The organism is Actinopolyspora mzabensis, assembly GCF_900101095.1.
Lineage (GTDB): Bacteria > Actinomycetota > Actinomycetes > Mycobacteriales > Pseudonocardiaceae > Actinopolyspora > Actinopolyspora mzabensis.
Window position 1 is genome coordinate 115,344 of record NZ_FNFM01000001.1, and the last position, 57,051, is coordinate 172,394.

Here is a 57,051-nt window from a genome sequence, read left to right on the forward strand (position 1 = left end):
CCGTCTCGGCGCGGCTCGGAGCTGCCCACGCCAGCTGGCTGGTGCTGTTGCCCGCCGTCGCCGGGGTCGGAGTGGCCTGGCAGCAGGCCATGAACGGCCTGGTGAAACAGACGGCGGACTCGGCCGTCTCGGCCGCCACCCTCAATTTCGGTACCGGTACCACCGTGCTGCTCATCGCTTTCGCCGTGGACAGCGTGCTGCACGGGTTGCCGTCGGAGTGGCCCGCCGCGCCCTGGATGTATATCGGTGGGCCGATCGGGATCTTCGTGGTGGCGGGTTCGGCGGTACTCGTGCACTACACGGGCGTGCTGTTGTTGAGCATGGGCATCGTCTTCGGGCAGCTGTCCGGCGCTCTGCTGCTCGATCTGTTGTTGCCGGTGGCCGGTTCCCGGGTCGATGTCGCCACCGTTCTCGGGATCTGCCTGGCGCTGCTCGCGGTCGTCGTCGCCTCCGTGGGCAGGGGCGGAGTGTCTCCCCGCGCGCGGTCTGCGACGATAACCAATCGTGAGCGCCACGATTCTTGACGGTAAGGCCACCAAGGACGCCATCTACGACGAGCTGCGGCCGCGTGTGGCCGCGCTCGCGGAGCAGGGTCGTACACCGGGTCTGGCTACGGTCCTGGTGGGCGACGATCCGGCCTCGCACTCCTACGTGCGCGGCAAGCACAACGACTGTGCTCGTGTCGGGATCAATTCCATCCGCAAGGAACTGCCCGCCGACATCGGGCAGGCCGAGCTGGAAGGCGTTGTCGACGAGCTCAACGCCGATCCGGCCTGCACCGGCTACATCGTGCAGCTGCCGGTGCCCGAGCACCTGGACACCGGAGCGTTGCTGCAACGGGTCGACGTGCGCAAGGACGCCGACGGGCTGAACCCGGTCAGCCTCGGCAGACTGGTGCTCGGCGAGCCCGCACCACTTCCCTGCACTCCCAGGGGAATCGTCGAGCTGCTGCGCCGCTACGGGGTCGAACTCAACGGTGCGCACGTGGCGATCCTCGGCCGCGGGATCACCGTGGGCAGGCCGTTGGGGCTGCTGCTGACCCGGCGCAGCGAGAACGCCACCGTGACGCTGTGCCACACCGGCACCAAGGACATCTCCGCCGAACTCTCCAGGGCGGACGTCGTGATCGCGGCGGCGGGCAAGCCCGGGCTGGTGACGCCGGACATGATCAAGCCCGGTGCGGCGGTGCTCGACGTGGGTGTCACCCGCGGGGACTCCGGCCCGCTGGGGGACGTGCACCCGGACGTGGCGGAAGTGGCCGGTTTCCTGTCGCCGAACCCCGGTGGTGTGGGGCCGATGACGCGCGCCATGCTGCTGACGAACGTCGTCGAGGCCGCCGAGCGCGCCGCGAGCTGAAGTCCAGTGGCGATGATCGATCGGTTCGGCGGTAAGCGCGTTTCGGCGCAGCTGGGCTTCGCGCTCGTGATCCTGCTCGTCCTGTTCGGCGGGTTGCGGGTGGCGCTGTCGCACTGGCGCGAGGGCGCCACGCTGCTCGGGGGAGCCCTGCTGCTCGCCGCCGTGCTGCGCGGTTCGCTTCCCGCCGAGCGGGTGGGGCTGCTGGCCATCCGCAGCCGGGTGGTGGACGTGCTGCTCTACGGCGCCCTGGGGCTGGTGATCGTGTTCGTGGCAATAACGATCACGGGTGGTCCGCTCTCCGGATGATCCGGGCTGCCGTAGCCCACCGCGTTGCTCGGTGGGCCGGCAGTCCGCGCCGCGTACGTTTCGCGCGAGATCGACGCCGCCCGAACGGGGAACCGCCCCACGTGCCCGGGGCCCCCGCTCGGCGGCTCCGCGATCTCGCGAGAAATCGAGCCCCGCGAGGCCGAGCGTTCAGTCCCACCAGAACGACCACTGGCGTCCACCCCGGATCTCCTCGGCGTAGGACGCGATGCTGCCGCTGTCCTGCATGACCCGGTCGGGGGCGAACGTCCAGTGCTCGGCGGCCACCGCGGCCGCGTGTTCCCGTCGGGTGGGCGGCGCGGCGACGCTGAGATCCAGCCGATCCGGCCCGAGCCGCAGCACCCGAGCTCCGAAACGTTCCTCCCAGCTGCGCAGCATCGCCGACAGCCCGGCACAGCGAGACACGTGGTTCGCGGCCCCGGACCAGCCGAGCACCGTGAGAATGTCCGCGCCTCGAGGCGCCGGTACCAGGCCCAGCCGCGTCTGCTCGTTCAACAGGCGCTGGGTGAGTTGGTTGGCCAGCACCGTCGCGTCCGCCAACAGGTCGCCCGCGGGTGCCGGACCGGGGCAGGTGTGGTCGAACGGGGCCAGACTCTCCAGGTCGTAAGCCGGACCGAGCTCGGAGTCGACCTGGCACAGACCCTCCCAGATCCGGGCCATTACCTGCTCCACGTGCCACTTGTCGACGTGCGCGCGCGGTTCCGGGGCGACCACCCCCACGGTGCAGCGCTCCCCGTAGATCTCGGTGTCGTCGACCAGCAGGAGGGGCCAGAGTCCGTTGGTGCCGCTCTCCGCGCGGAGCGTGGCCAGCAGTTGCGCCGAGGGGGGTTCCTTGCTTATCCAGCACAGCGGACCGGGGTCCTGCCTGTCGCCGATCCTGGTGGACTGCTCGGACAACAGCTCCCCGGCAGGCAACTCCCGGCTGCCCGCGAACCCGATCCGAAGCATCGCCATCGGGTCGGCAGTGGTCTCACCCTGCCGCTCTTCCCATAGCACCGCACTGCCTCCTCACCAAGCGGTCCCACGCCGCTAGCGGCGAGTCGGGACTGTCGCTGTGGCGATCAGTGTGCCATTCCGGCTCGTCCCGTGGCTCGTGCAGTTCGGTGCGATGTTTCGGACAGCCCTCGAACCTCCGCGGAGCCCGAGGGTGCCCGTGTCCGCGTCACGCGCCTGCGGGGTGCCCCTCCACCTCGCAGTCCGTTCCGGGATAGACGAGCCGCTCGTGGCCGTCGTCGAACCGTACGAGGTACGGCGGGTTCCCGTCCTCACCGCGTACCTCCAGGATGACTCCCACCCGGTCCGGCTGTTCGATGGTCCTGCTGTGCATGTGCAGGCGTTCTCCCGTAGTCGCCTTCATCCTCGTCACCTCCTGTGGAACGCGTTCCCAGGATAGGTGACCGAGGACACGACACGCAGTGCCTCGGGCCGTTGACCACCGAATATTCGAGACGGCGGGACGCTCGCCCCCGCCGTCGCCAGTTCGAGTGCCGGGGAGTCCGATCACGGGGGAGTGGGAGCACGGGGGAGTGGGAGCACGGGGGAGTGCGAGTACCGAGGAGCTGTCGCCGAGTGAGGCCTCGGCCGTACCCCGGTGGCTCGGGTCAGCCCGTGGTGCCGGAGCAGATTCGCAGCACGCGCTCGGTCTGCTTCAGCTTGTGCTGGGTCCACTCGGCGCTGTTCTCGATGGTGACCTCGCCGGTGGAGACCTGTTGCATCGACTGCTGCACGTCCCGCAGCGCGTCGCTCAACGCCTGGTCCGAGGTCTGCTCGGCGAGCTTGCCGATCTCCTCGGCCTTGGAGTCTGCCTGTTCCCGGAGTTGCTGCTGGTCGGAGAAGTTCGGCACGAAATTGACCAGTCCGGTGGCTTTCGCGCAGTTCTGGGCGGTTTCGAGTCCCCGCTGGGCGCTCTCGATGCCTTGCTGGGCGTTCTCGACTCCCTGCTGAGCTTCCTGCAGCTCGCCGCATGCCGCCACACCGGCGAACAGGGGGAGGGAGATCGCCAGTACGGCCAGTTTGCCGCGAATACGCATGGTTCCTCCGTCGTCGGCGCGGACTGTCGGGCGGTCCGCCGCACCCGCAGCCTACCGGTGTTCCAGCGATCTCCGGGGTCGCCGTTGTCGAATTCGTCCGGATCGGCTCAGCGGGGGGTGATCCAAGCCATGACGCTCGGAGGAAGTCCGAGTTGTTCGAGCCACGGAACCGCGCCCACCCGGTAGAGCACCACGGTGGACAGCAGTACCGCCACGATCGTCAGGCCGGGGCCGATCAGCGCCAGCTCCACCTTGCCGCCGGTCTGCATCCGCAGCGCCTTAGGTGGGGCGACGGGGTACCAGGTCTGACCGCCGAAGGGGAGCGGCCACAGCATGGGGCAGCCCTGCTCGGTGATGGCGTCGCCGAGGAAGTGCGCCACGCAGCCGATCATCACCGCCACGCCGAAGGCGGCGGCGTCGTGGGACTGGTCGCCCGCCCACGCCCAGCACACGATCGTCAGCACCAGTGACACGGCGGCGATCAGCAGCGCGTCGCTCTGCGGTGACCAGTTGTTCAGCAGTCCCCGCACCGTCAAACCCGCGAACACGAACATCAGGATGCCCACGGCGGTGCCGTTGCTGCTCTGCACGATCGCCGTGGTGGTCAGGCCGGCCAGGATCGCGAAGACCACCGTGTGCGTGAAGCCGCGATGAGTACCCGCCCGGTCGCTGTCGTGCTGGGTGCGGGTCAGCCTGTACAGGAACCCGCTCAGCCCGCTCATGGCGGAGGAGACGCCGCGCGAGATCGCGCCGAACGTGCGCGCGACCGTGGAGGACGGGTGGTCGATGTCCGGCAGCAGAGCGGAGCCGGTGGCCAGCGTCGCCCCCACGACCCATGTCTTGGGGGAGAGTTGGCCGATGGTGTGCGCGCCTGCCAGCGCGGTCACGGCGGCCCAGGCCGCGAGCCCGCTCATCGCGTGGGTGGGTCCGGTCGCCAAGAAGTCCCTCCAAGGTCACGGCTCGCGGGTGAGCTTAGCCGGTGTGATCGCCGGACTGTGCGTGACTCGCGCCGTTCCTGGCCCACGGGTGGGGTGACGCCGATTCGGGTGTGTCGTTACTCACTCTTTCGTGGGGCCGCATCGCCCGCGTGAGGGATGAGCGCTGCGACGCACGCCTGCGGGATTCGTTTTGTGAATCCTGTTCGCAAAGGGTGGGGCTCACAGCCGGCTCGTTTAGCAGTACGCTTGTACCGTTTGCGTTTCTCGTGTGAGAGGAGCACCCCGCCACCATGAGCAAGATCAAAGTACAGGGCACTGTCGCCGAACTCGACGGCGACGAGATGACCCGGATCATCTGGTCCTTCATCAAGGACAAGCTGATCCACCCCTACCTCGACATCAACCTCGACTACTACGACCTCGGGGTCGAGCACCGGGACGCCACCGACGACCAGGTCACCGTCGACGCGGCCAACGCGATCTCCAAGCACGGTGTCGGCGTCAAGTGCGCCACCATCACTCCCGACGAGGCACGTGTCGAGGAGTTCGGACTCAAGAAGATGTGGCGCAGTCCCAACGGGACCATCCGCAACATCCTCGGCGGCGTGATCTTCCGCGAGCCGATCGTCATCTCCAACATCCCGCGCTACGTGCCGACCTGGACCAAGCCGATCGTCATCGGCAGGCACGCCCACGCGGACCAGTACAAGGCCACGGACTTCAAGGTTCCCGGCGCGGGCACCGTGACCGTCACCTACACCCCGGCCGACGGTTCCGAGCCGATGGAGCTCGAGGTCGCGAACTTCCCGGAGCAGGGTGGCGTGGCCATGGCCATGTACAACTACCGCCGCTCCATCGAGGAGTTCGCCAGGGCGTCCTTCCGCTACGGCCTGGAGCGGGGCTACCCGGTCTACATGTCCACCAAGAACACCATCCTGAAGGCCTACGACGGCGTGTTCAAGGACGTGTTCGAGGAGGTCTACGAGAACGAGTTCAAGGCCGAGTTCGAGGCCAACGGGCTCACCTACGAGCACCGGCTGATCGACGACATGGTCGCCACCGCCCTGAAGTGGGAGGGCGGCTACGTCTGGGCCTGCAAGAACTACGACGGTGACGTGCAGTCCGACACGGTCGCGCAGGGCTTCGGCTCGCTCGGCCTGATGACCTCGGTGCTGATGACCGAGAACGGCACGGTCGAGGCCGAGGCCGCCCACGGCACGGTCACCCGGCACTACCGCAGGCACCAGCAGGGTCAGGAGACCTCCACCAACCCGATCGCCTCCATCTTCGCCTGGACGCGCGGGTTGCAGCAGCGCGGCAAGCTGGACTCGACCCCCGAGGTCGTCGAGTTCGCCAAGGCGCTGGAGCAGGTCGTCATCGAGACCGTCGAGAGCGGCAAGATGACCAAGGACCTCGCGCTGCTGGTCGGCGACAACCAGCCGCACCAGAACACGCAGGACTTCCTGAACACGCTGGACGAGAACCTGCAGAAGAAGATGGCCCAGCGCTGAGGTTCGCCCTCGTGCTCACCCGGGCGCGGCGATTTCGCGAGAAATCGACGCCGCCCGGCCACGCCGGAAGGTAGTGGTGGCCGTAAAGCCAGGTGGCCGGAAGGCCCCGGGGCCGAAAGTTCGAGGGCCGGAAGCTCACGAGGCGCCGCCCCGTCGTGCGGACAACCGCGCGGCGGGGCGGCGCCCTTTTTCGTGGCTCCCGTGGTTCTGCCGGCTCCGGCCCTGAATCTCACCGCTCCCGCACCCCGTTGGCCCCTGACTCCTGCCTCCGGCTCGGGCCCGGTTCCGGCGCTCTCCGATGCCCTATCCGATCGCCGACGCGGCGATTTCGCGAGAAATCGACAGCCCATCGGGGGTGAACCCCCCCCGCCGGGTAAAGCGGTCATCCCGCTTTCGGGGTAAGAACCGGGTCTTCTTCGGGCAAGGACCGGATCTTCGGTGATTTCACCACGATGTTCGGCAGCGTTCCGCTGCGCCGTTCGGCGGTGTGTCGCTGCGCTGTCCGGTGGTGCGAGCAGCGTCACAAACCGATCCGGTCGCTTTACCGACCGAACCGGTAGGTAACTCGGGTACCGTCGACGGTGTGACAAGACCGTTCCGGGAGCAGGTGGACGAGGAGATCCTCGACCGTGCCGCCGAGCTGTTCGCGCAGCACGGCTTCGCCCAGACATCCCTGAAGGCGCTGGCCGAGGCGGTGGGGCTGTCCAAGGCCGGTCTGCTGCACCACTACCCGAGCAAGGAAGCGATCCACGAGGCCGCGCTGGAGACGGGGCGGGCGCAGGCCCGGTTGGTCCTCGCCGACGTCGCTCGGCTCTCGCCCGGACCGGAACGCGATCGGCGGGCGCTGGAGTTGCTCACCGACGTCGCCCTGGAACGAGCGGGGCTGGTGAGCCTGGCCCTGCGGCCCATCACCGCTCCCGATGACCACGCCGACGCGCTCGACGCCGAGGACGTGCTCATCCACGAGATATTCGCCCTCGATCCGGCGGACCACGGTTCGGAACGGCTCGTCCGAGTCATCGGCGCGCTGAGCGCGCTGGCCGTGCTCAGCCTCATGGCCAACCACAAGGGGGACAAGACCACCTGGCGCCCCCGGATCATCGCGATCTGCTTCGACGCTCTCGGCCACTTCCGTACCGGCACTTCTTCGTCCGGTTCCGACCAGCTGGAGGACTGACTGCTACATGGCACGCCTGTTATACCGACTGGGCATCGGTGCGCAACGGCACCGGTTGCTCGTCGTCGTGATCTGGTTGATAGCCCTCGCGGGCGGTGGCGTGGGTGCGGCGACGCTCTCCGGCCCCACCTCGGACAGCTTCTCCATCCCGGGGCAGGAGTCCACCATCGCCCAGGACAAACTCCAGCAGGAGTTCGACACCGGCGGGGGAGCCACGGCCCGCGTGGTGATGCGGGCCCCCGACGGGGAGAAACTGACCGCCCCCGCCAACGCCGCCGAGGTCAAGGGCATCGTCGCCGACCTGTCCGAACAGCCCGGCGTGGTCTCGGCCAGTAATCCGCTGAACCCGAAGGCCCCCACGGTCAGCCCCGACCAGAGCACCGCCTACAGCACGGTCACCTACGACGGCGGCATCGGTGAGATCACCGAGCAACAGCGCGAGGCGATGCTGGACACCGTCGAGCAGGCCGATCAGGGCGCGTTCACCGTCGAGGTGAGCGGCCAGGCCGTCACCGCCACCCCCTCCGTCGGTGGTCCGGGAGAGGCGATCGGAGTCATCGCCGCGCTGGTGGTCCTGAGCCTCACCTACGGCTCGCTGGTCGCCGCCGGGATGAACCTGATCACCGCCGGTGTCGGTGTGGGGATCGGCGCGCTCGGCGTCAGCATCGCCACCGGCTTCATGGAGCTGCAGTCCACCACCTCCATCCTGGCGACGATGCTGGGGCTGGCGGTCGGAATCGACTACGCCCTGTTCATCATCAACCGCCACCGGCAGGAACTGCGGCAGGGCAACGACATCAGGACCTCCATCGCCACCGCCGTGGGCACGGCCGGTTCCGCGGTGGTGACGGCCGGACTCACCGTGTTCATCGCGCTGGTCGGGCTCTCGGTCGTGGGCATTCCCTTCCTCACCCAGATGGGTGTGGCGGCGGCGGCGACCATCGTCGTGGCCGTCCTCGTGGCCATCACCCTGGTGCCGGCCGTGCTCAGCTACCTGGGACGGCTCGTGCTGCCGCGCAAGCAGCGCACCGCACCGGCCGAGACCGACGCCAAGACCGAACGGGCCGTCTACCCCGGCTGGATCCGTGCGGTCACCCGCGGTCGGATCCCGGCACTGCTGATCTCGCTCGTCGCGCTCGGCGCGGTGGCCATCCCGGCCGCCTCCATGCAGACCACGCTGGTGCAGACCCCCTCCGAGGGCACTACGCAGGCCCGAGCGCAGCAGATGCTGGCCGACAGCTTCGGCGAGGGCGTCAACGGCCCGCTGGTCGCCTACTTCGAGGGCGACGACGCGCCGCGTACCGCGCAGCAAGCCACCAAGGCGATCGCCGGACTCGACGACGTCGCCACCGTCACACCGCCCACGCCCAACGCCGAGGGCAACGCCGCGATGGTCACCGTCATCCCGAAGTCCGGTCCCGCCAGCGCGGAGACCGAGCAACTGGTCGGTGACCTGCGTGACCAGCTGGCCGACATCAACGGTGCCGAGAGCTACGTGACCGGAACCACCGCCGTCAGCGTCGACGTCGCGCACTCACTGGACCAGGCGCTGCCGATCTACCTCGTGCTGGTCGTGGGGTTGGCTCTGATCCTGCTGGTGCTGGTGTTCCGCTCGATCCTGGTGCCGCTGGTCGGCGTGCTCGGCTTCCTGCTGACGCTGGGAGCCGCGCTCGGCGCGACCGTGGCGGTGTTCCAGTGGGGCTGGCTGAGCGATGTGGTCAACCTCGACGACACCGGGCCGCTGATCAGCCTCACCCCGATCCTGATGATCGGCATCCTGTTCGGACTGGCCATGGACTACCAGATCTTCCTGGTGTCCCGGATGCACGAGGCGTACCACAAGGGACACGCGGCCCGCGACGCGATCGTGAGCGGCTTCCGGCAGGCGGCACCTGTCGTGGTCGCGGCGGCGCTGATCATGTTCTCGGTGTTCGCCGGGTTCGTTCCGGCGGGCAACGCCACCATCAAGTCCATCGCCTTCGCCCTGGCGATCGGCATCCTGGTGGACGCCTTCGTGGTCCGCATGGTTCTGATGCCCGCGGCGTTGGCGCTGCTGGGCAGGGCCGCGTGGTGGCTGCCCCGCTGGCTGGGGTGGCTGCCCGCCCTCGACGTCGAGGGCAACGCGATCACCGACAGCGGCGAGTCCGACGACGGGAGCGGTTCCGACGAGAAGCAGCGGGCCGGGGTCGGTTCGTGAGCGGAGATCGGCACGTGAGCCGAACACCGGCCGGGACGCTCGATCCGTGAGACCGAGCCCGGTCGGTGAGTGAGCGGACGGGTGGCCCGGCGCCGAGGAGATCGGCGCCGGGCCACCCTTTTCTTCCCCTGATCCGGTGCGTCGGGAGCCCTGCTTCGCCACCGCCGCCCGTGGCGCGTCGAACTCGCGCGAATTTCACGTCGCCCCGAAGACCGCACTCCGGGATCCCAGGGACTTGCTGAGTAGTTTCGCTCTGTTCGCACCGCGTCACGCTCTGTTCCGGTGGCGGCGATGAGCGATCACGACATTTCCGACGACGACCCCGAGAGACCCGGTCGCGCCGCTACGGGAGCGGTGGTGACCGCAGCGTTGCTGGGGGCCTGCCTCGTGATGCTCGCCCGCTCGCTGCAACTGCTCTGGCAGCAGGACACGTTGCTCGACGTGACCACCACGTCTTCGCGGCCCGGGGTGAGTGACGTGCTGCTCCGGGGTTTCATCTACTGCTTCATCGCGGCGGTGGTGGCGGGATACCTGTGGTTCACGACCCGTGCGATGTGGCTGTGCGGGCTCGCCCGGCCGGTCGCCACCGCGCTGGTGAGCCTCGGAGTGGCCGCGTTGCTCGTGCTGCCGACGGGGGCGCTACTGCGGTACGCGCTGGATTCGAGCGCGGGCTGGTTGACGGAGCTTCTGCTGTTTCCGGCACTGAGCGCGCTCGGCTACGCCTCGGTGGTGCGCTTCGAACTCGGCCGCCACGGCTATTCGAGAGGACCCCACCCCACTTCCAGGACGGCGGTTTTCGGAGCCGAGATGCTGGGGATCTGCTTCGTGCTGGTCGTCTGGTCGGTGTGGATGTACTACTGGTTCGCCCGGCTCGCAATCGGTATGTCGTCAGCGCAGGAACCCGCGAGCCTCATCGTCGCCATCCACTGCGTGCTCGCCGTGCTCCTGCTGGTGCAGGGGTGGTTCCTGGTCCGCATGATGCGGGTGATCCACCCCGCCGGCCCCGTGCCGATGCTGTTGCTGGCGCTCGGCGGCTGGCTGGTGCTGGCAGTGCTCGCCGGTTTGGCGCAGTGGGGGCTGTGGGAACTGTGGCGAGTACGTTCCGGCTACGAGGTTCACATCCCGTTGCTCGCGCTGTTGGCCGCCGCGAGCTTCGGCCTGGTGGTGCGCGGTGCGCGCCGAAGGAGGGCAGTTTCGGAAGGGCGAGCGTAAAACCGGGTTCGTCCCTGCGGCGGTAGCCGATCACGGTGCACTACCAGTCGGCGAGTGCCTGGTGGTCTTCCGCGTCCAGCGCGATCGCCTTGAACCTCGCTGTCATGCGGGCATTCCACCACGGGACACCGACAGTCCCGGTCCGTCGATTTCTCGCGAAATCGCCGCGCCGCGGAGGAACGGCGCCGTAAAGTTCGCGAGAAATCGACGGCCCCGTGAGGCGGTCCGGGAGGTTCAGCCCGGAAGGTTCAGCCGAGTCGGTCGTGGTGGAGGTAGTGGAGGAAGTTGGTCCACTGGGTGTGGGTGAAGTGGTGGTGGGGTCCGTCGGGGTTCTTGGAGTCGCGCAGCCGCCAGCCCGTCGTGTGGTAGGCGACCTCGACGCAGTTCTCCGCGCCCGCGCTGAAGCTGGATTTGTGCCAGTTCGGCTCGTCGTGATTCCGCGTTTCGCGCATGTGCTGCTCCTAGCTCAGTTCCTCGATGCGTCGATCGATTGCTTCGACAGTCTTTTGGGGACTCAGCGCGACCGCACGAAGGTTGTCATAGGCGAGGTTGTAGACCCGAACATGTTCACGGCCGAGGTAGTCACTGCCGGTCAAGCCTTCGGTATAGACGATACTCGGCTTGCCCTCCAGCAGAGTGATGATTGTGAACGAGGTCCCGTGGCATGTGTGCGCACCCCCGTCGAACGGGACCACTTGAACGGTCGTGTTCGGGGAGTTGGCGAACTGCCTGATCTGTTCGAGTTGATCACGCAACACTCTCTTCCCGCCGATCTCGCGGTGCAGCGCCTCCTCACCCACGATCAGCCAGAACCGGGCCTCTTCGTTGTGCAACAGAGTTGTCGCCCGTTTGATGCGTTCTTCGGCCATGCGGTCGACATCGGCGCGGGAAACCACGACTGAGTCGGACAGCATCGCGTGGGCGTACTCGAACGTCTGCACGGTTCCCGGGAACGAGTCGGGGAAGAACAGTTTGAGTTCGGTCGCGGCGGCGATCAGGTTGACATACTTGGTCGCCCACTCGGGGACACGTGCGGGTGGCAGTTTGCGTCGTGCTTCCGTGGCCAGTTCCTTGAGGGCGTCAGCGCGTTCCCGCGTGATGCCGAAGACGTCGATCGCCTTCGACAGTTCCCTGTCGGTGACGCTCTTGTCACCCTGCTCGACCTTCGAGAGCTTTCCCGCGTACCAACCGAGCCGCCTGGTCGCATCCGATGTGGACAACCCGCTGTTCTCGCGGGCCTCGCGCAGTTCGGCGCCCAGCAGGATCCGCTGCACGACCGGCCCTGGATCTTCCTCAGTCACGTCAGCAGTCTGTCCCATCGCTCGTGTCGTCCGTAGCTGTCCCTCGTGCGGAGTAATTTCGCCATCAATGACTTTTCTACTGGAATTTCCGGTGTAAGTTGCCGAGCAACGAGTTACACGATATGTGATCGAAAGGGTGCGCAGCATGACGGGGACGTCCACCGGTCGGGAGTTCGAGGAACCAGCCACGGGAGAGTCGCCGGACGCGGGGCGAAACGGCAGAAACGGGTCACTCGCGCATCCGTTGGACGCCCACGTGGTCGATCCGACGGACATGCCGCCGCTGTGCGGCGAGAGCGAGTTCGCGGAGTTGATGAGCGGCATGGTCACCGATACCGCGCCCAGGGTGTTCGCGGTGGTGCGCGAGTACGGCGAGCGGGTGGACGCCAGCGTCGCGGCATGGGGCATGGCCTTCGAGGATCACGCCGAGCTCGTGGCCGTCGACGGCACCGTGCGGATGCGGGTCCCCGAACCGGAGCAGGCGGCGCGCCGGTTCCGCTTCGGCAGTCACATCGCTGCCCGCGTGGTGTGGCCGGTATCGAACGGCGCACGCGAACTCGACTGAATACGATTCCCCATCGTGTCCCGATTCCCCGTCCTGCCCCGGCTGCCGGTGCTTCGTCGAGGTCCGGTGCGGCACTTCCCGGGAACCGATTAGGGAGTCGGAGTCACTCTGCCGTACCGGATGGGCACGCGCCGCCGAACGAGTTTCGCGGGCGATCACAGCGAGCGCAGCGCGGCGCGGATCTCCTCCGGTACCGGAAGGGTGCTGTGGGTCTCGCGGTCCACGTAGACGTGCACGAACCGCCCCAGCGAGGCGGCTTGATCGCTGCCGTTGCCGAACACCGCCAGCCCGTAGGTGACGCTGGAGTTGCCCAGCCGCCGCAACCCGATCCCCACCTCGACATCGTCGGGAAAGCTCAGCTCGGAGAGGTACCGGCAGCCGGTCTCGGCGACCATGCCGATCGCGGGCAGCTCGCGGATGTCGGTTCCGGTGGCCCGCATCAGCCAGCCGTTCACGGCGGTGTCGAACCAGGAGTAGTGCACCACGTTGTTCACGTGGCCGTAGGAGTCGTTATCGCCCCAACGGGTCGTGATCGGCCACAACACGTTGAAGTCCGCACGCTTCGGGGGTGGATCGGGAAAGTCGGACACGCCGGGCAGCCTAACCCCTCGGTGCCGGGCGGACCCCGTGTCAAGGACGACTGTCACGGACGGTACGATGTTTCGTGTTCGGCAACGAGCTGGCAATGCTCCGAACGGAGCATCCACCGTCCGATTACTCAGGCGCGATTAGCTCAGCGGGAGAGCGCTACCTTGACACGGTAGAGGTCGCTGGTTCAAACCCAGCATCGCGCACCACTACCTCCGTTCCGGATCAGCCGCGCGATCGGCGCCTCCGGGGTCGGCACGATTCAGCGGGTGCGTTCGTAGTGGCGGCGTGCCTTCGCGCGGTTGCCGCAAACGGCCATCGAGCACCAGCGGGCGCGGTTGGCGCGGCTGCGGTCGAGCAGGAACAGCCGGCACTCGTCGTTGGCGCAGGGGCGTAGTCGGCCCGGAAGCTCTTCCTCGGTCTCGGCCCAAGCCAGGATCACCTCGACTGGCAACCGGGCGTGCGGGGGAGTGCTGAGAGTCCACCGCAGACCGTCCGAAGTGAACTCCGGGGTTCGGTGGACCCCTTCGAGCAGCGGGCTCAACGCCTCGGGCGAGCTCTCCCCCAGCACCACGTCCCGCAGGGCGTCCCGTGTCCGGCGCAGCAGCGCCAGTTCTTCGAGGCTGCCTTCGCCGCCGTGCTCCCGCGCCCAGCGCTTGCCTTCGGCGGGGTCGCCGAGCGCGTCCTGCTCCTCGCCGTTCACCAGTGGCCTGCTGTTGAGCAGGTCCAGCAGCGCGTCCATCGGGTATCGCTCTCTCTAACTGGTTCGAGTTCTTTGACAGGTTAGCCCAACCGTGCTTCCATAGCCAAAGCTAACCACATAAAAACCTTGAAGGGGTTAGAAATGAGCTCGGTGCACCACCGGACCACCACCGTCGAGGGCCACGAGATCTTCTACCGCGAGGCAGGGCCGGCCGAGGCCCCCACGATCGTGCTGCTGCACGGCTACCCGACCAGCTCTTTCATGTTCCGTGAGCTCATCCCGCTGCTGGCAGGGGATTACCACGTCATCGCGCCGGACCACCTCGGCTTCGGCCGCTCGGCCGCCCCCGGAGTGGAGGAGTTCGAGTACACCTTCGACGCCCTCGCCGAACTCACCGACGGACTCCTCGACCAACTGGGGTTGGAGAGCTATGCCCTCTACGTCCAGGACTACGGCGCTCCCATCGGATGGCGTCTCGCACTCAAGCACCCCGAACGGATCTCCGCCGTGGTCACCCAGAACGGCAACGGCTACGAGGACGGTTTCGTCGAGTCGTTCTGGGCCGATGTCTGGGCGTACGCGGCGAATCCCGGCCCCGAGACCGAACCCGCGGTCCGCGCCGCGCTGAGTCACGAGGCCATCCGCTGGCAGTACGTGCACGGCGTGCCCGATCCGAGCGTGGTCAGTCCGGACACCTGGGAGCACGACTTCGCCCTCGTCTCCCGCGAGGGCAACGACGAGGTCCAGCTGGCGCTGTTCCGCGACTATCCGAACAACCGCCCGCTCTACCCGCTGCTGCACGAGTTCCTGCGCACCAGCGGAGTGCCGGTGCTCGCCGTGTGGGGACGCAACGACGAGATCTTCGGCCCGGATGGTGCGCGGGCCTTCACCCGCGACGCCGAGGACGCCGAGGTACACCTGATCGACGGCGGTCACTTCCTGCTGGAGAGCCATCTGGACGTCGTCGCGGGCTACCTGCGCGGCTTCCTCGGGCGGGTGCTGGGCTGAGTTCGCGGGCCGAATTTTCGATCGCGGCGGCCGGTTGTTCGGAGCGAATCATGACCCCGAAGTGCGTAGGGAGGCACCCGGAGAATCGAACGAAGTCGTCTGAAATCCGGAAGTCGATTCCCCGAACACGAGCGCCACCGGGTCGATGGAGTTTCGGAAGTGTTCGGGGCGATACCGGTCTTCCGGAACCGGCCGCGGCGGCACCATCGGTCACAGGCGCGCGAGAACGAGTGGCTCGACGCGGTGGATTCCGTTGCGACCTTCGCGGCCGGAACGCGTTCGATCGTTCGAATCCGGCGATCGCTTGACAAGTTCGGGCGAGCCGTGACCCATTGGGTCAGCCCGCATTGGAATGCGAGCGAAGTACTCGTGTTCGTCCCACGGCGGAATCGGAAAGACTGTTGGTCCCGCTGCCTCCGGTGAGGCTACTGAGCCAGGTCGTCCAGGACGGTGGTGACGTCGTTGGGATGGTAATAAGTACGGCCGGAGTCAGTGTAGCGGCGCCAGCCGTGCTTGTGCGCATAACGATAGATGGTCCCCTTGGGGATGCGCCATATGGTGGCTATGTCATCGGCTGTCAAACCGGCTACCGGAACTTCACGCTCCAAGTTCATTCTCCTTCGCTGCTCCGTATCTGACGGGCGAGTTTCGACCACCAAGTGACCGGCCACGAATGTGTGGGGGAGGTCGTGCAGACGATTTCGGAGGGTGGGATTTCGCCGTGAGGGCGAATGAGGGCGAACAGTTCGCCCGCGCAGTCGGAATCGGGGCAGTAGCCGACGCGTACGCGTCTGCCGTCGTCCGGATAGGCGATGCCGCGTGCGGTCCGCTCGAGATACCGGATCTCGTCCACCAGATCACCCGCGGCGGAATGACGGGCCAGCCAGTCGACGTGGTGGGCCAAGAAGCACGCGAGCGCGGAAATTTCCCGCACGGGTGGGGTCAGCCGCCGTTCCTCGGTGACGAGACCGGCCCAGGAGGCGAGGACCGTGAGGATGGAAGACCGTATCTCGGCGGTGGTGGCGTTGATCGATGAGTCAATGTTGGCGGCTCTTCGTGGACGTTTCCGTATTACCCTTACTTCTTTCGAGCCCCCACCTCTATTACAATCGGAATACAATGTGGGTAGTATTCGCAGATTACTTGCGAGGCGTTCCCGGCACCCCCGGCACAGAAACCCCTGGTCGGTTCTGCGTGGCCCTTTCCTCCCACTTTCGCATGAGGAAGCTCGGCATAACTCGCTCCCCACTGTACGGCCTCCAGACGTAGATTCGCTCAGCTGATCGGAAAGAAGTCGTACTCGTGCCGTGCGCTCCCGTGGACTATGCGTAACCCCGCTGCTAAGCAGGGAGCAGATCGCACCACAGCTGTACTTGTCAACCGGGAAGTCGACACGGTGTGCGGAGTAGGCTAACCAGCAGCCGATCGACGCAGCGCCTCTGCTGTGGACAGTCCTGTCGGCTGGTGCGGCCGGTGTTCGCGGATTTCCTCCCTGGGCCCGCGTTTCGGGTGTGCCCTGGTTCGACTGCCGCACCCCAAGCTGTTTCCGGGGACGGAGCGAGGACTGCTCCTTTCGGCCGAGTGAGAATTTCGCGGTTCCGGCGTAGGCAACCCCCGCCGGACCTCCGAGCGCCCGACGCGGTGCGCGCGACCGTGCGGATCGAGGAAGGGACGAGTGCCGAAAAGGATGCCTTGACAACCAGCTCGCGAAGAACGTATCAATATACTTGTTGTCCTGATTATGCCCTGATAAGAAGAAAAGCGGCTTCATCCGCGCGAATGGGTTTGTCAGTCGTAAATCGCTCCCGTGGACAGCGGCCGCTGCACGGTGCAACCAGGTGTGCGGAACGCACCGGTCGGCTCGCGGAGCGGGTCGAACGTATCGGATATGTACCGGAGTCGGAACGGTCCCCGATCGTCCCGGCCGAGTTGTGTTCTCAGCCTTATTACTGATGTCGACTCGCGACGGTCCGAGATTTTCGGGTTATCTCGGTCGGTTTCTCGATGTCGATCGGAAGGCGTTTCGCCCTGCTCGGGAAACTTCTCGTCGAGCACGGCGGCATCGCGAGTGTGCTCGACACCCTCGGACGCTGTTCGAGGGGTAAGCGGCAACCGCGTGGACTTCCGGCGTGTTCGCCGGTTCCGGCTCCGTACCGCCCCCCAGCGGAGGGCGTGTGGTGCTGGACCGACGACGCGTCGAGGTGTTCGGACCGAGTTCAGCGGGTCTTGTTCGGACGGATGACGAGGAAAGCCAGTATGAGCGGTCTCATTGTCCCTTCGGGGCAGGGACGAAAACTGATCACCAAGATGCAGGAAATCACTTTCAAGGCCACCGCGGCGGACGGCTCCGCCGTATCGTGCTTCGAGGTGATGGTGCCACCCGGTTTCGACGTCGGAGCGCACACCCACCAGCACTCGCAGGAGTTCTTCTACGTTTTGGAGGGGGAGCTGGACCTCCTGGCGTTCGAGCCGGTCACACGTACCGATGCGGACTGGCAGGACTGGGAGTCCACGGCGGGCGACCGCGTCGTCCGGGCCGGGCCGGGGAGCTGCATGTTCGTTCCATCCGGATGTCCGCACGCGTTCCGCAACGCCACCGCGGAGCCCGCCCGCATGCTGTTCCAGAGCTACCCCTCACCCGATCACGAGCACTACTTCGAGGAGATCTACGAGGTCTTCTCCGGGCGCTCCTCGGAACCGGACGCCGTGCAGAAGCTGCGCGAACGCTACGACATCGACCAGATCACGCCGCTTCGTTTCGAACCACCCTCGACCTCGCACTCCCAGTGAGCGGCGAACACGATGTACAGCATGAGGTGCAGCGATGGAGACGATTCCCCTGGTGCAGGCGAGCTTGGGCGAACAGGAGCTGGCAGCGGTCGCGGAGGTGTTCGCCTCGGGCTGGCCCGCGGGCCAGGGGCCGTGGGGGAAGGCACTGGAGGCCGAGCTGGCCGAGCGTTACGGCGTGGGTGACGCGGTCGCGCTGAGCAACTGTGGCGCCGCGCTCCACCTGTCCCTGCTCACACTGGGTGTGGCCCCTGGTGACGAGGTGATCGTGGCCGATTACACGTTCCCGGCCCCCGCGCACGCGGTGCGATACGTCGGTGCCGAACCGGTGTTCGCGGACGTGCGGGCGGATACCGGCACCATCGATCCGAGGGCGGTCGCGGAGCTGGTCGGCCCGCGGACGGTGGGCGTGATCGCGGTGGACACGGTCGGATTACCCGCCGACTACACCGAGCTGCGTGCGATCACGGACCGACACGGACTGTTCCTCGTGGAGGACGCCGCGTGTGCCGTCGGCGCGACGTACCAAGGGCGTCAGGCGGGTGAGCTGGCGCCGCTGGCCTGTCTGTCGTTCCACGGCCGCAAGGGCGCCACCAGCGGTGAGGGTGGAGCGCTGCTCGCGGCCGATCCGGCGCACGGAGCCACCGCGCGGTTCCGGGCGTCCTTCGGTATCGGAAGTATCTTCGACCAGAGCAGGGTCGTCGGCCTGCCGGTGCCGGTGTTCGAGGAAATCGGTTACAACTACAAGCTGTCCGATATCGCCGCCGCGATCCTGCGGGTACAACTCGGGCGGATCGGTGAGCTGTTGGAGCGCCGCAGAGCCGTGGCGGCGCGCTACGAGGAACTTCTCGCCGACGAAGAACTCCTCACGGTGCCGTGGGTGCCGGAGGACCGCACGCACGCTTGGCAGTCCTACATGGTCAAGCTCGATCCGAGCGTGGACCGGGAGGGAGTCGCCGCCGACCTGCGTGCGCAGGGGATCGGTTGCGGTCACGGGACATGGGCGTGTCACCTGCAGCCCGTGTACGAGTCGAAGCGGTCCTGCCCGGTCTCGGCCGATCTCTTCCACCGCAACCTCGCTGTTCCGATGCACGCCGAACTCACCGCGGATCAGGTGGAGCGGACGGTCGAGGTGCTGCGCGGTGCGCTTCGCGCGCACGCGCGTCCGCGAGGCGGTCGGCGGGTCGGTTAGCGCGAAAGGGCGGCCGACCGGTGCCGGGCCGCGTTCGGCAGCGATTGTCGGTCTCAGCTGGTCACGGTACCGCGGTGTCGCTGTGAACCATTCGCCGGTGGTTTTCCACGCGAGTCCGAACCACCGTCCCGTTCCCGATGCGCTGTCGGTGCTTGTCCCCATCCAACCGAAAAGTCGCGATCGATGCTTGGAGGAAGAAGTGTCGGAAACCGATGAGTTGACGAGGCTCTGCTCGGCCCTCGAAGAATCCGCCGGGTTGCTGGACATTCCCTGTTCCAGGGAGCGGATTCGGCCCGTCCTCGCCGCGTACGAGGACATGCTGTCGCAGGCCATGATCGCCTTCAGGGTGACCAGTGCCGAGGACGACGAGGGGGAGCTCGACTGCCGTGTCCTGTTCCGGAGAGACGTCGATCCGTACGGCATAGCTTCCTCGAAAGGGTTCATCGCGGCGGACGACCACCCCGTCGGTGAGCTGCTCTCGGATATTCAGCAGCGGTGCCCGGTCGACAGTTATGGTATCGATTTCGGGGTCGTGGACGGGTTCAAGAAGATCTGGGCGTTCTTTCCCGATGGTGACTTCCAGCCGCTCTCGCGGCTCGCGGAGATGCCGTCCATGCCCCGTGCGCTGACCGAGAACGCCGGTTTCTTCTTCCGTTACGGTCTGGAGGACCGGGTGGGGCTGATCGGCATCGATTACCACGGCAGAACGGTGAACGTGTACTTCGGCAAGCTGCCGGACGAGTGTCTCGAGCCGGAGGCCATTCGTTCGATGCACCGGGAGATCGGGGTTCCGGAACCGAGTGATCAGATGCTGCAGCTCTGTGCGCAGTCCTTCGGCCTTTACTTCACTCTCAGCTGGGACTCCTGGAATATACAGCGAATTTCCTTCAGTTCCATAACGCAGGATCCGATGTCCTTTCCCGTGCGATTCGGGTCGAGGATCGAGGATTTTGTGAAGAACTTTCGGTACGGTGTGGACGATCCCAAGATGGTCCATGCCGCCGTGAAATCGACCGGCGAGGAGTACTACAAGATCCAGGCGTACTACCGGTGGCGGCCGGCCACGGTGAATCTGACCTCGGCCGATTCCGGCGAGTAAGCCTCCTGGTGTGACTCCGCAGGTCACGCGCGCAGTGATGATCGCGGCGTGGACGGGAACCGCCCCGGCCCACGCACCCGGGGGAGCTGTCCGAGTGCTCGTTCCGGGTCCACCGCCCGCACCGCACCGGGCGCTTTTCGTGTCGGGTACGGGGTGCGGTGCCGACGTGCTCGGTGTCATTCGTTGCAGAAAGCAGGTGATCCGCCGTGGTTACTCGCGAATCACAGCTGGTGGAACTCGTGGACGAGGAGGGTGCTGCCACCGGTTCCTGTTCGGTCGCCGAGGCGCACACCGCGCCCGGCAGGCTGCATCGGGCGTTCTCGGTGCTGCTGCTGGACGATCTCGACCGCCTCATGCTCCAGCAGCGGGCCGCGGTGAAGAGCCGATTCGCACTGCGGTGGGCCAACGCCTGCTGCAGTCATCCGGCCCCGGGCCAGAGCGTGTTCGACGCCGCCGCCCAGCGGATGCGCGAGGAGATCGGAGTGGACGAGGTGACGCTGTACCAGGCCGGTGTACACCTCTACCGCGCCGAGGACCCGCGTACCGAACGGATCGAGCACGAGTACGACCACGTCCTGGTCGGCCGGGTACCGGCGGATCCGCCGCTGCGGCTGGATTCGACCGAAGTGGCCGAGGTCCGCTGGGTGCGACCGGACCGGCTGCGTGCGGACCTGGCCGCCAATCCGGACAGCTACGCCCCCTGGCTGAAAGGCGTGCTCACGGTGGCAACCGAGGGCTCCGATCAGCTGTCCTGAGCCGCCGTGCTCCTTCCCGGCGCAGGTCGGTGACGATCCGCGGGTTTGCCGAGCACCGTAAAGGAGACAGTCACGATGCAGGACTCCGTAATCCACAAGTCGATTCGCAAGCACGGCCTTCAGCTCGGCATGGTGCCGCAGTGGGCCGTGGCCAGGAACAGCTCGACGGAACTCGACGTCGACCACGAGCTCGACGCCCTCCCGGAAGTGGGACGGCGCCTGACCGTGTCCGAGTTGGCCGAGCACGTGGACGACCTCGCCGGGCGGCTGTGGGCGGCCGGGATACGCCCCGAGGAGTACGTGGCGATCCACAAGACCGCCAACTTCGACATCTGGATGCTCGCCACCGCGGCCTCCCGGATCGGAGCGGTTCCCGTGCTGTTGTCACCGGCGCTGGACGGTGCGACCGTGGGTGCCCTGCTCGGTCGGCTGGACCGACCACACCTGCTCAGCGACGCGCACAAGCTCGACGCGATGGCGGAAGTCCCGCTGCGGGAGCTGACCGAACAGGTGATCACAGTGGCCGGGCACTCGTCGGACGCGGTATCGCTCGGCGAACTCGCCGGTTCCTCGCGAGTGCGCCCGGTGCTCAAGGAACCGGACGAGCCCGCGATGATCACCCACACTTCCGGGACCACCGGGATACCCAAACTCATAGTGCACACGCCCCGGAGCATGGGAACCAGGCTTCGGCCGCAGTGGTGGCTGCTCTCGTTGCTGCGGAAACGGGAGACAGTCGCGATCAACGTTCCCTACGTGCACTCCCGGACGTTCGCTGCGATGTCCTTGGTGCTGCTGAAGGCGATGCCGGTGCTGCTGATGAACGAGCCCGAGCCCGAAGAAGCAGCCGAACTGTTCGTGAAGCACCGGCCGGGGCTGATCGAAGCTCTGCCCAACACGCTCATGGCGTGGGAAAAACTCACCGAGGACCCTCGGCGACCGTTCGCGTCGATAAGATACTTCAGCAGCACGTTCGACGCGATACATCCCAGAACGATCAGCCACATTCTCGAGTCGTCCAAGCGGTTCGCGCCGCTGTTCTTCCAGATCTACGGGCAGAGCGAGGTGGGGCCCGCCGTCGGTCGGCCGTACTTCCGTGGCCACGCCCACCGAGCGAACGGGCGCTGCGTCGGTTGGACGATGCCGGGCTGCGCGAGGGTCCGCGTGGTGAGCAGGAACGGCGAACGGCCGTCGCGGAACAACCCCGGATACATCGAGGTGGCTTGGTCGGGACTGGCGAAGACGTACCTGGGTGAGCAGGAAAGATACGACACCAACCGCTACGGGGCTTGGTGGCGCACCGGCGACATCGGTTACCGAACCAAGTTCGGCTGTCTGCACATGTTCGACCGGGAGATCGACATGATCCACGGCGTGCGCAGCACCCTGGAGGTCGAGGATCTCGTGTTGAACAGGATGGACGAGCTGGGCGAACTCGTCGTGGTGCGGGGCTCGAACTCCGAGCCGATCCCCGTGCTCTGCACGAACGACGACCAACCACTGGACCGGGACCGCTGGTACGCGGCCGTCGCGGATTTGCCGCAACTGGCCGAACCGGTCCAGATTCCGGAGGCCGAACTACCCCGGACAGCCACGTTGAAGGTGCAACGTGTCGAACTGTCCCGCCGACTCCAGGAACGAACACAAGGCGCGCCGGATGTGTGATCGAACCAGCCGGCCAGGGCGAGAGACGCGAAACGGAGCGATCCAATGACACCGGAAGCCACGCTCGCGCGGTTGCGCGAGTACATGGTGGGACCCACACGGCTCATGACCCTGCTCTCCTGCTTCGAGCTCGGCATCATCGACGCCCTTCGGGAGCGGCCCGGTATGACCTCGGCCGAACTCGGTGAGGTGGCCGGTACCAAACCGGATGCTGTCGAACAGCTCCTACATCTGATGATCAAGGAGGGCTTCGTCGCGTACGACGGGGAATCCGGTGGTTACGCTCTCGATGCGCTGGCAAAAGTGGCCGAGAGAGATCTCCGGCGGGCGCTCTCCTACATGAACATGATCAAGGTGGTAGCGCTCAGGCAACTGTTCCATCTCCCCGAGAGCGCTCGGAACGGAATGCCCGTCGGACTCGAAGAGCTCTACGGACACGAGGGGACACTTTACGACGCGGTGGCAGAGCACGGTGACCTGCGCGAGGCGTGGGCGCCGTTGATGGACACCGTCACCGCCAACATCGACCCCTGGTACTTCGCCAACGTCGACATACCTTCCGACTCACGGGTACTGGACCTCGCGGGAAACACCGGTATCGGGGCGATCCACACCCACCGGATGAAGGCGTCTCCCGGGGTTCGTGTGACGACCTTCGACCTGCCGGAGAAGGAGAAGGAGTGCCTGGAGAACTTCAGAAAGCATGATCTCGAGGAGCACTGCTCGTTCATCGGTGGTGACGTCTTCGATGAGGTTCCCGAGGGCTTCGACGTGGTCCTGATCAAGCACTTCCTGGACATGTTCGACAAGGAGGACGTGTTCAAGATCCTCGAAAGGGTCAACAGCTCGCTCGAACCCGGTGGCCGGGTCAATATCCTGGTTCCGGTGTACCCGGAGGACATGACCGAATCCGACAACTACAACGTCGACTTCTTCCCGGCGTTCTTCATCGGGTGCACCATGGGGCAGGGCGGTCCGCAGCAGATGTCCACCTACCGGAAATGGCTGGAAGAGTGCGGTTTCGAGGTGACGAAGACGATTACGAAGGATCCCGCCGACATACCCCCGGACGTAATCCCCCGGCAGGGGATCCTGTGCGCCAGGAAGACCGAATGATCCCCTCGGGGACCCGAGCCTTCGAGGAACCGCCACAGCTCACCGCGGCGGAGTTCGGAAAAACCGCGAGCGGATGCCGCGATCGTGGGGAACATCGGGAGACGGATTGCCGGTCAAGAACCGGTCTGCCCGGCGAGTGGAGGACGAGTGTCCGGAGACGCTGATTCGAAAAAAGACGTGTACTCGGCGATCGAAAAATCGGCGGGGCTGATGAACGCGCCTTGTTCGCGGCACAAGGTGGGGCCGGTCCTGGACGCTTTCGGTGACGACCTCGGTGAGGCCGGGATCGTTTTCAGCGTGCAGACGGGCGAGCAGCACGCGGGTGAGCTCGACTACACCATCACGGTTCCGGCCACCGGAGACGATCCTTACACGCTGGCGCTGTCGAACGGACTTCTGGCGGAAACCGAGCACCCCGTGGGTGCCCTGCTCTCGGACATCCGTGCGCGATGCCGAATCAGTGAGTACTTCATCGACTGCGGAGTCGCCGGTGGGTTCAACAAGGCATACGCACATTTCCCGCACGATCCGCAGAGTGTGACGCGGCTCGCCGAGCTCCCGTCCATGCCGAGTGCTCTGGCCGACAACTCGGACTTCTTCGCACGCCACGGGTTGGAACAGGTGGCGATGGCGGGGATAGACTACGGCAAGGAATCGGTAAATCTGTACTTTGCCCAACTCTCCGAGGGCAGCCTCGAGCGGAGCAACATCCTGTCGATGCTTCGTGCGAGCGGTCTGCCGGAGCCCGCTGGGCAGCTGCTGAACTTCGCCAGGGGGGCCTTCAGGATTTATGTCACCCTGACCTGGGACTCTTCGGCGGTGAAGCGGATAGCCTTCGCATCGCGGATGGGCCAGGAGGAGATGGAAGCGGCGCTGTCGGAATTTCCCGTTCGGGTGAGTCCGGAGATCGAGCGGTTCGTGCGGAACGCTCCGCACACCTATTCCGGCGATCGGCTGCGAATTCTGGCCGTCAAGTCCGCTCCCGAGGGCGAGTACCTCAACTTCGGTTCCTACTATCAGATCTCTCCGCTGGTGCGGAATTTGCTGGCCGCGTCCGACGACGAACGGAGTTGACCTCCCAACGGCCGGGAGGGGGAACACGGAACCGGGGCGCGAGCCCCGGAAGCCGACTCCGATCGAGTGGCTGACTCCCCTCGTCGGGGCGCACGTGGTTTCCGCCGCGCCCATTTCCCGCGAAGTAGGGAACGGGATCCGCCGGTGTTAGTGGGCGTCGGAACAACGAGTGGACACCGGTACACCGCCCACTTCGATACCGTGGAAGCCGATCGACCGATATCGGGCCTCGCATGTCGGGAAGACGGTCACTATCCAGTTTATCGAGCTGCTTCCGGTGCGGAGTTGTCGACAAGGCACCGGAGATATCGACTCAGCGGGTTGTCTCGGACAGTCTTGGAATCACGGACCCGTCGAGTTGTGGCAGGATCGGAGAGTGACACCTGTTACGCGACTACGCCGTGACGAGCATCGCTTCGTCGGCAACCGGTGGTCGCCCGTGAATTTAGGGAGAGAAACCTTATGAATCTGGCTCTATGGATCGTTGCCGGATTGTTGGCCGTCGTCATGCTGGTCGGTGGTACCACCAAGATGTTCGTGCCGAAGGAGAAGTTGGGTGCGACCGCCCACGGTGGATGGACCAACGACTACGGTGACGGCTTCGTCAAGACCCTCGGAGCCCTGGAGTTCCTCGCTGCTATCGGTATCATTCTGCCCGCTGTGGTCGATATCGCACCAATCATGGTGCCCGTGACCGCAGTTTGCTGGGTGCTGCTGATGATCGGCGCGATGATCACGCATCTCCGTCGTCACGAGAAGTTGCCCGTCGTCGCGAACCTGATCTATCTGGCCATGGCCGTCTTCGTGGCATGGGGACGATTCGGTCCCGAGTCCTTCACCGGTTGATCCGGTCGGTTTCGGCTACCACAGAGGACCGGTCGACGGGTAGTGGAGAGACTCGTGAACATCGGCCCGACCGCCACGAAATCTCCGGTTCCCGCGGGTGGGTTCCAGCCACCGATACCGCGGTTGTGGCAACCCCGCCTCGCACGACTGGTCCTCGCCCCGGCAGCAGGGCCGAATGCCGCTGAACCGGCCTGCCGGGGCGATTTCGGACGGAAATCTCCGTCGCGAACCGCGTGTGCCTCGTCGTGATGGTCGAGTGTGGCGTCGACCCGCGCTCGTGGGCCGCCCTCGACTCCGATCCCGTTCGGCGCGTGATGTTTCCCCGAATTTCGTCGCTCGGGCTTGTAACCGTATCTTTCTCGCCGTACAATTAATCTCGCGAAAGGCGGCATCCTCCTCGGTGGACGCTTTTCGTCGTGTTGTTTTCGCCCTTTGTTCCACGTTTGCGAACCACGAATGATCGCTCGATTCCGTATCGGGTGATGCTCACTCGTCCCCAGAAAAGAATTCAGGAGCTGGGCGGGGTAGGCGTTCCCGTCCACGCAGCCACGCGGAAACACGTTACAGCTCATCCTGCTCCGGTCGGTACTAGCGAAATCGCAGCGAAGGACATCACCAATCACGGGCAGAATCACCAGAAAGTAAGTTCCATAAATGCCAATATTATGCAGGCCATCCGTGAGTGTTCCGGAACATGTCATATCAATGGATGAGACACTGGAGTTGGCCGAACGAGCACACGCGGGGAAGTCGCAGCTTTCCCTGGCGTACCGATTGATCCAGAACACCGGGGTGCAGAAGAGACACACGGTACGGCCCGTGGCGGAGACACTTCGACACCCGGGATTCGAGGAACGCAACCGCATCTACGAGCTGGAGTCCAAGAAGCGAACCCCCGAGGTGATCGAACGAGCTCTGGCTAACGCGAACCTGGCGACACGTGAGATCGACGCGATCATATACGTGTCCTGCACCGGGTTTCTGATGCCTTCGCTGACCGCGTGGTTGATCAACACCATGGGGTTTCGCACCGATACCCGGCAGATTCCCATCGCACAACTGGGCTGTGCGGCGGGTGGCGCGGCGATCAATCGCGCCCACGACTTCTGCGTGGCCCATCCCGAGAGCAATGTTCTGATCGTTTCGTGCGAGCTGTGTTCCCTGTGCTACCAGCCCGATGACGACGACGTCGGTTCACTACTGTCCGACGGGCTGTTCGGCGATGCGGTCGCGGCCGCCGTCGTTCGAGGGAGCGGGGGTTCAGGGGTGGCATTGGAGCGCAATTCCTCCTACCTCATCCCGGACACCGAGGACTGGATCTCCTACGATGTACGTGACACCGGATTTCACTTCCGGCTGGACCGTCGGGTGCCGGGGACGATGGAACCGCTCGCCCCGGTGCTGAACGAGTTCGCTGCAGGGCACGGTTGGGATGTCCGCAACCTCGACTTCTACATCATCCACGCCGGTGGCCCGAGAATTCTGGATGACCTCGGCGAGTTCCTCGACGTCGACCGGAAGATGTTCCGCCACAGCTGGGCCACTCTCGTCGATTACGGCAATATCGCTAGTGCGGTCGTGCTCGACGCGCTGCGGAGGCTGTTCGAGGAGGACATGCCGTCCGAGGGAGCTTCCGGCATGATCGCAGGTTTCGGTCCCGGGATCACCGCCGAGATGGCGGTGGGTCGTTGGAGCGTTGATTCGTCGGAAATTTCCGGCTGAGTTCCTCGGGTCCGGTTCGAACGGACGACCGGGAAGTGACGAGTACGAGCGGTTTCTCGCCCTGTCGGGGCGAAGCGGAAACCGATCACCAGGATGCGGGAATCAATCCGCGGCACCACGACGGCGGTCGCGAACCGCGTCAGCGAAATCTATAAACCATCGAATGCAGAAAGGTCGCACCCCATGGCGTCCTCCGGGAATTCTTCGGCCTCCTCCTACTCACTGCAACGCAGATCGGTGCTAGCCGGTGCGGCTACCGCGGCTCTGCTTCCGTTCGGGAGTATCGGCGTCGCCAACGCGCGTCGGTCCAGCCCTTCGGCATCGCAGACGACATCCGATTTCGACCTCGACAACGACAATTTCATCAGCTATTTGTCCGATAATTCCGACACTTCGGCGGTATCGGATTTCATCGCTCCGATGGACGTGACCATCCTGATTCGCTACACCTGCATGGCGCACAACGCGTGGTTCGACGCGCTCGCGCCGTACCACCCGACGGCGGTCGGTGTTTACTCGAAGCTCGGACGTCGTCCCCGAAGCGAAGCCCGCACCAACAGGAACAAGAACATCGCGGCCCTCTACGCCTGGCGCCACGTCATGCAAAGCGTGGTACCCGCCGGGATGCCGACCTATCGGGCGTTGGTCTCCTCGTTCGGGCTGGATCCCGACGACGACTCGGAGGATCCGACCACTCCGGTCGGTATCGGGAACCTGGCCGGTAAGGCCGTCGTGGAGGGACGCCTGCGGGACGGCATAAACCAGCTCGGTGACGAGGGAGTCCGGTACAACGGGAAGCCCTACCAGGACTACACCGGATACCGGCCCGAGAACAGTGCCTACGAGTTGCGCAACCCTTCCCGCTGGCAGCCGGAACTGCTGGAACACGGCCGTCGCCTCGGGAACGCCGATGGCGACAAGGGCATGTTCATGATCCAGGTCTTCACCACCCCGCAGCTGCGGCTGACCACGCCTTACACCTACGAGGACCCGAGCCATTTCCGCCTTACTCCCCCGCACCACAGCGATCACACCAATCGGGCCGCCTACAAGCGTTCGGTGGACGAGGTGCTGCGTGCCTCGGCCGGGCTCACCGAAGAGCAGAAGGTGAAGTCGGAGTTCTTCGACAACAAGTTCCTGGGCGTCGGGATGTCGGTCCTGGCCGCGGCCAGGAACCACGAACTGGATCTGGACGGTTGGGTGCAGCTGTTGATGGTGACCGGGGTGGCGATGCTGGACGGCCTGATCGCCTGCTGGCACCACAAGACCGGTTTCGACGCCGTGCGCCCGTTCAGCGCGGTCCAGCACGTTTACGGCGACACCGAGCTGACGGCTTGGGGCGGCCCCGGGAGGGGAACCGTCAACGATATCCCCGCCAACGAGTGGTCCAGCTATCTGAACGTGGGCAACCACCCCGAGTACCCGTCCGCCTCCACGACGGTCCTGTCCGCAGAGGCGCAGGCCGCGCGCCGCTACCTCAACTCCGACTCCCTGAACTGGTCGTACACCTATCCGGCGGGGTCGTCACTGGTTGAGCCCGGAATCACCCCCTCCAACGACCTCCGGTTCGGTTGGCGCACCTGGACCGACTTCGTGCAGGACGGCAGCGACAGCAGGGTTTGGGGCGGGGTGCACTTCTCGAAATCGGCGGACAACTCCATCGGTTTCGGCACGCAGTTCGGTGACTTGGCTTACCAGTACGTGCAGCGTCACATCGACGGCAACGTATAGCCTCGATTCTCCCCGCGGCCACGGTCCGGATCGGACGCACCGCCGAGCGGTCCGGGCCGCGGTGCGAGTTCCGCGCTTCCGATGAGGCCGGATGGCGGTGCCGGGTACGGGAGGCCCCGGCACCGCCATGGCCGAGCTCGCGCTGCCCGCCGGGTTTCGTCCGTCGGCTCCGCCCGCTCGTTCCTGCCCGGAGACACCGCCCCACGGCATAGCCGGATTCGTCGCGTCATTTCTCGTTCTCACCGGGTGGGGAGGATTTCGGTTCATCCGTGGTGGGCGGTTCCGGCCGGGCACTCAGGGTCGGGCAGTTGTGGTCGGGCGGTCAAGGATGCATCCGCGCGCCCTTGACAATCTTGTCCACGACGTTGCGCGGTCCGTACACGCCCACTCCCACCGGATCGAGCTTTTCCCGCGGAACGGTCCGAACCGCGGCGCGGTTGTCCCGGTCGTTGCCGGTGCCGAACAGCTCGGAGGTGAACACCGCCACGGCCGTGTTCCGCGCGACGGCGCGGGAGTGCGCTCGGGTCACCACCTCCCCGCTGCCCTCGAAGATCAGCACCGGCTGCCGGAACATCGACAGGTACTCGGTTTCGTCGGCGTCCCGGTACGGCTCGCCGATCACCTCCGGGCTCCTCGTGCCGAGTCCGCTCACCAGGAACGCGGTCACGTTCAGCCGCTGCCAGGTCGCCAGGTCCTCGCGCAGCAGCACGGCGATCTTCGTGTCGAACCGTATCGGGGAGGTCTCCGCTGTCATGGGGAGATCGTGTCCCGCCGCCCGCGAGCGAGTCTTGTACGTTCTTTGCATGGTCACCAGTTCGGGAGTGGCTGCGTGGCGTCCACCTGTGCCCGGGATCGTGGAGGCCTACCACGCTCACCTCGTGGAGCACGCCTATCCGATGCACGCCCACGACTCGTGGACGCTGCTGCTGGTGGACGACGGGACGGTGCGCTACGACCTGCACCGCCACGAGCACGGCGCGCTGCGGAGCCTGGTTACGCTGTTGCCGCCGCACGTTCCGCACAACGGCACGCCCGTCACCCCGCAGGGGCTCAGGAAGCGAGTGCTCTACCTGGATCCCGGCCAGTTCGGCGAGGATCTCGTGGGACTCGCGGTGGACGCGCCCACCATCGACGATCCGCTGCTACTGCGTCGCATTCGGCAGCTGCACGACTCGCTGCTGCTGCCCGGCGACACGCTGGAAGCCGAGAGCAGGTTGACCCTGGTCACCGAGCGACTGCGCCGCCACCTGGGCGAGCGCACCCGGACGGCGGAACCGATCGACCACGCGAAACCCGCCGTGCGACTGCGCGAGCTGCTGGACGAACACCTCGTCGAAGGAATCACGCTCCGGCGGGCGGCGAATCTGCTGCACACCCACCCAGCACATCTCGTCCGGGCTTTCAGCGGGGAGTTCGGCACCCCGCCGCACCAGTACCTGACCGGGCGCAGGGTCGATCTCGCCCGCCGGTTGCTGCTCGACGGGATGGCACCCCGGTTCGCGGCCACGGCGGCGGGATTCTACGACCAGTCCCACCTCGGCAGGCACTTCAAGCGAGTGATCGGCACGAGCCCGGTGCGGTTCGCTCGTTCCGGCGAGTAGGGCCGTGCCGGATTCAACCGCCGAAGGGCTCGGGGCCGAAGCGGCCCCACGCCACGAAGGCGGTGCCGTTGCGAGGCGGGTCAGGGCAGCGGTGGTAGATCCAGTGGTCGCACCCAGGTTTTGAGGCACCCGGCGATGGCGGGTACGTCGAGCTGCCCCTCGGCGACATCGACGACCAGGGCCACGACCGTCCCCTGATCGGCAGGGTGCAGGTGACAGCCGTTGAGCCGGTAGAACACATCGGTGGCCGACCAGGCAGTACGTTTGTTGCCGTCGAGGAACGGATGGTTCCGAGCGAGGCCGTGCAGCGGGGCCGATGCCTTTTCGCTCAACGTGGGGTAGGCGTCGCCACCGAACGCACTGGCCTGTGGACGCAGCACGGCTCCTTCGAGCAGCCCGAAATCGCGAAGCGCGTCGGAACCGACAAAGTGGGCGTTCATCGCCTGCACGTCGTCGGCGGTAAGAAACCAGGTCACGAAGTTACAGGTCCTTGAGCTTGTCCAGGGCCACGGCGTGTTGTTCGAGCGTGGTTTCGAAAGCCGAGCGAACCGTGTCCGGCCGGGCGTGTTCCCGCAGGTACTCCGCGATGGCGCGTTTGACGACCTCGTTGACGGACGTGTTGCTCGCGAAAGCCGCCGTGCGCAGTGCTTCGGCCATCTCGGTCGGCAGACGTAATGTCATCCCGGTTGTGTCAGCGGTCATTATCAATCACCTCCTTGTGACACCATGGTCCCATGGTGTCACGGCCGCGTCGAGGTGAGGCGCGATCCGGGTAGCCGCCACTGCCGTAGCGGGTCAACCGCGGGAGGACTCGGATCCGAAACGGGCCACGCGTGAAGGCGGCCCTCGTCGGGTAGCGCGGATTCGCGACGACGGCGGTCCGCTCCTCGCGACGGAGACGGGGATCATCGCGCCGCCCGGCAGCGACACCCAGCAGCGATACCCGGCGGCGATCCCCGTGGAATCGATCCCCTCAGGCGCCCACTTCCTCGGTTTCCGAGTGCCGCGCCTCGCCCGGCACGTGCCTGCCCAGCAGCCGCAGGCCGAGCAGCAGCACCGCGATCGAGACCAGGAAGGAGGCCCACCACGGGAAGCCGAACCCGATCGGCAGCAGTCCGACGACCACCGCGACCGCCCCCGCGTAGAGGGCGTAGGGGATCTGGGTGCGCACGTGGTCGACCACATCGCACTGCGAGGCCAGGGAGGAGATCACCGTGGTGTCCGAGATCGGTGAGCAGTGATCGCCCCACACCGCTCCGGCCAGCACGGTGGCCACGCTGGCGTAGATGATCGGGTGCCCTCCCGCGGTCTCGGCCCCCTGCGCCTGCAGCAGTGACCATGCCAGCGGTACCGCGAGCGGCGTAAGGATGCCCATGGTTCCCCAGCTCGTGCCGGTGGCGAACGCGACGGCGGCCGCGAGCAGGAACAGGATCACCGGCAGCAGCGGCGCGGGCAGCGCCTCGCTGAGCGCGCCCGCCAGGAACTCGGCGGTCTCGAGCTTCTCGGTCAGCGAGGACAGCGCCCAGGCCGCCGAGAGGATGATGACCACGTACAACACCGACTTGATCCCGGCGAACCACGCGTCCACGAACTGCCCCAGCGAGAGCAGCCGTTGGCCGAAGCTCAGCACCGCCGCGACGAGCAGCGCCACGAAGGAACCCCATACCAGCGCGGCGAACGGATCCCCGGCGCCCATGATCTCGAGGACGGTGCTGCCGCTGCCGGTGGTCAGCAGTCCCACGAAGGTCGTCACCACCAGGGCGAGGATCGGAACCAGCGCGTTCAGGAAGCGGTGCGGAGTTCGTTCCCCGGGGCGCAGCTCGGTCTCGGTGTCCGCACCGGATCCCAGGTTCGAGCCCGGACGCAGCACCGTGCCCGACTGTCTGGCACGCTGCTCGGCCCGCGCCATCGGGCCGAAGTCGCGTCGGCTGCCGGCGATCGCGAACACGAGCACCACGGCCAGCACCGGGTAGAAGGCGTAGCGCAGCGAGCTGACGAACACGGCGAAGCCGCTCTGTTCGAGCCCGATCCTGCCGACCGCGTCGTCGACCAGTCCGACCTGGTAACCGATCCAGGTGGTGAAGAGACCGCACGCGGCCACCGGTGCGGCGGTGGAGTCCACTATGTAGGCGAGCTTCTCCCGCGAGATCCGCAGCCGGTCGGTGATGGGGCGCATCGTGTTGCCCACCACGAGGCTGTTCGCGTAGTCGTCGAAGAAGATGGCCAGCCCCAGACCGCCGGTCGCGAGTTGGCCCCGCCTGGGGGTGGCGGCCCAGCGCGTCACCAGTTTCACGATGCCGTCGGTACCGCCGTTGCGCCGGATCACCCCCACGAGGCCACCGATCATCGTGGTGGCTACGACGATCATCACGTGGTCCCGGTCCGCGAGCGCGTCGACGATGTACACGCCCACCGTGTCCAGCAGTGAAGTGCCGAGTCCCGTGAGGGTGGCTCCTTCCAGCAGCCAGGCCCCGAGCCAGACTCCGGCCAGCAGCGCGGGGATGACCTGCCGTGTCAACAGCGCCAGGGCGATCGCGAGCAGCGGAGGCAGGATCGACAGCCACGTCGCGGTCATCTGGTTCCTTTCGGGCGGTGGCCGGGGCTTTCCGTTGTGGAAGGCCGGTAGCGGAGGTTGTCCGGATCCGCTGGGTACTCCCAACACACGCTGGTTACTCCCAACACACGCTGGGCACCCCAACACACGGTGCATGAATCCGGTCACCGCGAGTGGGTGTGACATACGGTAGCTTTACTCGATCGAGCGACAAATAGTTACTCGTTGCTTCATTCCGCCGGATAATCGTACTTCGTTGCGCACACCGTGCTGATATTTGCGCGCCGATGTCCGGTGAAAGTTTCTCGTGACCGACCGCGTTCCGGATCTCGTCATCGGTCAGTCGGTTGACTGATTTAAATCAAGTGATTAAATTAGCTGACTGAAAAGTTGGCGGCGGGACTTACGCCGCGTCGGGGCGTCGGGGAGTGGTGTCGACGAGGATGGCCATGACGAGACGGACTGCTCGGATCGAGCGTGGCGCGACCACACGGGAGTCGATCCTGCGCACCGCGGTACGGCTGTTCGCCGAACACGGGATGTACGCGGTGTCCAACCGCCGGATCAGCGAGGTCGCGGAGCTGGGCAACAGTGCCGCGGTCGGGTACCACTTCGGCACGAAGGACGAGCTGGTGCGCGCGATAGCGCACCAACACGGGGAACGCATCGAGTACATCCGGGTCAACGTGTTCCCCGAGGCCGCTGGCTCCACCGAACTGCGGGAGCGGGGCTAGTGGGTCTCCTGTCTGGTGCGGCCGATGACGCTGTACCTGGAGTCGTTGGGCACTCCCTCGTGGTACGCGCGGTTCGCCGCGCAGGTGATGGCCGATCCGGTGCTCCACGAGATCATCACCGAGCAGTCCCTGCATTCCGACTCATTGCGGTTGTCCCTGGAAGGGATGAACCGGTGTCTACCCGAGCTGCCCCGCGACGTGCTGACCGAACGCTGGAGCGTGGCGCTGAACCTGACCAGGCAGATGTGCGTCGAACGGGAACGCGCGCTCGCCGATGGCCTGCCCACCCCGCACGCGAGCTGGGACGAGTTCGCCACCGGCCTCGTCGACGCGCTCACCGGCCTCTGCTCGGCCCCGGTGACACGTCAGCCGTGATCGACTCGACCGGTGACTCCGAGCGGTAGCGAGCTCGCGCGAACACGACATCCATCGGAATCGATCCCGCACGCCCGCCCCGATCGCGCGGCCGAGGCCGGGCTCAGGCACGCCGCCCACCGGCCGGCTCCCCGAACGTCCCCGGCCGGCACAGCAACGAGAATTCCGAGCTGCAAGGACCGAACGCATGACCAACCACGAGCGGTCACTCGAAGCGGAGCTGCTGGATCCGGACCGGCTCGGTTTCGATCCCGAGGAACTGCGCGCCCGCTACCGGACCGAGCGGGGCCGACGTCTCCGCTCGGACGGCGCGGCCCAGTACATCGCACCGACCGGTGACTTCGGCTACTACGTGACCGATCCGTACGTCGAGGCCGAGCCGAACCGCGAACCGCTCACCGACGAGGTGGAGGTGCTGATCGTCGGCGCCGGATTCGGCGGACTGCTGGCAGGGGCACGACTCCGTCAGGCGGGGTTCGACTCGATCCGCATGCTGGAAAAGGGCGGCGACGTCGGCGGTACCTGGTACTGGAACCGCTACCCGGGGGTGCGCTGCGACATCGAGTCCTACATCTACCTGCCGCTGCTGGAGGAGCTCGGTTACGTCCCCACCGAGAAGTACGCGCGCGGCGAGGAGATCCGGCAGCACACCGTCAACATCGCCGAGAAGTTCGACCTCTACCGGGACGCGTGCTTTCAGACCGAGCTGACCGGCGCGACCTGGGACGAATCCAGCCATCGCTGGAACGTGACCACCGATAGGGGCGACGAGATGACCGCCCGGTACGTGATCTTCTCCAGCGGCCCGTTCAGCAGGCCCAAGTTGCCGGGCATTCCCGGCATCGACGACTTCGCCGGGCACACCTTCCACACCAGCCGGTGGGACTACTCCTACACCGGCGGTGACCAGACCGGCGGCATGCACGAGCTCGCGGACAAGCGGGTCGCCGTCATCGGTACCGGCGCCACGGGGATCCAGTGCGTACCCGACCTGGCCGAGGACGCGGGCCACCTCTACGTCTTCCAGCGCACTCCGTCCGTCGTGGACGAACGGGGCAACCGTCCGACCGATCCGGAGTGGGCCGAGAACCTCCCCGAGGGTTGGCACGGCCGCAGGCGCGACGACTTCCTCGCCGTGCTCGGCGGCGACCGGGCCGCCGAGGACATGGTGGGTGACCGGTGGAGCGACCTCGCCCAGCACTACCACGCGGTGGCGGACGAGACCGGCAGGGACGAGCTCACCAACGAGGAGCACGAGCTCGTGCGGGAGGTCGCCGACTTCCACAAGATGAACCAGGTGCGAGAACGGGTCAAGTCCATCGTCGAGGACGAGGAGACCGCCCGTGCGCTGCAACCGTGGTACCGCTACGAGTGCAAGCGCCCCACCTTCAACGACGAGTACTACCCGGCCTTCAACCGCCCCAACGTGACCCTGGTGGACACCGACGGACGCGGCGTCGAGCGCATCACCGAACACGGGTTGGTCAGCCGGGGCGTCGAGTACGAGGTGGACTGCATCGTCTTCGCCACCGGCTTCCAGGTCGGCGGCTCCCACCCCGCGGCCTCCGGATTGGCCCTCTACGGCCGTGACGGTGTGACGCTGCCCCGGCACTTCAGCGAGGGCATGCGCACTCTGCACGGGTTCACCAGCCACGGTTTCCCCAACCTGTTCTGCATGGGTCCCTCGCAGAACGGAGTGGCACCCAACTTCACCCACGTGCTCGACGACCAGTCCGTCCACATCGCGGCGATGATCACCGAGTCCGCCAAGCGCGGCGCGGCCTATGTGGAACCCACCGAGGCGGCCGAGCAGGAGTGGGTCGACGAGATGGGGCGCAAGGCCGGTGTCGACCGGGCGCTGGACGAGTGCACGCCGGGCTACTACAACAACGAGGGCCAGTCCTCGGTCGTGCGGAGCTTCTACCGGCCGGACGAGCTCGAATTCGCCGAAACACTGCGGCAGTGGCGCGCGAACGACCGATTCACCGAGGTGCTGGTCGATGCCGGGCGGGAGCACGCCGATGACCGGAGCTGACGTCGAAGTGCCGGAACCGGGAACCGGGCGTTCGCAACCGGTGCGGTTGAACCAGCCGAGCGGGTTGCGGGGTGCCAACGGCATCGCCTTCGGCCCCGACGGGCTGCTGTACGTGGCGCAGTTCCTCACCGGAAGGATCAGCGCGGTCGACACCGACTCCGGCGAGGTCGAGGTCGTGGTCCCCCCCCGGACGGCCCGCTGCGCACACCGGACGACGTCGCGTTCGGCACGGACGGGACGATGTACGTCGCCGACGTGGCACCGGGGCGGGTGTGGCGGCGCTCCCCGCACGGGGAGTTCACCCTGGTCACCGATGCCATGGTGGCACCCAACGGGATCACGTGCCTCGGCGACCGCCTCTTCGTCAACGAGATGCGGCCCGGTGGAAGGCTGCTCGAGCTGTTCCCGGACGGCGGTTCACCTGTACTGCTCGCCGAGGGGCTGGCCTACGGCAACGCGATGCAGTTCGGCCCCGACGGATGGTTGTACTACCCGCACATGATGACCAACGAGGTGCTGCGGATTCCACCGGAGGGAGGAGCTCCCGAACTCGTCGTGAGCGGGTTGCCCATTCCGGTCGCCGTGCGCTTCGACCGAGCAGGGGAGCTGTTCGTGCTCTCCTGCGACGCGGCGGGAACGATCACGCATGTCGATCCGGACACCGGCGGGGTGGCGAGCCTGGTCACCGGGATCCCGGGGCTGGACAACGCCGCGTTCGACCCGGAGAACCGCATGTTCGTGTCCAGCTTCGTCCAGGGCGGTATCACCGAGCTCGGTGCGCACGGCCGCGTTCGTACCGTGGTTCCGCCAGGGCTGAACGGGCCGTTCGGGATCACCGTCGGCCCCGGCGGCAGGGTCTACGCGGCAGACCACTTCGGGCTGTCGAGCGTGCCGACCTCCGGCGAGCTCGATCAGGTGGACGTGGTGGGCGGAACACTTCCCGCGCTGCCGCGGAACGTGGTCGCCACCGGCGGGGTGCTCCAACTCGTCGACGTCAGCGGTGGTCTACACGCTTACGAACCCGGGAGCGGAGTCTCCCGCACGCGTGCCACCGGAGTCGGTGAACCCGCCGGAATCGCGGCCGACTCGAGCGGGCGAGTCGTGTTCGCGGCACCGGAGAAGGGGCAGGTGCTGGCCGTCGACGAAACCGACTCGGTCACGGTGCTCGCCGAAGGGCTGGAACACCCGGTCGGTGTGACGCTGGACGACCACGGTCGCTGTTACGTCAGCGACGATCGACTCGGACGAGTACTGCGCCTGGACGAGGACCCCGTGGTCGTGCTGGACGGGCTTGCCATGCCGCAAGGGATCGCAGTCAGCGGCGCGGAACTGTTCGTGGTCGAGATCGAACACCGGCGGTTGCGGCGGTTCGATCCCGCGACCGGCACGAGCACGGTCGTGCTCCGCGAGCTGGCCGTGGAGTCGCTTTCCGGGGTGAGCGGCACCGGCTCGAACGGTGAACCGGAGCGTAGTGGTCGTCCGAGTTCGTTCGTCGACCTGGCGGTGGCCGGGGACGGCTCGCTGCTGCTGGCCGCCAACGGGGAAGGAAGCGTGCGGCTGATACGACTCGACGCGGAAGGAACGGGTGGCCGGTGAGCTGGGACCACGGCTCACCTCGATCAGCCCAGGCGTCATCTCCAAGCCCCTGGTTCAGGAGGAGCTGAACTCGGAACACCTCGGCGCGGTACGCGCGATGATCGAGGCCTCCGCCGCAGGGCGGCCCGGTACCCCCGATGACATCGCAGCGGCGGCGGTTTTCCTACTCGGTCCCGAGGCCCCCTTCGTCACCGGCACCGACCTACACGTGACCGGTGGCGTGGTGGCAGCGGCGCGGGCCGGGCGGCTTGGTGGGCCCGAACCGGGGGGAGTCGAGTTTTCCGGGGGGCTCGCCGGGGTGGTTACTCGGCGGAACCTCCCGGCGGCGCCGACCGCGTGCGTGGTGGTTCGACCGGATGCGTGGCGGTTCGGCGCTGCCGTGCCGAGAAATACCGGCGACCATAATCCGACGGAAACATCCGGACTCGGCGAAGCACTGGCGGTTTTGGGGGCGACGATGCGGCTGATCACGGTCGGGCACGGCACGAGCACCCGTGCCGAGTTCGTCCCGCTGCTGCACACGGCCGGGATCGAGGCCGTGGTGGACGTGCGCACCGCGCCGGGCAGCAGGCACAATCCCGACTTCAACCACTCCGAGATCCGGGAGTGGCTGCCCGAGGCCGGAGTGGACTATCGCTGGGACAAGCGGCTCGGCGGGTTCCGGAAGCTACCCGCCGAATCGCCGGACACGGCGTGCAGGAACGAGGGATTCCGTGCCTACGCCGCGCACATGCGTACCGAGGACTTCGGCGAGGCCGTCGAGGAATTGCTGACGGGGGCCGCGAACCGCCGGACGGCCGTGATGTGTTCCGAGAGCGTGTGGTGGCGCTGTCATCGCCGCATGATCGCCGACTACGCGACGCTGGTTCGCGGTGTGCGGGTCGTACACCTGATGCACGACGGCAAGTTGCGCGAGCACCGCACGATGGACGGTGTTCGGCGGCGGGAGGACGATCTGCTGGTCTACGACGGCGGGCAGCTGCGGCTCTGAGCGTCGTTCCGGGACGAACTTCTCTTTCGTCCTCCCGGATCGGTTTCCTCCGGTATTCGCGTTCTCCGGTTTCTGCGGTGCGATGAGTGCTAGAGTGCGCCGAACCGGAAAACGAGTGCTGGGAGAGGGTTCTTGGATTGGTTGATCATACCGACCTCGCGGCGTGACTGGGCGATACTCACCGGGCTCGTCGGTTCGGTGGTCGCCGTCGCGGTGATCGTTTTCGGGACGTTTTCCGGGCGGAGTCTCCTCGCGGCCGGAGTGTTCCTGCTGGCCGCGGTGTTGGCGGTGCTGGCGGTGTGGCCGAAGCGGGCGATCGGGATTCCACTCTCGGTGCTCGCCGTGTCATTAAAGCCGTTGGGGGCCTATGTGCTCGTCACTCCGTAGTTCGATCGGCCCGTCGGGTGGAGCGAGGTGGGACGATCGGTGTGCGCCGCTTGTTCGCCGCCGCTTCGCGCCCTCGGGCAACGCCGGTTCAGCGCAGCCGTCTCGTGAGGGGGTTGAACCCAATGAGTGAAAAGTTCCGGGTGGAGTTGTCGGCCCTGACGGGTTACGCGGAACAGCTGGAAAGGAACGCGGGGCACGTGGAATCCGCCCGTGGCTACATGGCGGGTCCCGGCTCCGACACATCGGAAATGCAGGGACTTCTGTCGGGTATCGCCGAGGGTTACCAACCGCTCGTCGCCTGGCAGCTGGGAATTCTGGAAAAGATGGCCAGCGGTCTGAAGCGAACCGGTGGTGCGCTGCAGGAGTCGGAGCGGGTGTACCGTTCGCACGACGACTCGGCCTCGGCCACCCTCGATCGGAGCTACCGAGGCGGCTCCTTCGAGAACGGTTGAAATTCTTCGGAACGGAACTGGGGAGGAAATCATGGCCGGATACGCCGATGTGGTCGATCCTACGAGGAGATTGACCACCCCGGGAGACTACGGAGCCGAGGTTCGCGCCGCGGCGCAGGAAGCATTGGGTGCGATCGGGGAGATCGACTCCGCTTTCCAAACCATCGTCGGCTGGAGCCCGGCCCAGGAGTTGCTCGAATGGGTCGGCGGCAACTGGGGGCAACTGCTGAGTCTTCGCGACACTTGGGAGAACCTCGCGAAGGCGAACCTCGATCTCAAGGAGAACCTCGAATCCGGATTGGGTGCGCTCGAACCGCTCTGGGAGGGAAACGCGGCCACGGCCTTCGAGAATCACATGGGGCAGTGGAATTCCGCGCTCGAGCAGAACCACGACGCCTGTATCGCGATCCGGGACAAACTGATCGACCTGGCCGAGAACGCCCAGCAGACCGTTGACATGGTCATTCAGACCATCTTGACGGTGGCGAGTATCGTCACGGCGGCGCTTTCCTCGTTCTCCATACCGGTCTACGGGCAGGGCAAAGCCATCAAGGCGGTTTGGGACACGGTCAAACTGATCAATGACGTCCGCAAAGTGGTGACGGCTTTCATCAACCTGGTGAAATACGCCAACGAGTTCTTCCAGTCGGTCCAGGAGATCGCCGACGACAAAACTCCGGTAGTGAATGTGGAGCTTCCGGACTCGGGGTACGTTGCACCGTCTTCCTAGTTAGTTCGTAACTCTCCGGAAAGGGTCCAAGGTGAGCAGTTTTTCGGAGCGGCTGCGCGCGGTCGAAGACCGCTATCAACAGGGCGCCGCCGAGTTCGAGCGGATGCGGCAGGAACACGAGAGCTCCCTGCGGGAGGCGCGCGAGAACTATCCGCCCCTGACCGAACGGCAGAACGAGGAGCTCGCCGAGTACTACCGCTCCGGGCAGGCAGGGGCGGAGTTGCGTCGACTCCAGCTCATGGTGGACCGGGGGGAGGTTACGTGGGGCGAGATCAAACGCGGTGAGTGCGATCCCGAATGGACGGAAGCCTACTACGCTTCCTTCGAGGAAGGCGGTCGCCTGCTGCGCGCGGCGGTCGAGGGAGAACCCGTCGAGCGTTATCTGCCGCAGGAATCACCTGCCGAGAAATCACCGGCCGAGGAGCCGATCTCCGACGACGAATACTTCGAGAATCAGAGTTTCCTGCGCGACGATCGCTGGTAGGAGACCCCGAGCGAGCAGCGGTACGAGTGATCCGCTTCGCTCGCTCCGTCTCCTCAACGCGGTGAGAACGTCTCGCGCGCACGCTCCGTGGCATCGATCGTGGCCACGAGGAACTGCCTGATCGTTTCCCGCTGCTCGGCGCTGAATCCGTCCCAGGCGCCACCGAGCTCCCGCAGCAGCGGCCGGTAGAACTCGCCGGCGACCTGCCTGGCGGTGTCGTGGATGTCCAGGTCGACCCTGCGCCGGTCCACCTTGCTGCGCTCCCGGGTGATGTGACCGAGCGACTCCAGTCGCTCCAGCAGTGCCGTGGTGGCCGAAACACTCATGTCGAGGGTGGCCGCGAGTCTGCTCGGTGTCATCGGTTCCTCCCGGTTGGCCGCGTCAAGGATCGTGACTAGGGCGTTCAGGTCGGTTTGGTGCAGCCCGTGGGCATCGCCGAACAGCACGTTGAACCGGTCGAGCTCGACGTTGAGCTGTCGCAGCAGCTTGCCCAGCACCACGTGGTCCTCGTAACCGGTGGAGGTGCCGGTTCGGCCCGTTTCTTCCGTTTCCCCCGCGTTCCCCGCTTTCCCCGTGTCCGCCGGCTCCTCGCTGCCCTGGGCGTTTGCCGAGGTCATCGTTCCTCCTTCGCTCCGTGCTTCCCCTGCCGTCGCAGTAGTTCGACAGTCGAATTATTCTATGGTGTTAGTAATGCTCCGCGGGGCTCGTGCTTCCCCACGAACCCTCGACGACGACTAGGACCCCCCATGATCTCCACCGGTCACTCCTCCCACGCGGACCAGCATCCCCCGAGAGTGCGGCGGTTGCGATGGCTGGTCCCCGCGTTGCTGGTGATCGCCTGGCTGGCTCTCGGCGGCATCGGCGGGCCGTTCGCGGGCAAGCTGGCCGAGGTCTCCGAGAACGACAGCTCCACCTTCCTACCCGCCTCCGCCGAGGCCACCAAGGTCAACGAACTGCAGCGACAGTTCTCCGGCGGACAGCGCATCCCCGCGTTCGTGGTGGCCGAGCGCACCCGGGGAATCACCGGTTCCGACCGCCAGTACCTGCTCGGGATCTCCGAGCGGATGGCCTCGATCGAAGGGGTCGAGCGGGTATCACCCCCGATCCCCTCGCCACGGGACGACCAGGCGGTGCAGCTGATCGTCTCGATCGACTCCGGTGCCGAACCGGCGAACGCGGTCTCGGAGATGCGCGGCCTCCTGGAGCGGTCACCCCCCGGACTGACCACCCTGGTCAGCGGCCCCGCAGCGCAGTCCGCCGATCTGGCCGAGGCGTTCAGCGGAGTCGACGGGCTGCTGCTGCTCGTCGCGGGTGGGGTGGTTCTCCTGATCCTGATCCTGGTCTACCGCAGTCCGCTGCTGCCGGTGCTGGTACTGCTCAGCGCGGTGTTCGCCCTCGGACTCGCCAGCCTCGCCGTTTACTTCCTGGCAGCGGGCGACGTCCTCACCCTCAACGGCCAGAGCCAGGGGATCCTGTTCATCCTGGTGGTCGGCGCCGCCACGGACTACGCCCTGCTGTTCGTCGCACGGTTCAGGGAGGAACTGCGCGCGAGCCCCGACAAGTACCGGGCCGTGCTGCGCTCCTGGCGCGCCACCCTGGAGCCGATCCTCGCCTCCGCGGGCACGGTCATCCTGGGCCTGCTGTGCCTGCTGTTCAGCGACCTGAACTCCAACAAGAGCCTGGGCCCGGTGGCGGCCATCGGCATCGCCGCAGCGCTGCTGGCCTCGATCACCTTCCTGCCCGCCGTACTCGCGCTGACCGGCCGCGCCGCCTTCTGGCCCTTCCCACCCCCACGGGAGACCGCCGGGCAGGACGACACGGCGGAGGATTCCGAACCGCGGCGCCCGGCATTCTGGGAGCGAGTCAGCTCCCTGGTGGGAAGGGCTCCCCGGGCGATCTGGATCGGTACCACGGTGGTGCTGCTCATCGGCACGCTCGGACTGCCGCAGCTGCGGGCCGACGGCACCGCGCAGTCGGACGTCTTCCTGACACCGGTCGAATCGGTCGCCGGTCAGAAGATGCTCGCCGAGCACTTCCCCGCCGGCTCGGGAGCCCCCACCGTGATCATCGCCGACGCGGACAGCACCGAGCGCGTGGTGCGAGCGGCCGACGTGCCCGGGGTGGCCGAAGTCTCGGTCACCAGGACACCTGCGGGCGCGCCCAAGGTGGTCGACGGGCGGGTACTCGTCGAAGCCGTGCTCACCGACCCCGCCGACTCGGAGGCTGCCCTCGCGACGGTTCAGCGGATTCGCGACTCGGTGCACCCCGTCGACGGCGCCGACGCGCTGGTCGGCGGAACGAGCGCGATCCAGCTCGACACCCGGTTGACCGCCGAACGCGACCGCTCCGTGATCATTCCGATCGTGCTGCTGGTCATCCTCGTGGTGCTGGTGCTGTTGTTGCGTGCCCTGGTCGCGCCCCTGGTGCTGCTCGCCACCGTGGTGCTCTCCTTCGCCGCCACGATGGGCGTGTCCGCGTTGGTGTTCAACCACGTCTTCGACATGCCCGGCGCTGACCCGGTCGTCCCGCTGTACGGATTCGTGTTCCTCGTCGCCCTGGGGATCGACTACAACATCTTCCTGATGACCCGCGCGCGGGAGGAAGTACGTCGCTCGGACAACCGGACCGGTGTGCTGCGTGCGCTGTCGGTCACCGGTGGTGTGATCACTTCGGCCGGAGTGGTGCTGGCGGCCACGTTCGCGGCGCTGGCGGTACTGCCGATCCTGTTCCTGGCCCAGCTCGCCTTCATCGTGGCGTTCGGGGTGCTGCTGGACACGCTGGTCGTGCGTTCGCTGCTGGTACCCGCGCTGTCCCTGGACATCGGCAGAACCATGTGGTGGCCCGCCCGCTCGGGGCGCGGTGACAGCTAGGCGGTGACGGCTGGGCGGTGACGGCTGGGCGGTGACGGCTGGGCGGTGACGCCTGGGCGAGAGTGGCGACCGCCGCCGTGCTGCGTCCACAGGGGACACAACATCGGCGGCGGCCGCCACCGGAACTAGCCACTCGACGTCGGGCCTCGCCGGGGCGAGCGTCCGCGAGAGGTTCCGCCGAGCGAGCACAGCGGAAAACCGAGTAGGCAAGGTCCAACTCGTCGCGGGACCGTCACTTGTACGCGTAGTAGGTCTCGAACGCCTGGAACGCCACCTCCTGCCGCCACTGCAACCTCGCCTTCGGGCTGTTCGACAGCAGTTCGGCACACGTCGCGTCCGGCTCGCCGAAGCCGGGGGTGTCCGAGGCACACGCCGATCTCATCCGGTCGGAACCGGGCTCCGTCCACAGACTCTCCCCTTGCACGAAAGCCTGTTCCAACGAGGTCCGGGCACTGGCCTTGAGCTGCGAGTAGTTCAGCCCGAAGTCCGTGGCGGCCCGCCGGTACTGCGCGGTGATGTCGCTCCGGGAGACACCGGGGTCGTCGGTGGCCAGCGCGAAGGGGACGTCGTGCGCCATGTACTCGGGAAGCGGGTGCTCCTCCGGTCCGCAGACCCGCAGTATCTGACAGTTGCTGGTCAGCGGCACCTCGACCGCGATGTCGCGTGCGGCCATGTGATCGGCCAGCGCCTGCCAGCCGTCCTCGTGCACCAGGTCGATCCCGTGGCCGATCCGGTCGGCTCCGGCGATCCGTACGGCCTGCTCGATGTGGTACGTCAGCTCCTCGGGTTTGACCAGCCCCGGAACGAGCTCACCGGCATGCAGCGTGACCGACACGCCGGGGTACTGCCTGCTCAGGTAGTCGATCATCCGCATGTGCAGGGTGTAGTCCCGCAGCGAGATCTCGTGGTCCTCGGGCTGGACCATGTTGACGCCCACGAATCGCGGATCGCTCTGCGCCAGCTCGAACCCGAGCAGCAACTGCGTGAAAACGCTGGCGGGGGAGTTCGCCCGCGCCACCTGGTAGTTCAGCCGGATCTCCACATCACAACCGGGGCGGGAACTCGGGGTGCCGCAGTTCAGCAGCTCCCGGTATCGCGCGAAGTCCTGATCGGTCGCACGCCGCGCGGCCCGTTCGACCTCAGCCATGCCCTCGCGAAGCAGTGTCGTACGGAGTCGCCGGAAATCCCGTTCGGAGCTCGGGTCGAAACCGACACGCTCCACGAGTTTCCCGCGTGCCTCGGACTGCCTGGACAGCAGCGTTTCGAGGTAGAACTGGTTCTGCTCGGCGAGATCACCCGCCACCTCGGCGAGCATGTCGCCCTCGCGCCCCTCGGTGGCCGCCCAGAACTTGCCGAAGGTGGCGAAGAAGTGGTCGTGTCCCGATTCCTCGCCGCCCGGCTCGAAACCGGCCATCGACCACGCCTCGAGCACCCGCTCGCGGAACTCCGGATCGCTCACCGCGTCCGAGGCGGGTCGCTGCCCGGTGGTGCAGGGGGCCAGGGAGGACTGCATGGTCTCGGCCTCGATGCAACGGCCGTCCTCGGCGGCGTAGCGGATCAACGACTCGGTGGAAACCGCGCCGGAGAGGTGGTTGTGCAGGTCACCTCCCTTCGGCATTCCGCGCAGGAACTCGTCGAGCTTCTCCGGGCGGTCGCGTACCCGGTCCAGATACCGGTTCACCCGGCATTCCCGGTCCCACGGTGCGCACGCCGGGGCCTTCTCACCCGGGGTGGTCTCCGCCTCGGCGGATCGCGGTTGTGCCACCAGCATCGGAAGCGAAGCTGCGGTGAGCAGCACCGCCAGCGTGATGCCTCCCGCGCCGGTGGCGCCTCGGCGTCCTCCTGCCGTCCGGGAGCGTGCGCTCCCACCGAGCGGCTTCATCAAAGGTTCTCCCTGGGGAAGTCGTTCTCTGGGCCGTGCACGACACACACGACCCGCCGACGATCCCCGATCATGATCTCCGCGACCAGTCCGGAGGACGAATTTTCATCCGGGGGGAGGAAGATCGATACCCCCGAAAGTTGGCCCTTCGCTCGTCACCGGCTCCGGCCGGGCGGACGAATCGGAACGGCCGCCGGAGAGAGCGCGGCAGTGGGCGGTGGTTATGCTCGGCCGCGTGCTGACTGTCTCGACGGTGAATGTCAACGGCCTGCGCGCCGCCGCCAAGAAGGGCTTCGTCGAGTGGCTGGCCGCCACCGACGCCGACGTGGTCTGCATGCAGGAGACGCGGGCGGAGTACGAGCAGCTTCCGGAGGCCGCGCGTGCGCCCGCCGGTTGGTACACGCTGCTGGCGCCGAGCGCGGCCAAGGGACGCAGCGGGGTGGCCATCTACAGCCGCACCGAACCCGAGGTCACCAGGATCGGATTCGGCTCCGAGGAGTTCGACGACAGCGGCCGCTACGCCGAGGCCGAGTTGGACGGCTTGGTGGTGGGCAGCCTGTACCTGCCGAGCGGGGAGGCGGGTACGTCCAAGCAGGACGAGAAGGAACGCTTCATGGCGGAGTTCCTGCCGTACCTGCACCAGCTGCGTGACCGGGCGCGGCAGCAGGGCAAGGAAGCACTGGTCTGCGGTGACTGGAACATCGCGCACCAGGAGATCGACCTGAAGAACTGGAAGAACAACCGCAAGTCTGCCGGATTTCTGCCGGAGGAGCGTACCTGGCTGAGCAGGGTGTTCGACGAGGCGGAGTACGCGGACGTGGTGCGCCGCCGGTTCCCGGAGGGGCCAGGGCCGTACTCGTGGTGGTCCTACCGGGGCAAGGCCTTCGACAACGACTCCGGTTGGAGAATTGATTATCACGTCGCCACCGAGCGGCTGGCGGAGTGCGCCTCGGAGGCGAGGGTCGAGCGGGCTCCGAGCTATGACAAGCGCTGGAGCGACCACGCACCGGTTACGGTGTGCTACGACATGTGATATGTGCCGTGCGTAGCTACGCGGGCATCGTGTGTAGCTACGCGGGCACAATGCGGTCGGGAGATGATGGCCGTGCACGAGCTGCTCGAAGCGAAGCGACAGCAGATCGAGGAGTTGTGCTCGACGCTCTCGATACGTCGCCTCGACCTTTTCGATTCGGCCGTCGACGATTCCTTCGACGATGCTCTGGTGTGGCAGGTTCTCAACGAGAAGCTACCCGTGTTGGACAAGGCACCGCGGCATCTGCTGGATCAGTAGGGCACGGTGATGTGCCCGCGAGCAGCGGATGCGTTCCCGAGGTGTGAACACGTCCGAAACCGCGCCGAGGAATCCCCCAGGGCCGGGGAGCTTTTACTCCCCGGCCGTCGGTCTCGACAGTGACATGGTGCCGAGACCTTTCCCCAGGGGCAGGTCTTCCGCGACACCCGTGACCCCGTGTACCTCGCCGACCGAGATCGGTTCGAGTACCCCATTGGGCGGCCCTCCTGGTGGTCGGAGCTCCGCCCGGTGTCGTGTTCGCCTGCCACGTGTTGGATTCTGGGCGGTGGCTGCTCCGGCGGACAACTGTGACCAGTGGGGATATCCCCGCCGGGGATATCCTTGCCGGTAATACCGGCCACGGTGGGTGTCCGTCCTCCCGGGAGGGCGCGGAGGCGGGCCTCGTGGAGGTCGGGCGATCCGTTCGGGAGCGGCCCATCGCCGCACGGTCTCCATTTTGATCACTTCTGGTAGTCAACCTGTCACCGTTCACGGCGAGTCTCGACATAGAATCGTGATGTGATCATCGAACCGCCGAGTTTCGGTAGCTATTTACGCCACCTGAGATCGGGTGCTCCGCCCGCCGCGTTCGCGCCCGATCCGACATACCGGGCACCGCGCCCGGCGATGAACCGGGCGGAGTTGGCGACGGCCGCGCGCGCCAGCGTGGGATATATCCAGAAACTGGAACAGGGCCACGCGGACAATCCCTCCACGGCAGTGGTGGATCGACTGGCCGATGCTCTCGGAAGCATCTCGGTGGAACGGCAGCACCTTCACGACCTGGCCGGCGTCCAGCGCGGTGACCAACCGGAACCGATGCGGCGGCAGGAAGTGACGTCGGTGCAGCGCGAGGCGGCCGACGGGTTGCATCCGAGTTTGGCCGCCTACGTCGACGAGGGATGGAACGTGCTGTACTCCAACGTGGAGTACCGGCGGGTGTTTCGGCGTATCACCGAGGTCGGCAATGTGTTGACCTGGTTCTTTTTCGTCCCGGAGTCCAAGGCTGTCATGGTCGAGTGGGAGCACGAGGCGCGGCTGACGGTGGCCTGGTTACGTGCTCTCATGGCGCGCCGGCCCGGTAACCCGGTGTTCGACGAGGTTCTGGAGATGCTCTCGCGATCGGCGGAGTTCGTGCGGATGTGGGAGTTGCAGGAAGTGATCCTGGGGCGCCACAAGCCGCATTTCCTGGTCCACGACCTCGATCTCGGGCGACGGGTCGAATTGTTGGCACAGGTCTACCCGATTCCGGACCCGAGTCAGGAAATGCAGCTCTACCTGGGAATTCCGGCACGTTAGGGCGTCGTCAACGGTCCAGGGCGTCCAAGAAGGACAGCAGCAGCGAGGTGGTTTCCCCGGGATGCGTCACGGGTGGTGCGTGGGCCGCCTCGTCGACCTCTTGCAGCGGACTCGCCTGCGGGATGGCGGAGGCGAGGAACTCCATGCGTTCCCGGGGGATGGAGACGTCCTTCGAACCGCGTAGCAGCAGTGTGGGCGACGTGATCTCACCGACGCGAGCGGTGATGTCGTCCCGTTCGAGCAGGCACCGCACGGGGGACCCGAGTGGGAGCGGGCGGGTTTTCCAGCGCTCCCGCCAGTGGGCCGCTTGCGGGTGGTCCCCGATGATCTGCTGGGACAGCGGAACGAGCAGCTCGTCCACGGGGCCCTGCTCGGCCAGTCCTTCGAACAGGGCGGTGTAGTCGCGGAGGTCCGCATCGGACAGTGGGTGCGCCTCGGTGTCCAGCAGCAGGAGTCCGGTGACCCGGTGCGGCGCGAGCAGCGCCGTACGCAGCGCGGTGAACCCACCCTGCGACAGGCCGCCGACGACCGCGTGCCGGATGCCCAGGTGGTCCATCAGGCCGAGCAGGTCGTTCGCGGTGTCCCAATAGGTGAACGGCGCGTCACCGGCCGGGGTGTCGCCGTGACCACGTGCGTCCCAGGTCACCACGCGGTAGCCGCGGTCCGCGAGAGCCTCGGCCTGTGCGCTGAACATGGTGTGGTCCAGGAAGAAGCCGTGCCCCAGCAGTACGGCGGGACGTTCGTCACCCCCGGTGTCCGCGAAGTACAGCTCGTGTCCGTTGATGCGGGACAGTGGCATTCGTGTTCCTCTCGCGAAGTGCGTCCGCTCCGACCAGGGCCCGGAATCAGCCCGATTTTGCGATACTACGAAGTTCCGTTGGTGGGTCCGCAAGCCCCGGTTCCCACGAGTGAGCACTCGCAATCGTTAAGTGACCGGAAGACCCGTGCCGGACGCGGTGGCCTATCGTCGTGGTCGTGACGACACACATGCAGCCTATCTCCGAACTGTTCGATCCGGCCGTGTGGCAGCCTGTGGCGGGCTTCGACTTCACCGACATCACTTACCACCGTTGCGTCGAGGACGGCCCCGGTAAGGGCACCGTCCGCATCGCGTTCAACCGCCCCGAATCGCGGAACGCGTTCCGGCCGCACACCGTCGACGAGTTATACCGCGCGCTCGATCACGCCCGGATGACCAGCGACGTCGGTTGTGTGTTGCTCACGGGGAACGGGCCCTCGCCCAAGGACGGTGGTTGGGCCTTCTGCTCCGGCGGTGACCAGCGAATCCGGGGCCGGTCGGGGTATCGCTACGCCGAGGGTGAGACCGCCGAGACCGTCGACCCCGCCCGGGCGGGGAAGCTGCACATCCTGGAGGTGCAGCGGCTGATCCGGTTCATGCCCAAGGTCGTCGTCGCGGTGGTTCCCGGTTGGGCGGCCGGAGGCGGGCACAGCCTGCACGTGGTGTGCGACCTCACGCTCGCCAGCGCCGAGCACGCGCGGTTCAAGCAGACCGACGCCGATGTCGGCAGCTTCGACGGCGGGTTCGGTTCCGCCTACCTGGCGCGCCAGGTGGGACAGAAGTTCGCGCGTGAGATCTTCTTCCTCGGCCGCCCCTACGACGCCGAGCAGGCCCACCGGATGGGGATGGTCAACGAGGTGGTTCCGCACGGTGAGCTGGAGGAGACGGCGTTGCAGTGGTCCCGCGAGATCAACGGCAAGTCCCCGACCGCGCAGCGCATGCTCAAGTACGCCTTCAACGCCATCGACGACGGACTGGTCGGCCAGCAGGTCTTCGCCGGGGAGACGACCCGGCTCGCCTACATGACCGACGAGGCGGCCGAGGGGCGCGACTCGTTCCTGGAGAAGCGGACCCCGGACTGGTCGGAGTTCCCCTGGTACTACTGATCGTTGCTTTGACCCGCGGCCGTGAGCGCGGCGATCTCGCGAGAAATCGCCGCCGGGATGCTCCCGAGCACCGTCCGGGGCCTCTTTCGTGGGACCACGCCCCGCCGGTGCAACCTCCGGCGTACCGCCCGCGTCCCCACGGAGCAGCGATCCGTTCCACCGGCCGGTGTCCTCCCCGAGCAATGCCGTTCGCGAGCCGTGGCCGAAGTCCTCGGGGAGCCGGGCGACGAGCGGTACTCGGGGATGCCGAGTGGCTCGGAACTCGAGCAGCGCAGTGAGGAGAGGTCGGTATGCCGCAACACCGCACACCCCCGAGATGTCCCGTCTGCGGGATGCACTTCTGCATCTGTCCGGACAAGAGCGCCCGAACCGGTGGTTTCCGCCGCGGAGTGGTCGCGGCCCCGCGACGAACCCACCGGTGAACTTCGGCTCGCCGGGAAAGCGCCGCGAACGCCGCGACAGACCTCGGTGGAGGGGCGGCGACAGCTCGCCTCGGGAGTCGCCCCTCCAGTCGGTGCGGGCCCGGACGCGAACGGGGTCTCCCCGGAACCAGGTCCGGGAAGACCCCGCAAGCGTTCTTTTACGTTCGAACTCCGCTCGTCAGCGCACTGCCTCGAGCGCGTCGACGATGCCCGCGCCGTAGAAACCGGCACCGGTCCTGCCGCCGCGGCACTTGGCGTCGTCCTCGCCGTCACCGTCGGTGTCGTAGCTCTTCGGGCACGGCACGGTGTCGGCCTGCTGGCGCAGGGCGGCGTTGACCATCCTCGCGTCCCACCTCGGGTGCTCCGCCCGGATCAGGGCGGCCACCCCGGCCACGTGCGGCGAGGCCATCGATGTGCCCTGGTAGAAGCCGTACTCGCCTTCCGGAAGGGTGGACAGCACGCTGCCGTTGCCGGAGGGTGTGTCGGCGGTCTGCCTGCTGTCGCCGCCCGGTGCGGCGACGTCGACCGAACCGATGCCGTAGTTGGAGTAGAAGGACTTGCTCGACTCCGGCCCCACGGCCGAGACCGTCACCATGCCGGGCAGCTCACCGGGCAGCACCTGGCACCCGTTGCCCGCCCAGCGATCCTCGGTGGGGCCGCCGTTGTTGGGGCTGTTGGTGTCGTGGATCCGCTTCGACAGGTTCCAGTTGCTGTTGCCCGCCGCGACGACGTTGAGCACGTCGTTGCCCCTGGCGTGGTTCACCGCGCGGCGCACCGCTTCCGCGACGGCCGCCTGGTCGCGGTCACGCTGGCACCACAGGTACCAGGGGTCGATGAAGTAGGAGCTGTTGGTCACGTCGATGCCGTGCTCGGCGGCCCACATGAATCCGCAGATCGCCGAACCGGGGTAGATGAAGCCCTCGTCGTTGACGACCTTGATCGACACGAGTGTCGCGTTCGGAGCGACCCCGGAGATCCCCACACCGTTGTTCGCCGCGGCGACCGTGCCCGCGACGTGCGTGCCGTGTCCGCTGCTCGTCGGGGCCCATGCCTGCTGCGAACGGTCCGGTGTGCCGTTCTCGGTGCAGCCCACCGAACGGCTGGTGTCCAGATTGGCCGCCAGGTCCGGGTGGTCGGGGTCGATGCCCGAGTCGAGCACGCCCACGGTCACGCCCTTACCGCTGTCGGAGTTCTCGTGGGCCTTACCCGCATTGATCATCCGCATGTCCCACTGCTCGGGCGCGAGCGGTTCCTCGCCGCTCTCGCCAGCGCGGGACGCGGCGCCGGTGGTCAGGGTGCCCCGGCGCTTTTCCAGCGTCTCCGAGTCTGATTCACCGCTGTTCTCGGGAAGCTGTTCGGCGAGGTTACGGCTCGCGCCCGCGGCCCGTACCCCGGGATCGCCCCGTACTGCCTCGGCGAACTCCGAGTCGCGCGAGGTGGCCAGCAGTACGCCGATCTCCGGCCAGCTCTGCACGACTTGGCCGTCGGCAGCGCGTACCGAATCGGCGGTGCGTTCCAGACCGCCGTGCTGGGGGCCGATCACGATGAAGTGGGCCGGATCTCCGGTGTTGGCGGAGTCCGGCGTGCCTGCCGCGGCCACGGCGGGCGCGAGCAGGGTCAGGGCCAGTGCGGATCCGATAATCCGCAGTGGTTTGAGTCTCAGGGGTTTGGGTGACACCGAGCCTCCCGAACAGGCGAACAGGGTTACTGAATGTGGGAGTCTGCGCCCCGATGCGGCTAGTGGATAGGCCTTAATGGAGTAATCGGATTACACCGCACGTAGGTGTTGTGACCCATCGCGCCCTTTTCGCGGTGTGGCGGTGCTCGCCGGACGGTTACGGTGTTGGCGTGTCGGTCGATCTCGAAGTGCCGCCGCCCGAACCAACCCCCAGCCCGTCCGCGATGCGTCGTGCGCTGCGCAGAGCCACCGAAGGGGTGGCGCTGGACAGCACCGAGGCCGCCGTGCTGCTGCACGCTCGCGGCGATGACCTCCGGACGTTGCTGGAAGCAGCGGGCAGGGTCCGCGACGCGCATCTGCGTGCCGAGGGACGTTTCGGCGTCGTCAGCTACAGTCGCAAGGTTTTCGTTCCGCTGACCCGCCTGTGCCGGGATCGGTGCCACTACTGCACGTTCGCCACCGTGCCGCACAAGGTTTCCGCTCCCTTCCTGGAACGGGAGGAAGTTCTCGACATCGCCAGGCGGGGAGCCGAGTCCGGTTGCAAGGAGGCCCTGTTCACCCTCGGCGACCGACCCGAGGAGCGCTGGCAGGACGCGGCCGACTGGCTGCACGAGCGCGGCTACTCGTCCACGGTCGACTACCTGCGCTCCTGCGCGATCGCGGTGCTGGAGGAGACCGGTCTGCTGCCGCACCTCAACCCGGGCGTGCTCGGCTGGTCGGAGTTGACCAGGCTGAAACCGGTGGCCCCCAGCATGGGCATGATGCTGGAGACCACATCGGAGCGACTGTGGAGTCGGCCCGGCAATCCGCACTACGCCAGTCCGGACAAGGAGCCCTCGGTACGGCTCCGGGTGCTCGCCGACGCGGGCCGGGTGGCCGTGCCGTTCACCAGCGGAATCCTCATCGGAATCGGTGAGACGCTCGCGGAACGTGCCGACTCGTTGCTGGAACTGCGTGCCAGCGCCAGGCAGTACGGTCATCTGCAGGAAGTCATCGTGCAGAACTTCCGTGCCAAGCCGGACACGGCCATGCGCGGCATGCCGGACGCGGATCTGCACGAACTCGCGGCGACGGTGGCCGTCGCCCGGCTGCTCCTGCCGTCCGGGGTGAGTGTGCAGGCCCCGCCGAACCTGGTGGGGGACGAGCACGACCTGCTGCTGCGCGCGGGGATCGACGACTGGGGCGGGGTCTCCCCCGTGACGCCGGATCACGTGAATCCGGAGCGGCCCTGGCCCAGGGTGGAGGAACTGGCGGAGCAGACCGCGGCGGGCGGGTTCGAGCTGCGGGAGCGGCTGACCGCGTACCCGAAGTACGTGCGTGCCGGGCTGGCCGGTGACAGCTCCGCCTGGCTGGATCCCAGGATCGCCACCCACGTCGCCGAGCTGGCCGATTCGGAGGGCATGGCCGATCCCGAGGCGCGACCGGTCGGGCGGGAGTGGCAGGAGCCGGACGGCGGTCTCGAATCGATCGGTCGCACCGATCTCAACAGCAGTATCGACACCGAGGGCCGCAGCGCCGACCGTCGCGGCGACTTCGACAGTGTCTACGGCGACTGGGAGGAACTGCGGGACAGGCTGCCCGCCGCGAGGGAGCCGGAACGGCTCGACTCGGATGTCACGGCGGGCCTGCGGCTGGCCGAGCACGACCCCGCTGCGCTGCTGGAGCCGGGCAACACCGAGGCAGCGATGGCGCTGCTCACCTGCGACGGCACGGCGCTCGACGAGATGGCTCGAATCGCCGACGCGCTGCGTGCCGACGTGGTCGGGCAGGACGTCACCTACGTGGTCAACCGCAACATCAACTTCTCCAACGTCTGCTACGTGGGGTGCAGGTTCTGCGCCTTCGCGCAACGGGAACGCGATTCGGACGCGTTCCGGCTCTCGCCCGAGGACGTCGCGGACCGAGCGGAGGAGGCCCGCCGCGCCGGTGCCACCGAGGTCTGCATGCAGGGAGGTATCGATCCCCGGCTGCCGGTCGGGGCGTACGCGGACCTGGTGCGTGCGGTCAAGAACCGGATCCCCGACATGCACGTGCACGCCTTCAGTCCGATGGAGATAGTCAGCGCCGCGTCCAAAGCGGGCGTGAGCGTCGCGGAGTGGCTGACCGAGCTGCGCGATGCCGGGCTGGACACCATCCCCGGTACCGCGGCCGAGATACTCGACGACGACGTCCGGTGGATACTGACCAAGGGCAAGCTGCCCGCCGCCGAGTGGATCGAGGTGGTCAGCACCGCCCACCGGCTGGGGATCCGTTCCTCGTCGACCATGATGTACGGCCACGTGGACACCCCGGAGCACTGGCTGGGGCATCTGCGCACGCTGGCCGGTGTGCAGGACACCGCGCGCGAGAACGGCGCGGCCGGGTTCACCGAGTTCGTCGCGCTGCCCTTCGTGCACCGCAACGCGCCCATCTATCTCGCGGGGCTGGCACGACCCGGCCCCACCCGCAGGGACAACCGTGCGGTGCACGCGATGGCACGGCTGGCACTGCACGGCAGGGTGGACAACGTGCAGTGCTCCTGGGTCAAGCTGGGCGACGAGGGCACGGTCGAGGTGCTGCGCGGCGGTGCGAACGACCTCGGCGGAACCCTGATGGAGGAGACCATCAGCAGGATGGCCGGGTCCGAGCACGGCTCACAGCGAACCATCGAGCAGTTGCACGAGGTCTCCACCGCCGCCGGAAGACGGGCACGGCAACGCGGCACCGATTACGGCCCCGTGCCCGTCATGTCGTTGGGGGTTTCGCCACTCGGCTGACAAGGTCGAACCGGTCCCGCTCGTTCCGGTGGTCGAGGACGGGCGGGACCGGAGTTCGGTCCGATTCGGTTCCCGGAGTTCAAGGGCAAGCGGGCTGGCTTGTCATGCCGGTTCACCACCGGATCGTTCGGCTTGGTCGACTCGGACCGGCGGCACGTGAAGCTGCCCCGCATTGGGCTGGTGCGCAGCTGCGAGTCCACCCGCGAACTCGCCCGGTACGTCGTCGGCGTCGGCATGGGCGAGTTGCGCCGCCAGCCCGACTACGAAACGAGGTGGCGGGGCACCCGGCTGCTCGTGGCCGACCGGTTCTGTCCCAGCTCGAAGACCTGCAACGACCGCGGCGCGGTGAAAGCCAAGCTGGGCCTGGCGGAGCGGACGTTTACCCGCGATGCCCGCGGCCATGTCGCGTATGGTGATCTGAACGCGGCTGGCAACCTCGCGGGCCTGGCGTCCTCCCACAGTTGGTGGGCGACGGAAAACTAGCCCGAGGGAAACCCCGGTAAGCCCCGCACCGTGCGGGCAGCGGGTACTGCCACGGGAAGGCCCGCGCCATGTGGCGCTGGCCAACCCGGTAGCCGTAAGGCTGCCGGTCAGGCCACGCTGCTACACATTTCCTGAACGGCCACGGCGTACGTTCGCCGTGATCGCGATCTCGCTCGCGGTCGGGCTCGCGGGTAGTCCGTCCGTCACCGCGATCACCTCCGGCTCCGCTTCGGGGCGGATGGGCGGCTCCCGAGGTGGTGCTGCCTTCAGTAGGACCAGCGGCCAGGGTGGTGCTTCCGACGGTTCCGGAAACGCGCCTGACGGCGGTTCGGGTACCGCCGGCGGTGGTTCGCCCGACAACTGAGGATTTCGGGGACGCTTCGCACGAAGCGTGCTTTCCGCCCGCTCCGTCGATCGGAGGCGGGCGGATTTCTCGTCGATCTTCCGGCGAGGCAGTGCGCTCACTCGGCAGGGTGAGCGACCGACTGTCGTGGACGGGAGGTGAGGGTGGGTTTTTTCGATTGGTTCACCGGCACGGCACGGCACGGCCCGAGAAGGGGGTTCGGCCGCGTTCGTCGCAGGAGGTATACCAGGCGATTATGGCGGTCAATCGGCCCGACGCCTCATTCGAGGTGCGTGACGGGCGGACCGAGGGGGTCGATCTGGTTTGCGAGTGGCGGGTCATGAACCACCACTGGTACGAGCACTTCAAGATGTTCTGTGAGCGGGAGTTCTACAGCGTCCTGCTGCGGTTCGATCCGGAACGGCGGGAGATCCGCTCCACGGATCACAAGTGGACGATCGACTGGGTCCGCGGTGCTCCACAGGTCCGTGCACGGGCCGAGTTCGAACGAGGACAGGCCAAGAGCGTCAGAGCCGTGTGGGCGTTGAAGAAAGGGGAGAACGGAAAGCGATGCTGGGAACTTCAGGCGACCTTTTCGGCCTCGTAACTGAAGGATCCGCTCCGGAAAGCCGTCACCGATTGCGGCTGGACCTGGCGCGGCGTGAGTTTCGCGAAGTCGTGAATACGGTTCCGGGTATTTGTCCCCCGTGACTTGGCCGCTCGGCGCTTCGCGTGATTCGTGCCGTCCTTTTCGTCGAATTCCGATGAACTCTGGCGGATCGGCGACGACTGTCGGGGTTCCGGGCGTGGCCGACGAACCTCACTCGGGACACCGAACGCGTTCATGCGTGTCCGCAACGTATCGGTTCCCGTTTTCTCGGTTTCGCTCGCAACCCCGGATTCCCCCACACGTCTCACGGGGTGTGGCCGGGAACCGGGATGGACCGTAGTCCGTTCCGATCGCCGGTCGTGGTGTGCGGCCCCGTTGTCGCCGTTCGTGTGTCGACCAATACGCTCTCCGCTGTCACCGCGCGATCGTGGGACGTTCTCGGCACCGGCAGCGAACCGTTGGGGCGCCCGGGAGCTCGCCCGGGGTGACGGCACGGAACGCACGGCGTTCCCGTGGGATACACGATCGAAGTCCGACCAGAAAGGCACGGCTCGTGCGTAGACTTGTGGTGCGCGCAGGCGCGTGGTCGTCGATGCTCGCGATGACGCTGTTGATCACCGGTGCTCCGGCGCAGGCCGCGACCGGAGTGGTGCGGGCGCAGGCCACCCCGCTCGAC

Annotated in this window: 56 protein-coding genes and 1 tRNA gene (2 of these 57 running past the window's edge); 40 read left to right on the forward strand and 17 right to left on the reverse strand. The window is 66.7% G+C overall.

Features of this window, described 5'->3' with window-relative positions:
* The 3 genes in view from BLR41_RS00470 to BLR41_RS00480 are tightly spaced (at most 12 nt apart) and all read left to right on the forward strand, a layout consistent with a single transcriptional unit that may run on beyond the window.
* A protein-coding gene (locus tag BLR41_RS00470) for a DMT family transporter (RefSeq protein ID WP_176797773.1) crosses the window boundary here: on the forward strand, positions 1-524 show its 3' portion. Its footprint begins 466 nt before the window's first position; only the last 524 of its 990 coding nucleotides appear in the window; its start codon lies beyond the left edge, outside the window; its stop codon occupies positions 522-524.
* The gene (locus BLR41_RS00475) at positions 505-1,356 is read left to right on the forward strand and encodes a bifunctional methylenetetrahydrofolate dehydrogenase/methenyltetrahydrofolate cyclohydrolase (protein WP_092625261.1); all 852 of its coding nucleotides are present in this window, start codon (positions 505-507) and stop codon (positions 1,354-1,356) included. The genes BLR41_RS00470 and BLR41_RS00475 overlap by 20 nt, the downstream gene beginning before the upstream one ends.
* Before the next feature lie 12 nt (positions 1,357-1,368).
* A complete protein-coding gene (locus BLR41_RS00480; protein WP_092625960.1) occupies positions 1,369-1,662 on the forward strand; it encodes a DUF3017 domain-containing protein in 294 nt (97 codons plus the stop codon).
* A gap of 168 nt (positions 1,663-1,830) precedes the next feature.
* Here BLR41_RS00480 and BLR41_RS00485 read toward each other — a convergent pair whose 3' ends face one another.
* The 4 genes from BLR41_RS00485 to BLR41_RS00500 all read right to left on the reverse strand — a co-directional run bounded on the left by BLR41_RS00485 (position 1,831) and on the right by BLR41_RS00500 (position 4,648).
* Positions 1,831-2,676 carry a DUF4253 domain-containing protein gene (locus BLR41_RS00485; protein ID WP_092625263.1) on the reverse strand — a complete coding sequence of 282 codons (846 nt, stop codon included), beginning with the start codon at positions 2,674-2,676 and terminating at the stop codon, positions 1,831-1,833.
* Positions 2,677-2,842: 166 nt separating this feature from the next.
* Positions 2,843-3,037 carry a DUF1918 domain-containing protein gene (locus BLR41_RS00490; protein WP_092625265.1) on the reverse strand — a complete coding sequence of 65 codons (195 nt, stop codon included), beginning with the start codon at positions 3,035-3,037 and terminating at the stop codon, positions 2,843-2,845.
* Positions 3,038-3,281: 244 nt separating this feature from the next.
* Positions 3,282-3,710: a hypothetical protein gene (locus BLR41_RS00495; protein ID WP_092625267.1), complete on the reverse strand. Its 429-nt coding sequence runs from the start codon at positions 3,708-3,710 to the stop codon at positions 3,282-3,284.
* 107 nt (positions 3,711-3,817) lie between these two features.
* On the reverse strand, positions 3,818-4,648 hold the full coding sequence (locus BLR41_RS00500) for a metal-dependent hydrolase (protein ID WP_092625269.1): 831 nt from the start codon (positions 4,646-4,648) through the stop codon (positions 3,818-3,820).
* Between the two features lie 290 nt (positions 4,649-4,938).
* Here BLR41_RS00500 and BLR41_RS00505 point away from each other — a divergent pair, with 290 nt between their 5' ends.
* From BLR41_RS00505 to BLR41_RS00520, 4 genes are all read left to right on the forward strand, one after another.
* A complete protein-coding gene (locus tag BLR41_RS00505) occupies positions 4,939-6,159 on the forward strand; it encodes an NADP-dependent isocitrate dehydrogenase (protein WP_092625271.1) in 1,221 nt (406 codons plus the stop codon).
* Positions 6,160-6,742: 583 nt separating this feature from the next.
* Positions 6,743-7,336 (forward strand): TetR/AcrR family transcriptional regulator, encoded by a 594-nt coding sequence (locus BLR41_RS00510; protein ID WP_245693682.1) that lies wholly within the window; start codon positions 6,743-6,745, stop codon positions 7,334-7,336.
* A 7-nt stretch (positions 7,337-7,343) separates the two neighbouring features.
* Positions 7,344-9,533: an MMPL family transporter gene (locus tag BLR41_RS00515; protein WP_092625273.1), complete on the forward strand. Its 2,190-nt coding sequence runs from the start codon at positions 7,344-7,346 to the stop codon at positions 9,531-9,533.
* A 291-nt stretch (positions 9,534-9,824) separates the two neighbouring features.
* Positions 9,825-10,745 (forward strand): hypothetical protein, encoded by a 921-nt coding sequence (locus BLR41_RS00520; RefSeq protein WP_092625275.1) that lies wholly within the window; start codon positions 9,825-9,827, stop codon positions 10,743-10,745.
* A gap of 248 nt (positions 10,746-10,993) precedes the next feature.
* On the opposite strand, the gene BLR41_RS00525 is transcribed toward BLR41_RS00520, so the two are convergent.
* Positions 10,994-11,197, reverse strand: a complete 204-nt coding sequence (locus BLR41_RS00525) for a DUF397 domain-containing protein (protein WP_092625277.1) — start codon at positions 11,195-11,197, stop codon at positions 10,994-10,996.
* Positions 11,198-11,206: 9 nt separating this feature from the next.
* Positions 11,207-12,046: a helix-turn-helix domain-containing protein gene (locus tag BLR41_RS00530; RefSeq protein ID WP_176797744.1), complete on the reverse strand. Its 840-nt coding sequence runs from the start codon at positions 12,044-12,046 to the stop codon at positions 11,207-11,209.
* Between the two features lie 145 nt (positions 12,047-12,191).
* Between BLR41_RS00530 and BLR41_RS00535 the strand changes: the two genes are divergently transcribed.
* Positions 12,192-12,611 carry a hypothetical protein gene (locus tag BLR41_RS00535; protein ID WP_218119826.1) on the forward strand — a complete coding sequence of 140 codons (420 nt, stop codon included), beginning with the start codon at positions 12,192-12,194 and terminating at the stop codon, positions 12,609-12,611.
* 155 nt (positions 12,612-12,766) lie between these two features.
* Here BLR41_RS00535 and BLR41_RS00540 read toward each other — a convergent pair whose 3' ends face one another.
* On the reverse strand, positions 12,767-13,201 hold the full coding sequence (locus BLR41_RS00540; protein ID WP_092625281.1) for an acyl-CoA thioesterase: 435 nt from the start codon (positions 13,199-13,201) through the stop codon (positions 12,767-12,769).
* Positions 13,202-13,333: 132 nt separating this feature from the next.
* Between BLR41_RS00540 and BLR41_RS00545 the strand changes: the two genes are divergently transcribed.
* Positions 13,334-13,408, forward strand: a tRNA-Val gene (locus tag BLR41_RS00545).
* A 53-nt stretch (positions 13,409-13,461) separates the two neighbouring features.
* Here the strand turns inward: BLR41_RS00545 and BLR41_RS00550 are convergent.
* Positions 13,462-13,941 carry a CGNR zinc finger domain-containing protein gene (locus BLR41_RS00550; RefSeq protein WP_092625283.1) on the reverse strand — a complete coding sequence of 160 codons (480 nt, stop codon included), beginning with the start codon at positions 13,939-13,941 and terminating at the stop codon, positions 13,462-13,464.
* 102 nt (positions 13,942-14,043) lie between these two features.
* Between BLR41_RS00550 and BLR41_RS00555 the strand changes: the two genes are divergently transcribed.
* The gene (locus BLR41_RS00555) at positions 14,044-14,910 is read left to right on the forward strand and encodes an alpha/beta fold hydrolase (RefSeq protein ID WP_092625285.1); all 867 of its coding nucleotides are present in this window, start codon (positions 14,044-14,046) and stop codon (positions 14,908-14,910) included.
* Between the two features lie 610 nt (positions 14,911-15,520).
* Here BLR41_RS00555 and BLR41_RS00565 read toward each other — a convergent pair.
* The gene (locus BLR41_RS00565; RefSeq protein ID WP_218119827.1) at positions 15,521-15,814 is read right to left on the reverse strand and encodes a hypothetical protein; all 294 of its coding nucleotides are present in this window, start codon (positions 15,812-15,814) and stop codon (positions 15,521-15,523) included.
* 1,352 nt (positions 15,815-17,166) lie between these two features.
* Between BLR41_RS00565 and BLR41_RS00570 the strand changes: the two genes are divergently transcribed.
* The 10 genes from BLR41_RS00570 (at position 17,167) to BLR41_RS00615 (ending at position 28,897) form a co-directional block, all read left to right on the forward strand.
* The gene (locus tag BLR41_RS00570) at positions 17,167-17,700 is read left to right on the forward strand and encodes a cupin domain-containing protein (protein WP_092625970.1); all 534 of its coding nucleotides are present in this window, start codon (positions 17,167-17,169) and stop codon (positions 17,698-17,700) included.
* Positions 17,701-17,734: 34 nt separating this feature from the next.
* A complete protein-coding gene (locus BLR41_RS00575; RefSeq protein ID WP_092625287.1) occupies positions 17,735-18,889 on the forward strand; it encodes a DegT/DnrJ/EryC1/StrS family aminotransferase in 1,155 nt (384 codons plus the stop codon).
* A 199-nt stretch (positions 18,890-19,088) separates the two neighbouring features.
* Positions 19,089-19,988 (forward strand): aromatic prenyltransferase, encoded by a 900-nt coding sequence (locus BLR41_RS00580; protein ID WP_218119828.1) that lies wholly within the window; start codon positions 19,089-19,091, stop codon positions 19,986-19,988.
* A gap of 206 nt (positions 19,989-20,194) precedes the next feature.
* Positions 20,195-20,743, forward strand: a complete 549-nt coding sequence (idi, locus tag BLR41_RS00585) for an isopentenyl-diphosphate Delta-isomerase (RefSeq protein ID WP_218119829.1) — start codon at positions 20,195-20,197, stop codon at positions 20,741-20,743.
* Between the two features lie 75 nt (positions 20,744-20,818).
* A complete protein-coding gene (locus BLR41_RS00590; RefSeq protein WP_092625291.1) occupies positions 20,819-22,408 on the forward strand; it encodes an AMP-binding protein in 1,590 nt (529 codons plus the stop codon).
* A 45-nt stretch (positions 22,409-22,453) separates the two neighbouring features.
* Complete coding sequence (locus BLR41_RS00595) at positions 22,454-23,524, forward strand: methyltransferase (RefSeq protein WP_218119830.1); 1,071 nt, start codon at positions 22,454-22,456, stop codon at positions 23,522-23,524.
* A 147-nt stretch (positions 23,525-23,671) separates the two neighbouring features.
* Positions 23,672-24,598 (forward strand): aromatic prenyltransferase, encoded by a 927-nt coding sequence (locus tag BLR41_RS00600; RefSeq protein WP_092625293.1) that lies wholly within the window; start codon positions 23,672-23,674, stop codon positions 24,596-24,598.
* A 462-nt stretch (positions 24,599-25,060) separates the two neighbouring features.
* A complete protein-coding gene (locus tag BLR41_RS00605; RefSeq protein WP_092625295.1) occupies positions 25,061-25,444 on the forward strand; it encodes a DoxX family protein in 384 nt (127 codons plus the stop codon).
* Between the two features lie 705 nt (positions 25,445-26,149).
* Positions 26,150-27,166, forward strand: coding sequence for a type III polyketide synthase (locus BLR41_RS00610; protein WP_092625297.1), 1,017 nt, complete (start codon positions 26,150-26,152; stop codon positions 27,164-27,166).
* 183 nt (positions 27,167-27,349) lie between these two features.
* On the forward strand, positions 27,350-28,897 hold the full coding sequence (locus BLR41_RS00615; protein WP_092625299.1) for a DUF6851 domain-containing protein: 1,548 nt from the start codon (positions 27,350-27,352) through the stop codon (positions 28,895-28,897).
* A 322-nt stretch (positions 28,898-29,219) separates the two neighbouring features.
* On the opposite strand, the gene BLR41_RS00620 is transcribed toward BLR41_RS00615, so the two are convergent.
* Positions 29,220-29,651, reverse strand: a complete 432-nt coding sequence (locus BLR41_RS00620; RefSeq protein ID WP_218119831.1) for a DUF2000 domain-containing protein — start codon at positions 29,649-29,651, stop codon at positions 29,220-29,222.
* Between the two features lie 49 nt (positions 29,652-29,700).
* On the opposite strand from BLR41_RS00620, the gene BLR41_RS00625 reads away from it, so the two are divergent.
* Positions 29,701-30,498, forward strand: a complete 798-nt coding sequence (locus tag BLR41_RS00625) for a helix-turn-helix domain-containing protein (protein WP_092625303.1) — start codon at positions 29,701-29,703, stop codon at positions 30,496-30,498.
* An 80-nt stretch (positions 30,499-30,578) separates the two neighbouring features.
* Here the strand turns inward: BLR41_RS00625 and BLR41_RS00630 are convergent, their stop codons facing one another.
* The 3 genes from BLR41_RS00630 to BLR41_RS00640 form a co-directional block, all read right to left on the reverse strand.
* Positions 30,579-30,974, reverse strand: a complete 396-nt coding sequence (locus BLR41_RS00630; protein WP_092625305.1) for a type II toxin-antitoxin system death-on-curing family toxin — start codon at positions 30,972-30,974, stop codon at positions 30,579-30,581.
* 4 nt (positions 30,975-30,978) lie between these two features.
* Positions 30,979-31,200, reverse strand: coding sequence for a ribbon-helix-helix protein, CopG family (locus tag BLR41_RS00635; RefSeq protein ID WP_092625307.1), 222 nt, complete (start codon positions 31,198-31,200; stop codon positions 30,979-30,981).
* A gap of 271 nt (positions 31,201-31,471) precedes the next feature.
* Positions 31,472-33,073: a Na+/H+ antiporter NhaC family protein gene (locus tag BLR41_RS00640; RefSeq protein ID WP_218119832.1), complete on the reverse strand. Its 1,602-nt coding sequence runs from the start codon at positions 33,071-33,073 to the stop codon at positions 31,472-31,474.
* A gap of 428 nt (positions 33,074-33,501) precedes the next feature.
* On the opposite strand from BLR41_RS00640, the gene BLR41_RS23270 reads away from it, so the two are divergent.
* The 9 genes from BLR41_RS23270 to BLR41_RS00680 all read left to right on the forward strand — a co-directional run bounded on the left by BLR41_RS23270 (position 33,502) and on the right by BLR41_RS00680 (position 40,836).
* On the forward strand, positions 33,502-33,786 hold the full coding sequence (locus tag BLR41_RS23270) for a TetR family transcriptional regulator (protein ID WP_245693683.1): 285 nt from the start codon (positions 33,502-33,504) through the stop codon (positions 33,784-33,786).
* 24 nt (positions 33,787-33,810) lie between these two features.
* Positions 33,811-34,161 (forward strand): hypothetical protein, encoded by a 351-nt coding sequence (locus BLR41_RS23275; RefSeq protein ID WP_245693684.1) that lies wholly within the window; start codon positions 33,811-33,813, stop codon positions 34,159-34,161.
* A gap of 187 nt (positions 34,162-34,348) precedes the next feature.
* On the forward strand, positions 34,349-36,196 hold the full coding sequence (locus BLR41_RS00650; protein ID WP_092625311.1) for a flavin-containing monooxygenase: 1,848 nt from the start codon (positions 34,349-34,351) through the stop codon (positions 36,194-36,196).
* A 240-nt stretch (positions 36,197-36,436) separates the two neighbouring features.
* Positions 36,437-37,792 (forward strand): NHL repeat-containing protein, encoded by a 1,356-nt coding sequence (locus tag BLR41_RS00655; RefSeq protein ID WP_218119833.1) that lies wholly within the window; start codon positions 36,437-36,439, stop codon positions 37,790-37,792.
* Positions 37,782-38,783, forward strand: a complete 1,002-nt coding sequence (locus tag BLR41_RS23595) for an SDR family oxidoreductase (RefSeq protein WP_092625313.1) — start codon at positions 37,782-37,784, stop codon at positions 38,781-38,783. Before BLR41_RS00655 ends, BLR41_RS23595 begins: the two co-directional genes overlap by 11 nt.
* A 132-nt stretch (positions 38,784-38,915) precedes the next feature.
* On the forward strand, positions 38,916-39,170 hold the full coding sequence (locus BLR41_RS00665; RefSeq protein WP_092625315.1) for a hypothetical protein: 255 nt from the start codon (positions 38,916-38,918) through the stop codon (positions 39,168-39,170).
* Between the two features lie 122 nt (positions 39,171-39,292).
* Complete coding sequence (locus tag BLR41_RS00670) at positions 39,293-39,622, forward strand: hypothetical protein (protein ID WP_092625317.1); 330 nt, start codon at positions 39,293-39,295, stop codon at positions 39,620-39,622.
* 31 nt (positions 39,623-39,653) lie between these two features.
* A complete protein-coding gene (locus BLR41_RS00675) occupies positions 39,654-40,352 on the forward strand; it encodes a WXG100 family type VII secretion target (protein ID WP_092625319.1) in 699 nt (232 codons plus the stop codon).
* Positions 40,353-40,383: 31 nt separating this feature from the next.
* The gene (locus tag BLR41_RS00680) at positions 40,384-40,836 is read left to right on the forward strand and encodes a hypothetical protein (RefSeq protein ID WP_092625321.1); all 453 of its coding nucleotides are present in this window, start codon (positions 40,384-40,386) and stop codon (positions 40,834-40,836) included.
* 53 nt (positions 40,837-40,889) lie between these two features.
* Here the strand turns inward: BLR41_RS00680 and BLR41_RS00685 are convergent, their stop codons facing one another.
* Positions 40,890-41,453 carry a MarR family winged helix-turn-helix transcriptional regulator gene (locus tag BLR41_RS00685; protein ID WP_092625323.1) on the reverse strand — a complete coding sequence of 188 codons (564 nt, stop codon included), beginning with the start codon at positions 41,451-41,453 and terminating at the stop codon, positions 40,890-40,892.
* Positions 41,454-41,582: 129 nt separating this feature from the next.
* On the opposite strand from BLR41_RS00685, the gene BLR41_RS00690 reads away from it, so the two are divergent.
* Positions 41,583-43,706, forward strand: coding sequence for an MMPL family transporter (locus tag BLR41_RS00690; protein ID WP_092625325.1), 2,124 nt, complete (start codon positions 41,583-41,585; stop codon positions 43,704-43,706).
* A gap of 232 nt (positions 43,707-43,938) precedes the next feature.
* Here the strand turns inward: BLR41_RS00690 and BLR41_RS00695 are convergent, their stop codons facing one another.
* Positions 43,939-45,588, reverse strand: coding sequence for an adenosine deaminase family protein (locus tag BLR41_RS00695; RefSeq protein WP_092625327.1), 1,650 nt, complete (start codon positions 45,586-45,588; stop codon positions 43,939-43,941).
* 235 nt (positions 45,589-45,823) lie between these two features.
* On the opposite strand from BLR41_RS00695, the gene BLR41_RS00700 reads away from it, so the two are divergent.
* From BLR41_RS00700 to BLR41_RS00710, 3 genes are all read left to right on the forward strand, one after another.
* Positions 45,824-46,621: an exodeoxyribonuclease III gene (locus tag BLR41_RS00700; RefSeq protein ID WP_092625976.1), complete on the forward strand. Its 798-nt coding sequence runs from the start codon at positions 45,824-45,826 to the stop codon at positions 46,619-46,621.
* A gap of 66 nt (positions 46,622-46,687) precedes the next feature.
* Positions 46,688-46,879, forward strand: coding sequence for a hypothetical protein (locus BLR41_RS00705; protein ID WP_092625329.1), 192 nt, complete (start codon positions 46,688-46,690; stop codon positions 46,877-46,879).
* Between the two features lie 519 nt (positions 46,880-47,398).
* Entirely contained in the window at positions 47,399-48,178 is a 780-nt protein-coding gene (locus tag BLR41_RS00710; protein WP_092625331.1) for a helix-turn-helix domain-containing protein, read from the forward strand.
* Positions 48,179-48,185: 7 nt separating this feature from the next.
* Here the strand turns inward: BLR41_RS00710 and BLR41_RS00715 are convergent, their stop codons facing one another.
* The gene (locus BLR41_RS00715) at positions 48,186-48,977 is read right to left on the reverse strand and encodes an alpha/beta fold hydrolase (protein WP_092625333.1); all 792 of its coding nucleotides are present in this window, start codon (positions 48,975-48,977) and stop codon (positions 48,186-48,188) included.
* 188 nt (positions 48,978-49,165) lie between these two features.
* Here BLR41_RS00715 and BLR41_RS00720 point away from each other — a divergent pair, with 188 nt between their 5' ends.
* A complete protein-coding gene (locus tag BLR41_RS00720; RefSeq protein ID WP_092625978.1) occupies positions 49,166-50,083 on the forward strand; it encodes a 1,4-dihydroxy-2-naphthoyl-CoA synthase in 918 nt (305 codons plus the stop codon).
* 600 nt (positions 50,084-50,683) lie between these two features.
* Here BLR41_RS00720 and BLR41_RS00725 read toward each other — a convergent pair.
* On the reverse strand, positions 50,684-52,183 hold the full coding sequence (locus tag BLR41_RS00725; protein ID WP_245693685.1) for a S8 family peptidase: 1,500 nt from the start codon (positions 52,181-52,183) through the stop codon (positions 50,684-50,686).
* Between the two features lie 170 nt (positions 52,184-52,353).
* Between BLR41_RS00725 and BLR41_RS00730 the strand changes: the two genes are divergently transcribed.
* From BLR41_RS00730 to BLR41_RS00750, 5 genes are all read left to right on the forward strand, one after another.
* A complete protein-coding gene (locus BLR41_RS00730; protein ID WP_092625982.1) occupies positions 52,354-54,939 on the forward strand; it encodes a bifunctional FO biosynthesis protein CofGH in 2,586 nt (861 codons plus the stop codon).
* A gap of 132 nt (positions 54,940-55,071) precedes the next feature.
* Entirely contained in the window at positions 55,072-55,422 is a 351-nt protein-coding gene (locus BLR41_RS00735; protein ID WP_143012963.1) for a zinc ribbon domain-containing protein, read from the forward strand.
* A gap of 157 nt (positions 55,423-55,579) precedes the next feature.
* Positions 55,580-55,786, forward strand: coding sequence for a hypothetical protein (locus BLR41_RS00740; RefSeq protein WP_092625337.1), 207 nt, complete (start codon positions 55,580-55,582; stop codon positions 55,784-55,786).
* 235 nt (positions 55,787-56,021) lie between these two features.
* Positions 56,022-56,372, forward strand: coding sequence for a hypothetical protein (locus BLR41_RS00745; protein WP_092625339.1), 351 nt, complete (start codon positions 56,022-56,024; stop codon positions 56,370-56,372).
* A 556-nt stretch (positions 56,373-56,928) separates the two neighbouring features.
* A protein-coding gene (locus BLR41_RS00750) for a hypothetical protein (protein ID WP_245693686.1) crosses the window boundary here: on the forward strand, positions 56,929-57,051 show its 5' portion. Its footprint extends 117 nt past the window's final position; the window shows 123 of its 240 coding nt (coding positions 1-123); its start codon is at positions 56,929-56,931; the stop codon falls past the right edge of the window.

Bases quoted from the DNA above. Each gene is read 5' to 3' on its own strand.
- BLR41_RS00590 (WP_092625291.1), top strand. From the start codon at position 20,819: ATGCAGGACTCCGTAATCCACAAGTCGATTCGCAAGCACGGCCTTCAG.
- BLR41_RS00720 (WP_092625978.1), top strand. From the start codon at position 49,166: ATGCAGCCTATCTCCGAACTGTTCGATCCGGCCGTGTGGCAGCCTGTG.
- BLR41_RS00615 (WP_092625299.1), top strand. From the start codon at position 27,350: ATGGCGTCCTCCGGGAATTCTTCGGCCTCCTCCTACTCACTGCAACGC.
- BLR41_RS00555 (WP_092625285.1), top strand. From the start codon at position 14,044: ATGAGCTCGGTGCACCACCGGACCACCACCGTCGAGGGCCACGAGATC.
- BLR41_RS00610 (WP_092625297.1), top strand. From the start codon at position 26,150: ATGGATGAGACACTGGAGTTGGCCGAACGAGCACACGCGGGGAAGTCG.
- BLR41_RS00570 (WP_092625970.1), top strand. From the start codon at position 17,167: ATGAGCGGTCTCATTGTCCCTTCGGGGCAGGGACGAAAACTGATCACC.
- BLR41_RS00675 (WP_092625319.1), top strand. From the start codon at position 39,654: ATGGCCGGATACGCCGATGTGGTCGATCCTACGAGGAGATTGACCACC.
- BLR41_RS00650 (WP_092625311.1), top strand. From the start codon at position 34,349: ATGACCAACCACGAGCGGTCACTCGAAGCGGAGCTGCTGGATCCGGAC.
- BLR41_RS00605 (WP_092625295.1), top strand. From the start codon at position 25,061: ATGAATCTGGCTCTATGGATCGTTGCCGGATTGTTGGCCGTCGTCATG.
- BLR41_RS00505 (WP_092625271.1), top strand. From the start codon at position 4,939: ATGAGCAAGATCAAAGTACAGGGCACTGTCGCCGAACTCGACGGCGAC.
- BLR41_RS00515 (WP_092625273.1), top strand. From the start codon at position 7,344: ATGGCACGCCTGTTATACCGACTGGGCATCGGTGCGCAACGGCACCGG.
- BLR41_RS00670 (WP_092625317.1), top strand. From the start codon at position 39,293: ATGAGTGAAAAGTTCCGGGTGGAGTTGTCGGCCCTGACGGGTTACGCG.
- BLR41_RS00695 (WP_092625327.1), bottom strand. From the start codon at position 45,588: ATGAAGCCGCTCGGTGGGAGCGCACGCTCCCGGACGGCAGGAGGACGC.
- BLR41_RS00715 (WP_092625333.1), bottom strand. From the start codon at position 48,977: ATGCCACTGTCCCGCATCAACGGACACGAGCTGTACTTCGCGGACACC.
- BLR41_RS00495 (WP_092625267.1), bottom strand. From the start codon at position 3,710: ATGCGTATTCGCGGCAAACTGGCCGTACTGGCGATCTCCCTCCCCCTG.
- BLR41_RS00625 (WP_092625303.1), top strand. From the start codon at position 29,701: ATGGTCACCAGTTCGGGAGTGGCTGCGTGGCGTCCACCTGTGCCCGGG.
- BLR41_RS00685 (WP_092625323.1), bottom strand. From the start codon at position 41,453: ATGACCTCGGCAAACGCCCAGGGCAGCGAGGAGCCGGCGGACACGGGG.
- BLR41_RS00690 (WP_092625325.1), top strand. From the start codon at position 41,583: ATGATCTCCACCGGTCACTCCTCCCACGCGGACCAGCATCCCCCGAGA.
- BLR41_RS00620 (WP_218119831.1), bottom strand. From the start codon at position 29,651: ATGACAGCGGAGACCTCCCCGATACGGTTCGACACGAAGATCGCCGTG.
- BLR41_RS00525 (WP_092625277.1), bottom strand. From the start codon at position 11,197: ATGCGCGAAACGCGGAATCACGACGAGCCGAACTGGCACAAATCCAGC.
- BLR41_RS00535 (WP_218119826.1), top strand. From the start codon at position 12,192: ATGACGGGGACGTCCACCGGTCGGGAGTTCGAGGAACCAGCCACGGGA.
- BLR41_RS00640 (WP_218119832.1), bottom strand. From the start codon at position 33,073: ATGACCGCGACGTGGCTGTCGATCCTGCCTCCGCTGCTCGCGATCGCC.
- BLR41_RS00745 (WP_092625339.1), top strand. From the start codon at position 56,022: ATGGCGGTCAATCGGCCCGACGCCTCATTCGAGGTGCGTGACGGGCGG.
- BLR41_RS00705 (WP_092625329.1), top strand. From the start codon at position 46,688: ATGGCCGTGCACGAGCTGCTCGAAGCGAAGCGACAGCAGATCGAGGAG.
- BLR41_RS00635 (WP_092625307.1), bottom strand. From the start codon at position 31,200: ATGACCGCTGACACAACCGGGATGACATTACGTCTGCCGACCGAGATG.
- BLR41_RS23275 (WP_245693684.1), top strand. From the start codon at position 33,811: ATGACGCTGTACCTGGAGTCGTTGGGCACTCCCTCGTGGTACGCGCGG.
- BLR41_RS23270 (WP_245693683.1), top strand. From the start codon at position 33,502: ATGACGAGACGGACTGCTCGGATCGAGCGTGGCGCGACCACACGGGAG.
- BLR41_RS00655 (WP_218119833.1), top strand. From the start codon at position 36,437: ATGTACGTCGCCGACGTGGCACCGGGGCGGGTGTGGCGGCGCTCCCCG.
- BLR41_RS00490 (WP_092625265.1), bottom strand. From the start codon at position 3,037: ATGAAGGCGACTACGGGAGAACGCCTGCACATGCACAGCAGGACCATC.
- BLR41_RS00595 (WP_218119830.1), top strand. From the start codon at position 22,454: ATGACACCGGAAGCCACGCTCGCGCGGTTGCGCGAGTACATGGTGGGA.
- BLR41_RS00520 (WP_092625275.1), top strand. From the start codon at position 9,825: ATGAGCGATCACGACATTTCCGACGACGACCCCGAGAGACCCGGTCGC.
- BLR41_RS00575 (WP_092625287.1), top strand. From the start codon at position 17,735: ATGGAGACGATTCCCCTGGTGCAGGCGAGCTTGGGCGAACAGGAGCTG.
- BLR41_RS00480 (WP_092625960.1), top strand. From the start codon at position 1,369: ATGATCGATCGGTTCGGCGGTAAGCGCGTTTCGGCGCAGCTGGGCTTC.
- BLR41_RS00550 (WP_092625283.1), bottom strand. From the start codon at position 13,941: ATGGACGCGCTGCTGGACCTGCTCAACAGCAGGCCACTGGTGAACGGC.